This window comes from Streptomyces fumanus (genome assembly GCF_014655295.1).
In the GTDB taxonomy this organism is placed as follows: domain Bacteria; phylum Actinomycetota; class Actinomycetes; order Streptomycetales; family Streptomycetaceae; genus Streptomyces; species Streptomyces fumanus.
The window spans coordinates 800,775-855,510 of the sequence record NZ_BNBI01000001.1 but is presented as its reverse complement, the minus strand read 5'-3'; the positions used below and the strand labels follow the sequence as shown (position 1 = coordinate 855,510).

Annotated in this window: 57 protein-coding genes, 1 tRNA gene and 1 riboswitch (2 of these 59 only partly in view); of the genes, 34 read left to right on the top strand and 24 right to left on the bottom strand. The window is 71.8% G+C overall.

Annotated elements, in window-relative coordinates:
• A protein-coding gene (locus IE316_RS03815; protein WP_190202637.1) for an ABC transporter permease crosses the window boundary here: on the bottom strand, positions 1–584 show its 5' portion. It extends 64 nt beyond the left edge of the window; 584 of the gene's 648 nt are visible here — the first part of the coding sequence; the start codon lies at positions 582–584; its stop codon lies off the left edge, out of view.
• A 33-nt stretch (positions 585–617) separates the two neighbouring features.
• Positions 618–1,097, bottom strand: a complete 480-nt coding sequence (locus IE316_RS03810; RefSeq protein ID WP_190202636.1) for an Lrp/AsnC family transcriptional regulator — start codon at positions 1,095–1,097, stop codon at positions 618–620.
• A gap of 126 nt (positions 1,098–1,223) precedes the next feature.
• Between IE316_RS03810 and hppD the strand changes: the two genes are divergently transcribed.
• Positions 1,224–2,369, top strand: a complete 1,146-nt coding sequence (gene hppD, locus IE316_RS03805) for a 4-hydroxyphenylpyruvate dioxygenase (RefSeq protein ID WP_190202635.1) — start codon at positions 1,224–1,226, stop codon at positions 2,367–2,369.
• A gap of 9 nt (positions 2,370–2,378) precedes the next feature.
• Here the strand turns inward: hppD and IE316_RS03800 are convergent, their stop codons facing one another.
• Positions 2,379–3,791, bottom strand: coding sequence for a tetratricopeptide repeat protein (locus IE316_RS03800; protein ID WP_190202634.1), 1,413 nt, complete (start codon positions 3,789–3,791; stop codon positions 2,379–2,381).
• Between the two features lie 93 nt (positions 3,792–3,884).
• Here IE316_RS03800 and IE316_RS03795 point away from each other — a divergent pair, with 93 nt between their 5' ends.
• On the top strand, positions 3,885–5,291 hold the full coding sequence (locus IE316_RS03795) for an FAD-binding oxidoreductase (RefSeq protein ID WP_190202633.1): 1,407 nt from the start codon (positions 3,885–3,887) through the stop codon (positions 5,289–5,291).
• Positions 5,292–5,324: 33 nt separating this feature from the next.
• Here the strand turns inward: IE316_RS03795 and IE316_RS03790 are convergent, their stop codons facing one another.
• The gene (locus IE316_RS03790; protein WP_190202632.1) at positions 5,325–5,738 is read right to left on the bottom strand and encodes an SsgA family sporulation/cell division regulator; all 414 of its coding nucleotides are present in this window, start codon (positions 5,736–5,738) and stop codon (positions 5,325–5,327) included.
• Positions 5,739–5,942: 204 nt separating this feature from the next.
• Here IE316_RS03790 and IE316_RS03785 point away from each other — a divergent pair, with 204 nt between their 5' ends.
• Together IE316_RS03785 and IE316_RS03780 are read left to right on the top strand one after the other, a co-directional pair.
• Positions 5,943–7,391: an RDD family protein gene (locus IE316_RS03785; RefSeq protein ID WP_190202631.1), complete on the top strand. Its 1,449-nt coding sequence runs from the start codon at positions 5,943–5,945 to the stop codon at positions 7,389–7,391.
• Between the two features lie 89 nt (positions 7,392–7,480).
• Entirely contained in the window at positions 7,481–8,275 is a 795-nt protein-coding gene (locus tag IE316_RS03780; RefSeq protein WP_190202630.1) for an RDD family protein, read from the top strand.
• A 16-nt stretch (positions 8,276–8,291) separates the two neighbouring features.
• Here IE316_RS03780 and IE316_RS03775 read toward each other — a convergent pair whose 3' ends face one another.
• Positions 8,292–8,576: a hypothetical protein gene (locus IE316_RS03775; protein ID WP_229910170.1), complete on the bottom strand. Its 285-nt coding sequence runs from the start codon at positions 8,574–8,576 to the stop codon at positions 8,292–8,294.
• Between the two features lie 402 nt (positions 8,577–8,978).
• Here IE316_RS03775 and IE316_RS03770 point away from each other — a divergent pair, with 402 nt between their 5' ends.
• Both IE316_RS03770 and IE316_RS03765 read left to right on the top strand, forming a co-directional pair.
• Positions 8,979–11,336, top strand: a complete 2,358-nt coding sequence (locus tag IE316_RS03770; RefSeq protein ID WP_190202628.1) for an immune inhibitor A domain-containing protein — start codon at positions 8,979–8,981, stop codon at positions 11,334–11,336.
• Between the two features lie 120 nt (positions 11,337–11,456).
• Positions 11,457–11,792 carry a hypothetical protein gene (locus IE316_RS03765; RefSeq protein WP_190202627.1) on the top strand — a complete coding sequence of 112 codons (336 nt, stop codon included), beginning with the start codon at positions 11,457–11,459 and terminating at the stop codon, positions 11,790–11,792.
• A 31-nt stretch (positions 11,793–11,823) separates the two neighbouring features.
• On the opposite strand, the gene IE316_RS03760 is transcribed toward IE316_RS03765, so the two are convergent.
• The gene (locus tag IE316_RS03760) at positions 11,824–12,411 is read right to left on the bottom strand and encodes a nicotinamidase (RefSeq protein WP_190202626.1); all 588 of its coding nucleotides are present in this window, start codon (positions 12,409–12,411) and stop codon (positions 11,824–11,826) included.
• Positions 12,412–12,550: 139 nt separating this feature from the next.
• Positions 12,551–13,897, bottom strand: a complete 1,347-nt coding sequence (locus tag IE316_RS03755) for a nicotinate phosphoribosyltransferase (RefSeq protein ID WP_190202625.1) — start codon at positions 13,895–13,897, stop codon at positions 12,551–12,553.
• An 89-nt stretch (positions 13,898–13,986) separates the two neighbouring features.
• Here IE316_RS03755 and clpS point away from each other — a divergent pair, with 89 nt between their 5' ends.
• The 7 genes from clpS to IE316_RS03725 all read left to right on the top strand — a co-directional run bounded on the left by clpS (position 13,987) and on the right by IE316_RS03725 (position 18,741).
• Positions 13,987–14,304 (top strand): ATP-dependent Clp protease adapter ClpS, encoded by a 318-nt coding sequence (clpS, locus tag IE316_RS03750; protein ID WP_190202624.1) that lies wholly within the window; start codon positions 13,987–13,989, stop codon positions 14,302–14,304.
• Positions 14,305–14,317: 13 nt separating this feature from the next.
• Entirely contained in the window at positions 14,318–14,926 is a 609-nt protein-coding gene (locus IE316_RS03745; RefSeq protein ID WP_190202623.1) for a DUF2017 domain-containing protein, read from the top strand.
• A 309-nt stretch (positions 14,927–15,235) separates the two neighbouring features.
• Positions 15,236–16,678, top strand: a complete 1,443-nt coding sequence (locus IE316_RS03740) for an amino acid permease (protein ID WP_190202622.1) — start codon at positions 15,236–15,238, stop codon at positions 16,676–16,678.
• A gap of 82 nt (positions 16,679–16,760) precedes the next feature.
• Complete coding sequence (locus tag IE316_RS03735) at positions 16,761–17,183, top strand: M67 family metallopeptidase (RefSeq protein ID WP_190202621.1); 423 nt, start codon at positions 16,761–16,763, stop codon at positions 17,181–17,183.
• A gap of 133 nt (positions 17,184–17,316) precedes the next feature.
• Positions 17,317–17,412, top strand: coding sequence for a putative leader peptide (locus IE316_RS36165; protein ID WP_351056362.1), 96 nt, complete (start codon positions 17,317–17,319; stop codon positions 17,410–17,412).
• Between the two features lie 94 nt (positions 17,413–17,506).
• Positions 17,507–17,785 (top strand): MoaD/ThiS family protein, encoded by a 279-nt coding sequence (locus IE316_RS03730; protein WP_190202620.1) that lies wholly within the window; start codon positions 17,507–17,509, stop codon positions 17,783–17,785.
• A gap of 5 nt (positions 17,786–17,790) precedes the next feature.
• Complete coding sequence (locus IE316_RS03725; protein ID WP_190202619.1) at positions 17,791–18,741, top strand: PLP-dependent cysteine synthase family protein; 951 nt, start codon at positions 17,791–17,793, stop codon at positions 18,739–18,741.
• Between the two features lie 18 nt (positions 18,742–18,759).
• Here the strand turns inward: IE316_RS03725 and IE316_RS03720 are convergent, their stop codons facing one another.
• Entirely contained in the window at positions 18,760–19,215 is a 456-nt protein-coding gene (locus tag IE316_RS03720) for a type II toxin-antitoxin system PemK/MazF family toxin (protein ID WP_190202618.1), read from the bottom strand.
• A gap of 203 nt (positions 19,216–19,418) precedes the next feature.
• Here IE316_RS03720 and IE316_RS03715 point away from each other — a divergent pair, with 203 nt between their 5' ends.
• Positions 19,419–20,171 carry an MBL fold metallo-hydrolase gene (locus IE316_RS03715; RefSeq protein WP_190202617.1) on the top strand — a complete coding sequence of 251 codons (753 nt, stop codon included), beginning with the start codon at positions 19,419–19,421 and terminating at the stop codon, positions 20,169–20,171.
• A gap of 71 nt (positions 20,172–20,242) precedes the next feature.
• Here IE316_RS03715 and IE316_RS03710 read toward each other — a convergent pair whose 3' ends face one another.
• Entirely contained in the window at positions 20,243–21,493 is a 1,251-nt protein-coding gene (locus tag IE316_RS03710) for a PTS transporter subunit EIIC (protein WP_190202616.1), read from the bottom strand.
• Between the two features lie 94 nt (positions 21,494–21,587).
• On the bottom strand, positions 21,588–22,877 hold the full coding sequence (locus tag IE316_RS03705) for a PTS transporter subunit EIIC (protein WP_190202615.1): 1,290 nt from the start codon (positions 22,875–22,877) through the stop codon (positions 21,588–21,590).
• Between the two features lie 176 nt (positions 22,878–23,053).
• On the opposite strand from IE316_RS03705, the gene IE316_RS03700 reads away from it, so the two are divergent.
• From IE316_RS03700 to rdgB, 4 genes are all read left to right on the top strand, one after another.
• Positions 23,054–23,287: a PTS sugar transporter subunit IIB gene (locus tag IE316_RS03700; RefSeq protein WP_055495256.1), complete on the top strand. Its 234-nt coding sequence runs from the start codon at positions 23,054–23,056 to the stop codon at positions 23,285–23,287.
• A 77-nt stretch (positions 23,288–23,364) separates the two neighbouring features.
• Positions 23,365–24,102: a ribonuclease PH gene (gene rph / locus IE316_RS03695; RefSeq protein ID WP_190202614.1), complete on the top strand. Its 738-nt coding sequence runs from the start codon at positions 23,365–23,367 to the stop codon at positions 24,100–24,102.
• A gap of 150 nt (positions 24,103–24,252) precedes the next feature.
• Positions 24,253–24,651 (top strand): hypothetical protein, encoded by a 399-nt coding sequence (locus tag IE316_RS03690; protein ID WP_190202613.1) that lies wholly within the window; start codon positions 24,253–24,255, stop codon positions 24,649–24,651.
• 46 nt (positions 24,652–24,697) lie between these two features.
• Complete coding sequence (gene rdgB / locus IE316_RS03685; RefSeq protein WP_190202612.1) at positions 24,698–25,300, top strand: RdgB/HAM1 family non-canonical purine NTP pyrophosphatase; 603 nt, start codon at positions 24,698–24,700, stop codon at positions 25,298–25,300.
• Between the two features lie 52 nt (positions 25,301–25,352).
• Here rdgB and IE316_RS03680 read toward each other — a convergent pair.
• Together IE316_RS03680 and bcp are read right to left on the bottom strand one after the other, a co-directional pair.
• Positions 25,353–25,436 (bottom strand) — tRNA-Leu (locus tag IE316_RS03680).
• A 40-nt stretch (positions 25,437–25,476) separates the two neighbouring features.
• Positions 25,477–25,944 carry a thioredoxin-dependent thiol peroxidase gene (gene bcp, locus IE316_RS03675; protein ID WP_190202611.1) on the bottom strand — a complete coding sequence of 156 codons (468 nt, stop codon included), beginning with the start codon at positions 25,942–25,944 and terminating at the stop codon, positions 25,477–25,479.
• A gap of 95 nt (positions 25,945–26,039) precedes the next feature.
• Here bcp and IE316_RS03670 point away from each other — a divergent pair, with 95 nt between their 5' ends.
• From IE316_RS03670 to sugE, 3 genes are all read left to right on the top strand, one after another.
• Complete coding sequence (locus IE316_RS03670; protein ID WP_190202610.1) at positions 26,040–26,369, top strand: DUF3618 domain-containing protein; 330 nt, start codon at positions 26,040–26,042, stop codon at positions 26,367–26,369.
• A gap of 23 nt (positions 26,370–26,392) precedes the next feature.
• On the top strand, positions 26,393–26,749 hold the full coding sequence (locus IE316_RS03665; RefSeq protein WP_190202609.1) for a GroES family chaperonin: 357 nt from the start codon (positions 26,393–26,395) through the stop codon (positions 26,747–26,749).
• Positions 26,750–26,797: 48 nt separating this feature from the next.
• A riboswitch (guanidine-III (ykkC-III) riboswitch) is annotated at positions 26,798–26,868 on the top strand.
• A 31-nt stretch (positions 26,869–26,899) separates the two neighbouring features.
• Entirely contained in the window at positions 26,900–27,220 is a 321-nt protein-coding gene (sugE, locus tag IE316_RS03660; protein ID WP_190202608.1) for a quaternary ammonium compound efflux SMR transporter SugE, read from the top strand.
• On the opposite strand, the gene IE316_RS03655 is transcribed toward sugE, so the two are convergent.
• Positions 27,214–29,643, bottom strand: a complete 2,430-nt coding sequence (locus IE316_RS03655; protein ID WP_190202607.1) for a transglycosylase domain-containing protein — start codon at positions 29,641–29,643, stop codon at positions 27,214–27,216. The genes sugE and IE316_RS03655 overlap by 7 nt on opposite strands.
• A gap of 224 nt (positions 29,644–29,867) precedes the next feature.
• Between IE316_RS03655 and IE316_RS03650 the strand changes: the two genes are divergently transcribed.
• From IE316_RS03650 to IE316_RS03635, 4 genes are read left to right on the top strand one after another with little or no spacing between them, the layout of a single operon-like run.
• Positions 29,868–30,668 carry an ABC transporter permease gene (locus IE316_RS03650; protein ID WP_190202606.1) on the top strand — a complete coding sequence of 267 codons (801 nt, stop codon included), beginning with the start codon at positions 29,868–29,870 and terminating at the stop codon, positions 30,666–30,668.
• 49 nt (positions 30,669–30,717) lie between these two features.
• Complete coding sequence (locus tag IE316_RS03645) at positions 30,718–31,482, top strand: ABC transporter permease (protein WP_190202751.1); 765 nt, start codon at positions 30,718–30,720, stop codon at positions 31,480–31,482.
• Between the two features lie 5 nt (positions 31,483–31,487).
• The gene (locus IE316_RS03640) at positions 31,488–32,513 is read left to right on the top strand and encodes an ABC transporter ATP-binding protein (RefSeq protein ID WP_229910169.1); all 1,026 of its coding nucleotides are present in this window, start codon (positions 31,488–31,490) and stop codon (positions 32,511–32,513) included.
• A gap of 32 nt (positions 32,514–32,545) precedes the next feature.
• Positions 32,546–33,331 (top strand): DUF1707 SHOCT-like domain-containing protein, encoded by a 786-nt coding sequence (locus IE316_RS03635; protein WP_190202605.1) that lies wholly within the window; start codon positions 32,546–32,548, stop codon positions 33,329–33,331.
• A 7-nt stretch (positions 33,332–33,338) separates the two neighbouring features.
• Here IE316_RS03635 and IE316_RS03630 read toward each other — a convergent pair whose 3' ends face one another.
• Positions 33,339–34,706, bottom strand: a complete 1,368-nt coding sequence (locus IE316_RS03630) for an SGNH/GDSL hydrolase family protein (protein WP_190202604.1) — start codon at positions 34,704–34,706, stop codon at positions 33,339–33,341.
• A gap of 194 nt (positions 34,707–34,900) precedes the next feature.
• Here IE316_RS03630 and IE316_RS03625 point away from each other — a divergent pair, with 194 nt between their 5' ends.
• Together IE316_RS03625 and IE316_RS03620 are read left to right on the top strand one after the other, a co-directional pair.
• Complete coding sequence (locus IE316_RS03625) at positions 34,901–36,412, top strand: DUF445 domain-containing protein (protein WP_373311051.1); 1,512 nt, start codon at positions 34,901–34,903, stop codon at positions 36,410–36,412.
• Between the two features lie 130 nt (positions 36,413–36,542).
• Positions 36,543–38,063: an MFS transporter gene (locus IE316_RS03620; RefSeq protein ID WP_190202603.1), complete on the top strand. Its 1,521-nt coding sequence runs from the start codon at positions 36,543–36,545 to the stop codon at positions 38,061–38,063.
• Positions 38,064–38,180: 117 nt separating this feature from the next.
• Here IE316_RS03620 and IE316_RS03615 read toward each other — a convergent pair whose 3' ends face one another.
• Entirely contained in the window at positions 38,181–38,483 is a 303-nt protein-coding gene (locus IE316_RS03615) for a hypothetical protein (RefSeq protein WP_190202602.1), read from the bottom strand.
• A 186-nt stretch (positions 38,484–38,669) separates the two neighbouring features.
• Between IE316_RS03615 and IE316_RS03610 the strand changes: the two genes are divergently transcribed.
• Positions 38,670–39,092 (top strand): Hsp20/alpha crystallin family protein, encoded by a 423-nt coding sequence (locus tag IE316_RS03610; RefSeq protein ID WP_190202601.1) that lies wholly within the window; start codon positions 38,670–38,672, stop codon positions 39,090–39,092.
• Between the two features lie 103 nt (positions 39,093–39,195).
• A complete protein-coding gene (locus IE316_RS03605; RefSeq protein ID WP_190202600.1) occupies positions 39,196–39,651 on the top strand; it encodes a DUF2267 domain-containing protein in 456 nt (151 codons plus the stop codon).
• A gap of 83 nt (positions 39,652–39,734) precedes the next feature.
• Here the strand turns inward: IE316_RS03605 and IE316_RS03600 are convergent, their stop codons facing one another.
• Positions 39,735–40,130: a peptidase inhibitor family I36 protein gene (locus tag IE316_RS03600; protein ID WP_190202599.1), complete on the bottom strand. Its 396-nt coding sequence runs from the start codon at positions 40,128–40,130 to the stop codon at positions 39,735–39,737.
• Positions 40,131–40,695: 565 nt separating this feature from the next.
• On the opposite strand from IE316_RS03600, the gene IE316_RS03595 reads away from it, so the two are divergent.
• The 4 genes from IE316_RS03595 to IE316_RS03580 all read left to right on the top strand — a co-directional run bounded on the left by IE316_RS03595 (position 40,696) and on the right by IE316_RS03580 (position 44,370).
• The gene (locus IE316_RS03595) at positions 40,696–42,366 is read left to right on the top strand and encodes a glycosyltransferase family 2 protein (protein ID WP_190202598.1); all 1,671 of its coding nucleotides are present in this window, start codon (positions 40,696–40,698) and stop codon (positions 42,364–42,366) included.
• Between the two features lie 75 nt (positions 42,367–42,441).
• Entirely contained in the window at positions 42,442–43,326 is an 885-nt protein-coding gene (locus IE316_RS03590; protein ID WP_190202597.1) for an alpha/beta fold hydrolase, read from the top strand.
• 93 nt (positions 43,327–43,419) lie between these two features.
• Entirely contained in the window at positions 43,420–43,893 is a 474-nt protein-coding gene (locus tag IE316_RS03585) for a carboxymuconolactone decarboxylase family protein (protein WP_190202596.1), read from the top strand.
• A gap of 102 nt (positions 43,894–43,995) precedes the next feature.
• Positions 43,996–44,370, top strand: coding sequence for a DUF4259 domain-containing protein (locus tag IE316_RS03580; RefSeq protein ID WP_190202595.1), 375 nt, complete (start codon positions 43,996–43,998; stop codon positions 44,368–44,370).
• Positions 44,371–44,519: 149 nt separating this feature from the next.
• Here IE316_RS03580 and IE316_RS03575 read toward each other — a convergent pair whose 3' ends face one another.
• The 4 genes from IE316_RS03575 to IE316_RS03560 form a co-directional block, all read right to left on the bottom strand.
• Positions 44,520–44,804: a hypothetical protein gene (locus IE316_RS03575; protein ID WP_190202594.1), complete on the bottom strand. Its 285-nt coding sequence runs from the start codon at positions 44,802–44,804 to the stop codon at positions 44,520–44,522.
• Positions 44,801–45,097, bottom strand: a complete 297-nt coding sequence (locus IE316_RS03570) for a DUF6247 family protein (protein WP_229910168.1) — start codon at positions 45,095–45,097, stop codon at positions 44,801–44,803. The genes IE316_RS03575 and IE316_RS03570 overlap by 4 nt, the downstream gene beginning before the upstream one ends.
• A gap of 85 nt (positions 45,098–45,182) precedes the next feature.
• The gene (locus IE316_RS03565) at positions 45,183–45,401 is read right to left on the bottom strand and encodes a DUF397 domain-containing protein (protein WP_190202592.1); all 219 of its coding nucleotides are present in this window, start codon (positions 45,399–45,401) and stop codon (positions 45,183–45,185) included.
• Positions 45,398–46,246, bottom strand: coding sequence for a helix-turn-helix domain-containing protein (locus tag IE316_RS03560; protein ID WP_190202591.1), 849 nt, complete (start codon positions 46,244–46,246; stop codon positions 45,398–45,400). Before IE316_RS03560 ends, IE316_RS03565 begins: the two co-directional genes overlap by 4 nt.
• A gap of 234 nt (positions 46,247–46,480) precedes the next feature.
• Between IE316_RS03560 and IE316_RS03555 the strand changes: the two genes are divergently transcribed.
• Entirely contained in the window at positions 46,481–47,098 is a 618-nt protein-coding gene (locus IE316_RS03555; RefSeq protein ID WP_190202590.1) for an ATP-binding protein, read from the top strand.
• 18 nt (positions 47,099–47,116) lie between these two features.
• On the opposite strand, the gene drmB is transcribed toward IE316_RS03555, so the two are convergent.
• The 4 genes in view from drmB to IE316_RS03535 are tightly spaced (each overlapping or abutting the next) and all read right to left on the bottom strand, a layout consistent with a single transcriptional unit that may run on beyond the window.
• Positions 47,117–48,982 (bottom strand): MrfA Zn-binding domain-containing protein, encoded by a 1,866-nt coding sequence (gene drmB, locus IE316_RS03550; protein ID WP_190202589.1) that lies wholly within the window; start codon positions 48,980–48,982, stop codon positions 47,117–47,119.
• Positions 48,979–52,221, bottom strand: a complete 3,243-nt coding sequence (locus IE316_RS03545) for a helicase-related protein (RefSeq protein WP_190202588.1) — start codon at positions 52,219–52,221, stop codon at positions 48,979–48,981. Before IE316_RS03545 ends, drmB begins: the two co-directional genes overlap by 4 nt.
• Positions 52,218–54,122 (bottom strand): ATP-dependent helicase, encoded by a 1,905-nt coding sequence (locus IE316_RS03540; RefSeq protein ID WP_190202587.1) that lies wholly within the window; start codon positions 54,120–54,122, stop codon positions 52,218–52,220. Before IE316_RS03540 ends, IE316_RS03545 begins: the two co-directional genes overlap by 4 nt.
• On the bottom strand, positions 54,119–54,736 hold the final stretch of the coding sequence (locus IE316_RS03535; protein WP_190202586.1) for a DEAD/DEAH box helicase. Its footprint extends 4,131 nt past the window's final position; the window shows 618 of its 4,749 coding nt (coding positions 4,132–4,749); the start codon falls outside the window, past its right edge — the gene reads right to left on this strand; it ends in the stop codon at positions 54,119–54,121. The genes IE316_RS03540 and IE316_RS03535 overlap by 4 nt, the downstream gene beginning before the upstream one ends.

Below are 54,736 nucleotides of genomic sequence, written 5' to 3'. Positions count from 1 at the left end.
AGCGCCAGGACGATGATGCCGAGCGTGCCCGCGAGCACCTGGTTGAGCGCGTTCTTGCTGCCCAGCGAGGCGATCCCGCGGAAGATCTCGTTGCCCAGGCCCGGCCCGGAGGCGTACGCGGCGATCGCGGCGATGCCCATCAGCATCTGCGTGGAGACCCGGATGCCGGTCAGGACCGGCGGCCAGGCCAGCGGCAGTTCCACCCGCAGCAGCCGGGCCGTGCGCGACATGCCGATCCCCTTGGCCGCGTCCACCAGCGACGGGTCGACGCCGCGCAGCCCGACGATGGCGTTGCGCACGATGGGCAGCAGCCCGTACAGGGTCAGCGCGGTCACCGTCGGCGGCACGCCCAGCCCGACGATCGGGATGAGCAGGCCGATCATGGCCAGCGACGGGATGGTCAGCACGGTGGAGGTGGCGACGGTGGCCAGGTTCCCGGCCCACTCGCTGCGGTAGGTGGCCACGCCGATCAGCACACCCAGCACGGTCGCCACCACCATGCACTGGAAGACGGCGCTGGCGTGCTGCCCCGCGTCGGTGAGCAACTGCTGGTGGCGGCTGCCCAGGAACTCCCAGAAGGTCACATCCGCTCACCTCCCCCGTCGCCGGGCCAGGTCCTAGGTGCGTCCGTGGTCGGCCGCCGCCTGCTCCACCAGCGGGATCACCCGCAGCGGAACGGGGTTCTCCATGACGATCGCCGTGGCGGCCCGGACGATGCCATCAAAGCCCACGACCCGGTCGATCACCCGCTGGAGATCGGCGTTCGAGCGGGCCACCAGCCGGCAGAGCATGTCCCCGGTGCCGGTGGTGGTGTGCAGTTCCAGGACCTCCGGCACGGCCGCCAAGTGCGCCCGGACATCGGCGCCTTGGCCCTGCCGGATCTCCAGCGTCGCGAACGCCGTCACCGGGTAGCCGAGCGCCGCCGGGTCCACCTCCGGGCCGAATCCCCGGATGACTCCGTTCGACTGAAGGCGGTCCAGCCGCGCCTGCGCGGTGCCCCGCGCCACCCCCAGTCGCCGGGACATCTCCAGGACCCCGATCCGCGGCTCCCGCGCCAGCAGCACGATGATCCGCCCGTCCAGATGATCGATCCCCATCCGCCCCGCCCTCCCCGTTGGTCATCCTGTACAGATCGCCCCGTGGAACCGGCGTTCCGCTGGTCAGGATGCCCAGCGAAAACGCGAACTATTGCGCACCCTGCCGAGGGGGCCGATCCTGCGGCTATGACGCAGACCACACACCACACTCCCGACACCGCCCGGCAGGCCGACCCCTTCCCGGTCAAGGGAATGGACGCGGTCGTCTTCGCCGTGGGCAACGCCAAGCAGGCGGCGCACTACTACTCCACCGCCTTCGGCATGACCCTGGTCGCCTACTCCGGACCGGAGAACGGCAGCCGCGAGACCGCGAGCTACGTGCTGGAGAACGGCTCCGCCCGCTTCGTGTTCACCTCGGTCATCAAGCCCGTCACCGACTGGGGCCGGTTCCTCGACCGGCACGTCGCCGAGCACGGCGACGGCGTCATCGACCTCGCCATCGAGGTCCCCGACACCCGCGCCGCCTTCGCCTACGCCGTCGAGCACGGCGCCCGCCCGGTCGCCGAGCCGTACGAGCTGAAGGACGAGCACGGCACGGTCGTCCTCGCCGCCATCGCCACCTACGGCGAGACCCGCCACACCCTGGTCGAACGCACCGGCTACGACGGCCCGTACCTGCCCGGGTTCGCCGCCGCGAGCCCGATCGTCCAGCCGCCCGCGCACCGCACCTTCCAGGCGGTCGACCACTGCGTCGGCAACGTCGAGCTCGGCCGGATGGACGAGTGGGTGGAGTTCTACAACAAGGTCCTGGGCTTCACCAACATGAAGGAGTTCGTCGGCGACGACATCGCCACCGAGTACAGCGCGCTGATGTCCAAGGTGGTCGCCGACGGCACCCTCAAGGTCAAGTTCCCGATCAACGAGCCCGCCGTGGCCAAGAAGAAGTCCCAGATCGACGAGTACCTGGAGTTCTACGGCGGCGCCGGCGTCCAGCACATCGCGCTGAACACCAACGACATCGTGGCGACCGTCCGCACCATGAAGGCGGCCGGCGTGCAGTTCCTGGACACGCCCGACTCCTACTACGACACCCTCGGCGAGTGGGTCGGCGACACCCGGGTGCCCGTCGACACCCTGCGCGAGCTGAAGATCCTCGCCGACCGCGACGAGGACGGCTATCTGCTGCAGATCTTCACCAAGCCGGTCCAGGACCGCCCGACCGTCTTCTTCGAGCTGATCGAACGGCACGGCTCGATGGGCTTCGGCAAGGGCAACTTCAAGGCGCTGTTCGAGGCCATCGAGCGCGAACAGGCCAAGCGCGGCAACCTCTGACCGGGGCGTTCAGCTCACGGGCGGGTCCCCCGGCGGGGGCTCGCCCAGCGCCGCCAGCGCCCCGCGCGCCCGCGGCGCGTGCAGCGGCGAGAAGTACGGGTTGATCCGCAGCGCCTCCGCCAGATGCCGCCGGGCCGGCCCGTACCGCCCCAGCGCCCGCTCGATCATCCCCCGATGATAGGCGTACGGGGCGCTGCGCACCCCGCCCCCGAGGTCCGCGTCGGTGGCACGGGTCGCGTACCGCAGCGCCTGCCGGGTGCGCCCGGCGCGGTGCAGCGCCCAGCCCAGCGCGTCGGCGGCGGCGGTCGAGGGCCGGCCGCGCCACTCGGCGCGCAGTGCGCGCACCGCCGCCCCGGGGTCCCCGTGGTCGGCCTCGAACCGCCCCAGCAGCAGCCCCTCGTCCACCCCGTCCGCGGCGGCCGCCCGCACCCGCTCCCGCACCAGGTCGTACGTCACTCGCGCGGCCTGCCCCAGCCCCAGCGACTCGTACAGCTCGCCCAGCTCCAGCGCGTACTCCGCCCGGGGCTGCCGGGCCAGCGCCGCCCGGTAGGCGCCCAGCGCCTGCGTGGTCCGGCCCAGCGCCGCCAGCGCCCGCCCCTGCCCGGCCTGTGCGTCCCGCTGGTCGGGGTCGGTGCGCAGCGCCTCCTGGAAGAAGAGCAGCGCCCCCTCCCGGTCGCCGCGCTCGAAGGCCAGCCGCCCGGCCTGCTCCAGGTACGCCGCCCGCTCGGCCGGTGCCCCGGCCGCCGCCGCGGCGTCCGAGATCCGGGCCGCCGCGTCCTCCCGCCGGCCCTGGTCCCGGTAGACCGCCGCCACCCGCGCGTCCACCGCCGGGGACGACTCCAGCTTCGTCATCCGCTCCAGGGCCCGCCCCACGCCGTCGGCGTCACCGAGCCCGGTGCGGGCGTCGATCAGCAGCGCCTGGGCCGTCCACCGCCCCGGCGCCCGCTTCCGCGCGGCCTCGGCCCACCGCTCGGCCGCGCGGAAGTCCCGCCGCGCCACCGCCAGCGCCGCGAGCCCCTCCAGCGTGGCGGGGGAGGGGTCCAGGCGCAGGGCGGTGCGCAGCGCCCGCTCGGCCCGCGGGAAGTCGCCGCCGGTGCCGGTGCGCCGGCCCCGCTCCACGTAGGCGGCCCCGAGCACCGCCCACGCCCGCCCGTTGCGCGGACGGGCCCGCAGCCGGGCCTCGTGCTCGCCGATCAGCGCCGTCAGCGCGGGCAGCGCCGCCGGGACCCCCGCGGCCGGCGCGCCCCGGCCCTGGGCCTGGGCCTGGGCCCCGGCCGCCGGACCGGGCGCGGGAGCGGGCGCCCGGCCGCGCTCCGGGGGCAGCGTCAGCAGCACCCCGGCGAGCACCGCGACCCCGGCGGCCACCGCCACCGGCAGGCGCTTGGTGAGGCGGACCGGACGCCGCCGCAGTCGGATCTCCATACCGCTCACTGTGCGCACGGCGGACGGGGCCACCCGGGCAGGCGACAGCCGGTGCCGACGGGGTTCACACCGATGGCCCCCCGGTGCCACCCTGTGATCATGAGCCGTATCGAAGCGCCTCGTGACGAGACGACCGGCAACCTGCTCGACCGGCTGCTGGCCGGGCTGCCCGCCGACGCGGTGCTCACCGACCCCGACGTCACCGTCTCCTACGCCACCGACATGGCGAGCTTCTGCCCGGCCGGCACCCCCGCCGTCGTCGTCCTGCCGCGCACGGTCGAGGAGGTCCAGCACGTCCTGCGCACCGCCACCGAGCTGCGCGTCCCCGTCGTCCCGCAGGGCGCCCGCACCGGCCTGTCCGGCGGCGCCAACGCCACCGAGGGCTGCGTGGTGCTCTCCCTGGTCCGGATGGACCGCATCCTGGAGATCGACCCGGTGAACCGGATCGCCGTCGTCGAACCCGGCGTCATCAACGCCGACCTGTCCCGCGCGGTCGCCGAACACGGCCTGTCCTACCCGCCGGACCCCTCCAGTTGGGAGATGTGCACCATCGGCGGCAACATCGGCACCGCCTCCGGCGGCCTGTGCTGCGTCAAGTACGGCGTCACCGCCGAGTACGTCCTCGGCCTCGACGTCGTCCTCGCCGACGGCCGCCTGATGTCCACCGGCCGCCGCACCGCCAAGGGCGTCGCCGGGTACGACCTCACCCGGCTCTTCGTCGGCTCCGAGGGCTCCCTCGGCATCGTCGTCCGGGCGGTGCTGGCGCTGCGGCCCAAGCCGCCCGAGCAGTTGGTGCTGGCCGCCGAGTTCCCCTCGGCGGGCGCCGCCTGCGACGCGGTCTGCCGGATCATGGCCGGCGGGCACGTCCCGTCCCTCCTCGAACTGATGGACCGTACGACCGTCAAGGCGGTCAACGACCTCGCCCGGATGGGGCTGCCCGAGTCCACCGAGGCCCTGCTCCTCGCGGCCTTCGACACCCCCGACCCGGCCGCCGACCTCGCCGCCGTCGGCGCCCTGTGCGAGGCGGCCGGCGCCACCCAGGTCGTCCCCGCCGAGGACGCCGCCGAGTCCGAGCTGCTCCTCCAGGCCCGCCGGCTGTCGCTCACCGCCCTGGAGGCCGTCAAGGGCACCACGATGATCGACGACGTGTGCGTGCCCCGCTCCCGGCTCGGCGACATGCTCGGCGGCGTCGAGCGGATCGCCGCCAAGTACGGCCTGACCATCGGCGTCTGCGCGCACGCCGGCGACGGCAACACCCACCCGACGGTCTGCTTCGACGCCGCCGACCCCGACGAGGCACGGCGGGCCCGCGCCTCCTTCGACGAGATCATGGCCCTCGGCCTGGAACTCGGCGGCACCATCACCGGCGAACACGGCGTCGGCGTGCTGAAGAAGGAGTGGCTGGCCCGTGAACTGGGCCCGGTGGGGCTGGAGATGCAGCGCGCCGTCAAACGGGCCTTCGACCCGCTGGACATCCTCAACCCCGGCAAGCTGTTCTGACCCCGCACCCCCGCACCCCCGCACCCCGCGCCCCTACCGGGCCAGCAGATCGGCCAGGGCGTCGTCCAGACCGAGCCGCCCGCCCTCACTGCCCGGGGGACAGGCGCGCAGGGTCCGCTCCAGCCAGGCCGACACCGGCGGCGTCGGCGCCTCCAGCAGCGCCTCCCCGTCGGGGCTGCTCAGCGCCATCAGCACCACACCGCGCCCGTCGGACCGGGACGGCCACACCCGTACGTCACCGTCGCCGCTCGGCCGGAACACGCCCTCCACCAGCAGCTCCCGGGCGAACATCCAGTGCACGGGCCGGTCGGTGTCGATGTGGAACGTGACGTGGACGGCGTACGGATCGTCGGTGCGGTAGCTCAGCAGGGCCGCCACGGCGGCGGTGCGGCCGGGCGCCAGGATCAGCCGCATCTCCAGCTCCCGCTCTACGACGGTGGGGTGCATGCGCAGGTGCCTCTCTCGTGATCGTTCGGTCGGTCAGGAGGGAGAGCGGCCGGGGCCCGGGGCGTTACGCGGGTCCGCGGGCTTTTTTTCGTACGGGCGTTGCCCGGAAAGGAGTGGGTACGGCCGGACCGGCGGTGCGGACCGCGCCCGTCTGATAGATGTGGAGGCCCCCCTACCCCACCGAGCAGATACGGGACGACGGACATGAGCGCCCCAACCCCGGCCCCCGGCGACGACCGGCCCCGCGAAGGGTATTACCCGGACCCGTCCATCCCTGGATATGTCCGGTACTGGAACGGTGCCGCCTGGGTACCGGGCACCAGCCGTCCGGCCCCGGCGGCCGGCGAGCGGCTCGCCCCGCCGCCCGGCGCGGACGCGTCCGTGGAGGAGACCGGCCCGCACTTCTTCGACGAGGACCCGGTGGCTCAGGCCGCCCCGGCCGGAGAACCGCACGGCGGCCGTCCCGCGCCCGGCACGGCCTGGGGCGCCGGCGGGCAGCCCGCCTGGCCGGCCGCGAAGGGGAGCGACCCGAGGGTGCCGCACGACCCGCCCGGCGAGGCGGACCCCGGTACGTTCGTCTTCCGGCGCCCGGTGACGGGGGAGCGGTCCGCGCCCGACGCGGCGGCCGGGGCCGGGGGGCCCGCCGACGAGGGGACCCTCACCATCCGGGCGGTACCGCCGCACACGGCCGGGCTCGCCGGCCCCTCCGCACCCTCCGCTCCCGCCGCCCCCGCAGTTCCCTCCGCTCCCTCCGCTCCCGCCGCCCCCGCAGTTCCCGCCGCTCCCTCCGCTCCCGCCGCTCCCACCGGCCCCGGCCCCGGAAAGGCCGCCGCCGCCGTGCGGCCCGAGGCCCTCCCCGCCCCCTCCGGCCCGCAGCAGGCCCCCGGCAGCGCCCCCGCGCAGACCGCGCCCGCGCAGACCGCCCCCGCGCAGACCACGCCCCCGCAGGCGGCGGCCCCCCAGCCGCTGCCCGCCCCGCCCGCGGTCCCGCACCCCGCCCCCGCCGCCCCCGCCCTCGCCGCGCCCCTGACCACCGGCCCCGGTGGCGGGCAGTCGTCCTGGGCGCAGCAGGTGCACCGGCTGGCCGGGGCCGCCGGGGAGGAGCGGCCGGTCGCCCCGTGGAAGCCGCCCGTCGAGGACGTGTTCCAGGCCGCCGCCCGCCGGCAGGCGTCCGCGCGGCCCGCCGGGCTCGGCAAGCGCCTCGTCGCCAAGCTGCTGGACACCCTCGTGCTGGGCGCCGTCACCGCCGCGGCCGCCGTACCGCTCGGCGCGAAGGCCGCCGACCACGTCCACGCGAAGATCGACGCGGCGAAGCTCTCCGGCGAGACCGTCACCGTCTGGCTGCTGGACGGCACGACCGGCGCCTACCTGGGCATCGTCCTGGCCGTCCTGCTGCTCGCCGGCGTGGTCTACGACGCGCTGCCCACCGCCAAGTGGGGCCGCACCCTGGGCAAGAAGCTGCTGGGCCTGGAGGTCCGGGACATCGAGGCGCACGAGACCCCCTCCTTCGGCGCCGCCCTGCGCCGCTGGCTGGTCTACAGCGTCCCCGGCCTGCTGGCCGTCGGGATCGTGGGCGTCGCCTGGTGCCTGTTCGACCGCCCGTGGCACCAGTGCTGGCACGACAAGGCCGCGCATACGTTCGTCGCGGGCTGACCGGGTACGCCGGTCGGCGTACCGGAAACCGTCGCCCGGACGGCCGCTCGCCGGATGCGTGACCGTGGCGTTCGCGGTCGACTCGGGCCATGAGCAGCGAACCGCCCCCCGGCTCCGGTCAGCAGCCGCCGGAAGACGACCCGTTCAGGAAGCAGCCCCCGCCAGGGACCGGTCCGGGCACGGGCGGCGGCACCGGCTCCCCGTACGGCACCCCGCCCCCGAGCGCGGGCGGCCAGCCCCCGCCGTACGGCTCCCCGCCCCCGCCCGGCGGAGGCGGCGGCCCCTACAACGGCGGAGGCGGCGGCCCGTACGGAGGCGGCCCCCACAACGGCGGAGGCGGCGGCCCGTACGGCGGCGGACCCTACGGCGGAGGCGGCGACCCCTACGGCGGAGGCGGCGACCCCTACGGCGGCGCCCCCGCCGACCCCCTCGCCGGCATGCCCCCGCTCGCCGACAGCGGCCGGCGCACCCTCGCGCGGATCATCGACATGATCCTGGTCGGCATCGTCGTATGGCTGCTGAGCTGGGGCTTCGACGTCGCGGAGTACGACGTCGACGGCGGTGCGGTCAACGTCGGCAAGTCCTTCTGGCAGTCTCTGATCGCCGCCGTGCTCTACATCGCCTACGACACCTTCATGATCAGCCGGACCGGCCGGACGCTCGGCAAGAAGTGGCTCGGCCTGCGCGTCGCCGACCTCGGCAACGGCGCGACGCCCGCCACCCAGACCGCGCTGCTGCGCGCGGCGGTGCTCTGGCTGCCGTTCGCCTTCTGCTGCGCCTGCGTGTGGACGATCATCTGCGGGGGCTGGAGCTTCTTCGACCGTCCCTACAAGCAGGGACTGCACGACAAGGCGGCCAGGACGGTGGTGGTCAGCACCGGGTGACCGCCTTCGTCGCTCCTCAGGCGGCGCGCTGCCGTACCGATTCGCCGGCGGCCGTGCCGCTGGAGACCGGTACCGGTCGCTCGGCCGGGACCGCCGACGGGCGGCGGACGGCGACCGTGCGGGTCCTGGCGGCCGGGACGGTCACCGCGACGAGCAGCCCGAGGGCGAGCGCGGCGACCGCGATGACGGCGATCCCCACGGCCGAACCGGCCTGGGAGAGCGCCAGCATGGCGACGGTGGAGAGGATCACGGTGCAGGAACCGTAGGCGAACTGTGCGACGGTCGGACGGGGCATGGCCATCGTGTCCTCGGAAGGGGGGATCTCGGGGGTGAGACGGGCGGTCGGCCTGGCGTGCCGCCGACTTCCGGGCGTTCTGCCGTACGACTCTAGTCCGCTGCATGCCCGAGGGGAACGAACAGTAAGCGTGACCTGACCAACAGTGCTGGTGCACGGGGGGCGCACGGAGTCATGGCGTCCAGAAAACGGACGGTGGCACGCGCCCGCCCGGCCGAGGCCAGGTGTCCGTAAAGCGAACATTGGCTTACGCATAGTGCACTTGATCTGTTCAAGTCAAGGTCTGTCTTTTCCCGCGATCCTCTAGTCAAATGTCGTCACTTGACTACACGCGTTGATCACGCGTTCGCGGACCAGCAGAGCATCCGGCCCCCCTTCCGCGTACGCGGACGCGGGGGAGGATCTCAAGTGACCAGCAGACCCTGGACGTTCAGAGCGGCGGCCACCGTCGTCGCGCTCGCCACGGCCACCGCCACGCTCGCCACCGCCACCGCGGCGCAGGCCGACGCACCGGCCCGCCCGGGAGCCGTGGACCGCCACGACCCCGGCGCGGCGAAGGACAACCACGCCCACGACCTGGACGGCCCGTTGAGCCAGACCCAGGACGCCCAGCGCGAAGAGGCGCTCAACCAGGTCATATCCGGCAAGGCCACGGTCAAGGACCGCGACGGTTCGAAGGTGGTCCAGCTCAAGGGCAAGAAGGGCGACGGCAAGTACGTCGAACTCGGCCGCGAGAAGACCGACAAGATCTTCACCATCCTGGTGGAGTTCGGCGACAAGACCGACAGCCGCTACGGCGGCACCCCCGGCCCCCTGCACAACAGCATCGCCGCGCCGGACCGCCGCAAGGACAACTCCACGGCTTGGCAGGCGGACTACAACCGGAAGCACTACGAGGACCTGTACTTCGGTACCGGTGAGGACACCGAGTCCGTCAAGAAGTACTACGAGAAGCAGTCCTCGGGCCGCTACTCCGTCGACGGCGAGGTCTCCGACTGGGTCAAGGTCCCCTACAACGAGGCCCGTTACGGCAACAACGCCTGCGGCTCCAGCACCTGCTCCAGCGTCTGGAACGTGGTCCGCGACGGCCTGGACGCCTGGGTCGCCGAGCAGAAGGCGGCCGGCCGCACCGACGCCGACATCAAGGCGGACGTCGCCGAGTTCGACCAGTGGGACCGCTACGACTTCGACGGCGACGGCGACTTCAACGAGGCCGACGGCTACATCGACCACTTCCAGATCGTGCACGCCGGCGAGGACGAGTCCGCGGGCGGCGGCGCCGAGGGCGAGGACGCCATCTGGGCCCACCGCTGGTACGCCTTCGGCAGCGACGCCGGCGCCACCGGCCCGTCCGGTAACCGGCTCGGCGGCACCCAGATCGGCTCCACCGGCATCTGGGTCGGCGACTACACCATCCAGCCGGAGAACGGCGGACTCGGCGTCTACGCCCACGAGTACGGCCACGACCTGGGCCTGCCCGACCACTACGACACCGCGGGCGGCGACAACTCCACCGGCTTCTGGACGCTGATGTCCTCCGGTTCCTGGCTGGGCACCGGCCGGAACGAGATAGGCGACCTGCCCGGCGACATGAACGCCTGGGACAAGCTCCAGCTCGGCTGGCTGAACTACGACACCGCCAAGGCGGGCGTGGACTCCTGGCACAAGCTGGGCGTGGCCGAGTACAACACCAAGCACAAGCAGGGCCTGGTCGTCCAGTTGCCGAAGAAGGCGGTCACCACCGAGATCGTCACCCCGGCCCAGGGCGCGACCCAGTGGTGGAGCGGCAGCGGCGACGACCTGAAGAACACCCTGACCCGTTCCGTCGACCTGACCGGCAAGTCGTCGGCCGCCCTCACCCTGGACGGCTGGTACGACATCGAGGCCAACTACGACTACCTCTACGCCGAGGCGTCCACCGACGGCGGCGCCACCTGGACCGCCCTGGACGGCACCTTCGACGGGCAGCCGATCGCCCGTGACGGCAGCGACAAGCCCGCCCTCACCGGCACCGCCGACGCCTACGGCGAGCTGGCGTACCCGCTGGACGCCTACGCGGGCAAGAAGATCGACCTGCGCTTCCGCTACCAGACCGACGGCGGCGTGGCCCAGAAGGGCTTCACGGCCGACGAGATCACGGTGACCGCCGACGGCGCGACCGTCTTCGCCGACGACGCCGAGAGCGCCGACGCCGCCTGGACGGCCGACGGCTTCTCCCGGGTCGGCGCGTCCTTCACCAAGGACTACGCGCAGTACTACATCGCCGAGAACCGGCAGTACGTGTCGTACGACAAGACGCTGAAGACCGGCCCGTACAACTTCGGCTTCTCCACCACCCGGCCGGACTGGGTGGAGCACTACGCGTACCAGAACGGTCTGCTGATCTGGAAGTGGGACACCTCCCAGCAGGACAACAACACCAGCCAGCACCCCGGCACCGGCCTGGTCCTGCCCGTCGACTCGCACCCGGCCGCGCTGAAGTGGTCCGACGGCACCCTGATGCGCAACCGCTTCCAGTCCTACGACTCGCCGTTCAGCCGGTACCGCACCGACGGCATGACCCTGCACAAGGCCGACGTCCCGGTCCGGATCCCGTCCGCCAAGGGCGTGCCGGTCTTCAACGACCGCACCAGCGACTACTACGACCCGGCGAACCCGACCGGCGGCGTCCGGGTCACTGACACCAACACCAAGATCGAGATCACCAAGGAGGCCGCGGACGGCTCGACCATCGAGCTTGAGGTCGGCCCCGCGACCCAGCGGTAAGACGTTTCCGCAGCTCAGCGCATGATCGGCGGCGACCCCCTGGCGGGCCGCCGCCGATCCGTGTTTAGGTGCGTCCTGTGGTTCTCTTATTGACACTCGTGGACACGGGGGTACGACCGCATGGCCGCAGGAGGTTTCTGCAAGCTGCCGCACGGCACCGTGGTGGTGGCGCTCAACCTGCCCAGCCCGGCCGGTGACGGACCGGGCGCGGTCCGTGTCCTCGTCCACGCCCGCAACCGGGCGCGCGCCCTGACCAGGCTGCGCAACCTCGGGCTGGGCGCCGTCTACCTGCGGGGCAACGCCGCCCCGCCGAGCCCCGACGAGATCACGGCGGTGCTGCACCACCCGGACGGCCTGATATGGCGCACCGCCCCGGCGGCCGGCGCCGCCGACCTGGTCCAGGAGCTGTGGCACCCGATCCGCACGCTGCTCGGACGGCCCGCGCCCCAGCCCTGAGCGGCGCCACCGCACCGGGGCCCGTGCGGCGCTACTGCACCACGGGCTTGCCGGACAGCTCCACACCCGCCGACCGCAGCTCCTCCAGCGCCCGCTCGGTGGTCTCCGGGCTCACCCCGGCGGTCAGGTCCAGCAGCACCTGGGTACGGAACCCCTCCCGTACGGCGTCCAGCGCGGTGGCCCGCACACAGTGGTCGGTGGCGATGCCGACCACGTCGACCTCGTCGACCTGGCGGGCGCGCAGCCAGTCGGCGAGCCGGGTGCCGTTCTCGTCGGCGCCCTCGAACCCGCTGTACGCGGCCGAGTACGCCCCCTTGCTGAAGACGGCGTCGATCGCCCCGGAGGCGACGGCGGGCGCGAAGTTCGGGTGGAAGCCCACGCCCTCGGTGCCGGCGACGCAGTGCGCGGGCCAGGAGCGGACGTAGTCGGGGTTGTCGGCGAAGTGGCCGCCGGGCGCGATGTGGTGGTCCCGGGTGGCCACCACGTGCCGGTAGCCGGCGGGCGCCTGCCCGATCAGCTCCGTGATGGCGGCGGCCACGTCGGCACCCCCCGCGACCGCGAGGCTCCCGCCCTCGCAGAAGTCGTTCTGCACGTCTACGACGATCAAGGCGCGGCGCATGGTCGGTGTCCTTCGACTATGGGGTCGGGGAGTTCTCGCGGAGCGGAGGGTATGGGCCCGGCCGGTGAAAATCCGAGCCTAGGGGTCGCGGGGCCGGTGGGGGAGGGGCCCCGGGGGGCCGGATCGCTGCGCACCAGCTTTAGCTACCCGAGCCCTCGTGCACGTACTCCGTCGGAAGGACGGGTTCCCCCCGGGAGAGCTGGGTCGCGGACAGCGGCAGGCCCGCGCGGGCGGCGGCGTGCCGGTCCCGGGCGGCGTCCAGCGGCTCGCGGGCGACCACCTCGCCGCCCTTGACCAGCTCGACCAGGAGCTGCCGGTCGGCCAGCGCGTCCGGCACCGGCCCGGTGCCGACCACCTCGGCCTCGGCGACGCCGTACGCGTCCAGGCGGCGCGCGGCCCACTTGCGCCCGCCGACCGAGGTCTTGCCGCCGCTGGACTTCTTGGCGACCGGCACCAGCGGCGCCCCGGGGTCGTCGGACGCGGCCCGGGCGACCAGCTTGTAGACCATGGACGCGGTGGGGTGCCCGGAGCCGGTCACCAACTGGGTGCCGACCCCGTAGGCGTCCACCGGGGCGGCCCGCAGCGAGGCGATGGCGTACTCGTCCAGGTCCGAGGTGACGACGATCTTCGTGTCGGTGGCGCCCAGCTCGTCCAGTTGCTGCCGCACCCGGTGGGCGACCAGCAGCAGGTCGCCGGAGTCGATCCGGACCGCCCCGAGGCCGGGCCCGGCCACCTCCACGGCGGTGCGCACCGCCTCGGCGACGTCGTACGTGTCCACCAGCAGGGTGGTGTCCCGGCCCAGGGACTCGACCTGGGCGCGGAAGGCGTCGCGCTCGGTGTCGTGCAGCAGGGTGAAGGCGTGCGCGGAGGTGCCGACGGTGGGGATGCCGTAGCGGAAGCCCGCGGCCAGGTCGGAGGTGGTGGCGAAGCCGCCGACGTAGGCGGCGCGGGCGGCGGCCACCGCGGCCAGCTCGTGGGTGCGGCGGGCGCCCATCTCGATCAGCGGGCGGTCCCCGGCCGCCGACGCCATCCGGGAGGCCGCCGCGGCGATCGCCGAGTCGTGATTGAGGATGGACAGGATCACGGTCTCCAGCAGCACGCACTCGGCGAAGCTGCCCTCCACCCGCATGATCGGCGAGCCCGGGAAGTACACCTCGCCCTCGGGGTAGCCCCAGATGTCGCCGCTGAAGCGGTAGTCGGCGAGCCAGGCGAGGGTCTCCTCGTCGACGATGCCGCGGTCGCGCAGGAAGGCGAGGACGTCCGCGTCGAAGCGGAAGTTCTCCACCGCGTCGAGCACCCGCCCGGTGCCGGCCACCACTCCGTACCGCCGCCCGTTCGGCAACCGCCGGGTGAAGACCTCGAACACGCTCCGCCGCCGGGCCGTGCCCCCGGTCAGGGCGGCCCGCAGCATCGTCAGCTCGTACTGGTCCGTGAAGAGCGCCGTCGAGGGAACATCCACCGGCAGCCCAAGGTCCGCTGTGTTCATGGTCAGTGATCGTACTCCCATTTCGTCAAACTGACGATTTAGGGCCGCGGGCAGGCCCGTTTGTGCGACTGCCCCCCTGCGGTGGCAGCATGGGTGATGTGACGTCACCCGCTCCCGTAGAGATCGAACGCACCGAGTCGGCGGAGGAGACCTTCGCCGTGCCCGAGCCGGACGTCCCCTGGGTCACCATCGTCCACAACGACCCGGTCAACCTCATGAGCTATGTGACGTACGTCTTCCAGACGTACTTCGGCTACTCCAAGGACAAGGCCACCAAGCTCATGCTCGACGTCCACCACAAGGGCCGTGCGGTCGTCTCCAGCGGCAGCCGCGAGGAGATGGAACGCGACGTGCAGGCCATGCACGGCTACGGTCTGTGGGCCACCCTCCAGCAGGACCGGAAGTAGCTGAAACGCCTCCATGCCAGGACACTTCGAACCGCTCCCCGGCGGCGGCGCGGCCGTCGCCCTCGACGACGTCGAGATCTCCATCATCCGGTCGCTGGCCGTGCAGCTCCTGGAGCTGATCGGCCCCGGTCCCGCCGAGGACGCGCCGGACGACCCGCTCGCCGAGCTCTTCGCCGAGGGGCCCAGCGAGCCGCCCTCCGACCCGGTCCTCAAGCGGCTGTTCCCGGACGCCTACATCGACCCCGAGGGCACCCCGCAGGCCAGGGAGGCGGAGGAGCAGCGGGCGTACTCCGCGGAGTTCCGCCGCTACACCGAGAACGACCTGCGGGCCGGCAAGCGGGAGAACGCGCTGGCGGTGGTCCGCTCCCTGGACGCGCTGGCGTCCCGGGCCGCCGAGGACGGCGGGGCGGTGCTGAAGCTGTCGGCCGAGGAGTCCCGGCAGTGGCTGGGCGCGCTCAACGACCTGCGCCTGGCGATCGGCTCCCGGCTGGACATCGCCGACGAGGACGACACCGACCTGCTCTACCGGCTCCCCGACGAGGACCCGCGCAAGCCGATGGTGATGGCGTACCTCTGGCTGGGCGGGCTCCAGGAGACGCTGGTCTCGACTCTCATGCCGTAGCGGCCCTCCCGCTCAGCGGAGTCGCGCGTCCAGATAACGATCGCGTCAAAGCGACGCACCGTTCTGCCTATTTCTGACGCCTTTTGTTCCTTTTGTCTGTGGTGTGGGCCACATCGGCCACCTGTGATGAACCGGGCGGTCGTGGTAAATCTTCTCGACCGCCCGGCGAACACCACCCGAATGTTCGGCCGGGTGCGCCACCGAGCCGGCGGACCGCCGGCCAGGCACCGCTCCATCATCCGGGGGGATCGAGACCCGATCCGAGGCCGACGCGAAGGCCCGGGTCGGCATGGAGAAAGGCGCACCACCATGACCTCTGCGCAGGTCGGCAAGGCGAACACCCCCGAGGAGGGGTACGAACGCGGCCTCGGCAGCCGCCAGGTCCAGATGATCGCGATCGGCGGCGCCATCGGCGTCGGGCTCTTCCTGGGCGCCGGGGCCAACATCGCCAAGGCGGGGCCCAGCCTGATCGTCATGTACGCCCTCGCCGGCGTGATCATCTTCTTCATCATGCGGGCCCTGGGCGAGCTGCTGCTCTACCGGCCCGTGTCGGGTTCCTTCGCCGAGTACTCCCGCGAGTTCCTCGGCCCCTTCTTCGGTTACTTCACCGGCTGGACGTACTGGCTGATGTGGGTGGTCACCGGCATGGCCGAGCTGACCGCCGCCGCGATCTACATCAACTACTGGTTCCCGGACATCCCGCAGTGGATCTCCGCGCTGGTCTTCCTGGTCGTGCTGTTCGTGGCCAACCTGATCTCGGTGAAGCTGTTCGGCGAGATCGAGTTCTGGTTCTCGATGGTCAAGGTCACCGCCATCATCGGCATGATCGTGATCGGCCTGGGCGTGCTCACCTTCGGCTTCAGCCAGGCCGGCGACACCGCCGCGGTCTCCAACCTGTGGGAGTTCGACGGCTTCTTCCCCAAGGGCATCGGCTCCTCCCTGATGACCCTCCAGGGCGTGATGTTCGCCTACCTCGCCGTCGAGCTGGTCGGCGTCACCGCCGGCGAGTCCGAGAACCCGGAGAAGACCCTCCCCAAGGCCATCAACACCCTGCCCTGGCGGATCGCGCTGTTCTACGTCGGCGCCCTCACCGTCATCCTGTGCGTGGTGAAGTGGACCGAGTTCGCCCCCGGCGTCTCGCCGTTCGTCGCGGCCTTCTCCAAGATCGGCATCCCGGCCGGCGCCGCCATCGTCAACTTCGTGGTGCTCACCGCCGCCCTGTCCTCCTGCAACTCCGGCATGTACTCCACCGGCCGGATGCTGCGCACCCTCGCCGACAACGGCGAGGCCCCCGGCGTCTTCAGCAGGCTGTCCGCCTCCAAGACCCCGGCCCTCGGCATCACGGTCTCGGTGGTCTTCATGGGCATCGGCGTGGTCCTGAACTACATCGTCCCGGAGAAGGCGTTCGGCTACGTCACCTCGGTCGCCACCGCGGCCGGCATCTGGACCTGGCTGATGATCCTGATCAGCCACGTCATGTACCGCCGCAAGGTCGTCGCGGGCAAGCTGCCCGCCTCGTCCTTCCCGGCGCCCGGCGGCTCGATCTGCTCCTGGATCGCCATCGCCTTCCTGCTCTTCGTCACCGGCATCATCGCCTACGACGCGGACGCCCGGGTCTGCCTGTACGTGATGGCGGGCTGGGCGGTCGCCCTCGGCATCGGCTGGGCGGTGCTCAAGAGCCGCAACCCGCAGGTCACCCGGCGCGGCGAGGGCGAGCTGGGCGGCGAGCCCGAGTTCGAGAAGGTCGGCTGACCCACCCGTCCGCTGTCCGGCATATGGGCCGTCCCGTACCACCCATCGGTACGGGACGGCCCCTCTGCTTATCCTGCTGTCCATGCTGACCATCACCCAGGCCCTGTACGACCAGATCGTCGCGCACGCCCGCGCGGACCACCCCGACGAGGCGTGCGGGGTGGTCGCCGGCCCCGTCGGCGCGGGCCGCCCCGAGCGGTTCATCCCCATGCTGAACGCCGCCCGCTCGCCCACCTTCTACGAGTTCGACTCCCAGGATCTGCTCAAGCTCTACCGGGAGATGGACGACCGCGACGAGGAGCCCGTGGTCATCTACCACTCCCACACGGCCACCGAGGCGTACCCCTCGCGCACCGACATCTCCTACGCCAACGAGCCCGGCGCTCACTACGTGCTGGTCTCCACCGCCGACACCGACGGCGCCGGCGACTTCCAGTTCCGCTCCTTCCGGATCGTCGAGGGCGAGGTCACCGAGGAGGAAGTGAAGGTCGTCGAGGCGTACTGAGACTCCCGGAGGCGGCCCCGTACTGGCTCCCGGAGGCGGCCCTGTACTGGCGCGTCTCGTCCTGCGGATGAACAACGTCCGAAGGGTGAGATCACCTTCCAGAACCCGGACCGGGAATCGATACGATGAGTCCATGGTTCTCCACGACGTGAGCGAGAAGACGCCGGGCGCACTGCTCGTGGCGAAGCTGCACGTCGACCTGTGCAGGCTCGCCAGCGCCATCTGTTGAACCCGCGGCGCCGCCGCCGTACCGCCGTGCGCAGCGGCGTGCCGTCCCGCGCGCCCGAAGAACCCACGACATCTTCCGACAGGAGCCCTCAGCCATGGCCATCGAGGTCCGCATCCCCACCATCCTCCGCCAGTACACCGACGGCCAGAAGGCGGTGGAGGGCAGCGGTGAGACCCTCGCCGATCTCTTCGCCGACCTCGACTCCCGGCACGCGGGCATCCAGGCCCGGATCCTGGACGGCGGCCAGTTGCGCCGCTTCGTCAACGTCTACCTCAACGACGAGGACGTCCGCTTCCTCGACGGCATCAACACCAAGCTCTCCGACGGCGACAACGTCACGATCCTGCCGGCCGTCGCCGGCGGTATGGCCTGATACCCATGCGCTACGACTCCCCGCTGGCCGCGGTGGGCAACACCCCCCTGGTGCGCCTGCCGCGGCTGTCGCCCTCCGCCGACGTGTCGATCTGGGCCAAGCTGGAGGACCGCAACCCCACCGGCTCGATCAAGGACCGCCCCGCCCTGCACATGATCGAGCAGGCGGAGAAGGACGGCCGCCTCACCCCGGGCTGCACCATCCTGGAGCCGACCAGCGGCAACACCGGCATCTCGCTCGCCATGGCCGCCAAGCTCAAGGGCTACCGCATGGTCTGCGTGATGCCCGAGAACACCTCGCAGGAACGCCGTGACCTGCTCGGCATGTGGGGCGCCGAGATCATCTCCTCCCCGGCGGCCGGCGGCTCCAACACCGCCGTGCGGGTCGCCAAGGAACTGGCCGCCGAGCACCCCGACTGGGTCATGCTCTACCAGTACGGCAACCCGGACAACGCCGGCGCCCACTACGCCACCACCGGCCCCGAGATCCTCGCCGACCTGCCGTCCATCACCCACTTCGTGGCCGGCCTCGGCACCACCGGCACCCTCATGGGCGTCGGCCGCTATCTGCGCGAGCACAAGCCGGACGTCCGGATCGTCGCCGCCGAGCCGCGCTACGACGACCTGGTCTACGGCCTGCGCAACCTCGACGAGGGCTTCGTCCCCGAGCTGTACGACGCCTCGGTGCTGACCACCCGCTACTCGGTCGGCTCCGCCGACGCCGTCACCCGCACCCGCGAACTCCTCCAGCAGGAGGGCATCTTCGCGGGCGTCTCCACCGGCGCCGCCCTGCACGCCGCGATCGGCGTGGCCGGCAAGGCCGCCAAGGCCGGCGAGAGCGCGGACGTGGTCTTCGTCGTCGCCGACGGCGGCTGGAAGTACCTCTCCACCGGCGTCTACACCGCCGCCACCACCGAGGAAGCCATCGCGACCCTGCACGGCCAGCTCTGGGCCTGACCGCCCCGCCCCGCTCCGCTACGTCGCCAGGTGACGGACCTGGTCCCACAGGACCGGGTCCACCACACCCACCCGGCGGCGGAACTCCCGCACCGGGACCTCCCGCAGCTCCTCCGTCTCCAGGAAGCTCGCCCGCCCCCGCGCGTCCCCGACCGAGCCCGGCGGCAGCGGGATCACCCCCGAGCGGCCGTCCCGGTACCGGCTGGTGATCTTCACCACGGTCACCCGCCGCCCGCGCACCGCGACCACCAGACACGGCCGGTCCTTCGCGCCCTCCGTGTCCTCGTACGGCACGTTCGCCCACCAGATCTCCGCCGGCCGAGGCCGCACCGCCCGCCCGCCGCGCCCCCCGGGCCGGCCCGGCGGACGCCGCCGCCCGCCCGGCCGCCCGCTCCGGCCCCATCCGTCGACGAGCGTGGCGACGAGCCCGAGCAGGACCACGGCCGCGAGCACCAGCCACCATGACGTGTCCATACGGCGACGTTACCGGCGCGCGCCACCGCCGCGCGCCCCTATCCCGACCCCACACGCCCCGCTTCCAGCCGAACCGGTGACACCACAGGTGAGTTCGCCCACAACGGCCCCTGGCGGAGGAGCGACCCGAGGTTTTGCGCCTTACGCTCGACGGACCGCACGACCCCCGTCTCTCCTCATCCGCCAGCGGAGGTTTCTGCTCCATGAAGCTCACCGTCGTCGGCTGCTCGGGGTCGTTCCCGTCCGCGGAATCGGCCTGTTCGAGCTACCTCGTCGAGGCCGACGGCTTCCGGCTGCTCCTCGACATGGGCAACGGCGCCCTGGGCGAGCTGCAGCGCCACTGCGGTCTCTACGACCTCGACGCGATTTTCCTCAGCCATCTGCACGCCGACCACTGCATCGACATGTGCGCCTACTTCGTGGCGCGCTACTACCGGCACGACGGCGGCCGCTGCGCCCCGCTCCCGGTCTACGGCCCCGAGGGCACCGAACACCGGCTCACCACCGCCTACGCCGACACCCCCACCGCCTCCTCCATGAGCGAGGTCTTCGACTTCCACACGGTCAAGCCGGGCACCTTCGAGATCGGCCCGTTCACCGTGCACACCGACCTGGTCGCGCACCCCGTCGAGGCGTACGGCATCCGCGTCGAGCACGCCGGGCGGTCGCTGACCTACTCCGGCGACACCGGGGTCACGCCCACGCTGGACGAACTCGCCCGCGACAGCGACCTGTTCCTGTGCGAGGCCGCCTTCACCCACGGCAAGGAGGCGATCCCCGACCTCCACCTCAACGGACGCGAGGCCGGCCAGACCGCCGCCCGGGCCGGCGCCCGGCGCCTGGTGCTCACCCACATCCCCCCGTGGACCGACCCGCGCACCAACCTCACCGACGCCCGCGAGGTCTTCGACGGCCCGGTGACCCTGGCCGCGCCGGGAGCGACGTACGAGATCTGAGCCCGCACGCGCGAAGGCCCCGGAACCCACCCGGTTCCGGGGCCTTCGTCATGCCGTGCGGCGAGGGAGTCTCACGCCTTCGTGAGGTCCTCGACCTCCTCCTCGGGTTCGCGGCCCGGGGTCTTCAGGTCGAACTTGAGGATGGCGAAGCGGAACACCACGTAGTAGAGGGCCGCGAAGACCAGGCCGATCGGGATGATCAGCCACGGCTTGGTCGCCAGGTGCCAGTTGAGGGCGTAGTCGATGAACCCGGCCGAGAAGTTGAAGCCGGCGTGCACACCCAGGCCCCAGGTCACCGCCATCGACACCGCGGTGAGCACCGCGTGCAGCACGTACAGCAGCGGCGCGATGAACATGAACGAGAACTCGATCGGCTCGGTCACACCGGTGACGAACGAGGTCGCCGCCAGCGAGATCATCATGCCCATCACGGCCTTGCGGCGCTCGGGGCGGGCGCAGTGCGCGATGGCGATCGCGGCGGCCGGCAGACCGAACATCATGATCGGGAAGAAGCCGGACTGGAAGATGCCGGCGGAGGGGTCACCGGCCAGGAAGCGGGTGATGTCGCCGTGCACGATCTCGCCCGAGGCGTCCTTGAAGTCACCGAGCTGGAACCAGGCCACCGTGTTGACGAACTGGTGCATGCCGATCGGGATCAGACCGCGGTTGACCGCGCCGAACAGGGCCGCGCCGCCCGCGCCCAGGCCGGTCATCCACTCGCCGAAGCTGGAGATGGCCTCGCCGATGGGCTCCCAGACCAGACCGAAGAAGACGCCCACGACGATGCCGACGAACGCCATGATGATCGGCACCAGCCGGCGGCCGTTGAAGAAGCCGAGCCAGTCCACCAGCTTCTTGCGGTGGTAGCGCTGCCACAGCACGGCGGCGAGCAGACCCATGATGATGCCGCCGAGCACCCCGGGGTTGTTGTACGTCGCGGCGACGTCCGGGCCGTCCTTGACCACCGCCTCGGTGACCGGGAACGCCTCCAGCACCTTGCTGTAGACCAGGAAGCCGACCACCGCGGCGAGCGCGGTCGAGCCGTCCGCCTTCTTCGCGAACCCGATCGCCACGCCTATGCAGAACAGCAGCGGCAGCGAACCGGTCAGCGCACCGCCCGCGTTGTTGAAGACGGCGGCGACCTTGTCCCAGCCCAGGCCGTCCTTGCCGAAGATGTCGTCCTGGCCGAGGCGGACCATGATGCCGGCGGCCGGGAGTACCGCGATCGGGAGCTGTAGGCTGCGTCCGACCTTCTGCAGGCCCTGGAACAGGCCCGATCCCCGCTTCTTTGCGGGGGCCGCCGATGCGGTGGCGGTGCTCATGTTACGTTTCCTCCATCGGGTGGTGGTCTACACCACTCAGTGGTGTAGACCTGTTGTAGCACGATGAAGGCGGCATAAGGAACCCTCGGTTCCGCTATCCCTTCGTGACGTCCTCCACCTCCTCCTCCGGCTCCCGCCCCGGCGTCTTCAGGTCGAACTTCCGGATCGCGAACCGGAACAGGACGTAGTAGACGACGGCGAAGCACAGGCCGATCGGGACGATCAGCCAGGGCCTGGTCGCCAGGTTCCAGTTGATGACGTAGTCGATCAGGCCCGCCGAGAAACTGAACCCGTCCTTCACCCCCAGCGCCCAGGTCACCGCCATCGACACCCCGGTCAGCACCGCGTGGATGGCGTACAGCACCGGCGCGACGAACAGGAACGAGTACTCCAGCGGCTCGGTGATGCCGGTCACGAACGACGTCAGCGCCACCGACAGCATCAGTCCGCCCACCTCCTTGCGGCGGTGAGGCTCGGCGCAGTGCGTGATGGCCAGCGCCGCGGCCGGCAGCGCGAACATCATGATCGGGAAGAAGCCCGAGGTGAACTGGCCCGCGTCCGGATCACCGGCCAGGAACATGTTGATGTCGCCGTGCACCACCGTGCCGTCCGGCTTGGTGTAACTGCCGAACTGGAACCACATCGGCACGTTCAGGAACTGGTGCAGCCCGATCACCAGCAGCGCCCGGTTCGCCAGCCCGAACACCCCGGCGCCCCACGCCCCGATCTCCGTCAGCCAGTCGCTGAAGCTCTCCAGCGCGTCCCCGACCGGCGGCCACACCCACAGGCACAGCGCCGCGAACGCGATCGCCACGAACGCCATGAGGATCGGCACCAGCCGCCGCCCGTTGAAGAACCCCAGCCAGTCCACCAGCTTCGTCCGGTGGAACCGCCGCCAGAAGTACGCCGCCAGCAGGCCCATCACGATCCCGCCGAACACCCCCGGGTTCTGGTACGTGAACGCCGTCACCGACCCGTCGGCGAGCCGGCAGCCCACCTGCGGCACCGCCTTCGACCCCGCCGGGCAGTCCTCCGGGAACTGCCGCAGCACGTTGAAGTAGACGAGGAACCCCGCCACCGCCGCCAGCGCCGTCGACCCGTCCGCCTTCTTCGCCATTCCGATGGCCACGCCCACGCAGAACAGCAGCGGCAGCCCCAGCGAGCCGTCCAGCAGCGCCCCGCCCGCGCCCGTCATCACCTTCGAGACATCGGTCCAGCCCAGCCCGTCGGCGCCGAACACGTCCGGCTGCCCCAGCCGGTTGAGGATGCCCGCCGCCGGCAGCACCGCGATCGGCAACTGCAGACTGCGCCCCATCTTCTGGAGCCCTTGGAACAGACCCTGGAAGCGGGCCCGGGCGGGACTGGCCGGGCGGTCGGCACTCATCCGGTCTCCTTGGCGGGGGAGGCGGTTTGGCGGCCGTCCCCGCGGTGGTGTAGACCAGTTGGCGGACGGTTCCGCTGTCGTGACGCCATCATTCGGTACCGACCGCATGACCGCTCGCGAAGATGGGCCAACTGTGGGTTACTGCGACAAAGCGGTTCGGATCAGGGAGAAAGAACATGGCCAGCAAGGCTGAGAAGATCGTTGCCGGGCTCGGCGGCATCGACAACATCGACGAGATCGAAGGCTGCATCACCCGCCTCCGTACCGAGGTCAACGACCCCTCGCTGGTCGACGAGGCCGCCCTCAAGGCCGCCGGCGCGCACGGCGTCGTGAAGATGGGCACCGCCATCCAGGTCGTCATCGGCACCGACGCCGACCCGATCGCCGCGGAGATCGAAGACATGATGTGAGCCCCGCGCCCACGTGTACGAGGGGGTCCTTCCCGCCCCGGGAAGGACCCCCTCCGCATGCCGATAGGCTCACCGGCATGTCACGCATCGACGGCCGCACCCCCAACCAACTCCGCCCCGTCACCATCGAACGCGGCTGGAGCAAGCACGCCGAGGGCTCCGTCCTCGTCTCCTTCGGCGACACCAAGGTCCTGTGCACCGCCTCCGTCACCGAAGGCGTCCCGCGCTGGCGCAAGGGCAGCGGCGAGGGCTGGGTCACCGCCGAGTACGCCATGCTGCCGCGCGCCACCAACACCCGCGGCGACCGCGAGTCCGTCAAGGGCCGCATCGGCGGACGCACCCACGAGATCAGCCGCCTGATCGGCCGCTCCCTGCGCGCGGTCATCGACTACAAGGCGCTCGGCGAGAACACCATCGTCCTGGACTGCGACGTCCTCCAGGCCGACGGCGGCACCCGCACCGCCGCCATCACCGGCGCCTACATCGCCCTCGCCGACGCCGTCGCCTGGGCCCAGGGCAAGAAGATCGTCAAGCCCGGCCGCAAGCCCCTCACCGGCACCGTCGCCGCCGTCTCCGTCGGCATCGTGGCCGGCGTCCCCCTGCTCGACCTGCGCTACGAGGAGGACGTGCGCGCCGACACCGACATGAACGTCGTCTGCACCGGCGACGGCCGCTTCGTCGAGGTCCAGGGCACCGCCGAGGCCGAGCCCTTCGCCCGCGCCGAACTCGACAGCCTCCTCGACCTCGCCCAGACCGGCTGCGCCGAACTGGCCGGACTCCAGCGCGAGGCCCTCGGCATCGCCCTCGAAAGGTAAAGCCCCGGAAAAGCGCGGCCGCCGCACCGCGCAACTGCGCCGCCCGCCACCGCGTCCCTAGGGGTACGGGCGTACGGCCTCACCGCCGTACGCCCGGCGCACCGCACCGAGGGGCCCGCCCGGCCCTGACCCCAGGGGAGGACCGCACCCATGGCCAGGACCCGACGCCGCAGCCGTCGTACCGCCGTCGCCGCCGCCCTCGCGGCCGCCGGTCTGACCGCCGCGCTCGCCACCGGCTGCGACGCCGTCGACCGGGCACTGGACTGCGTCCAGACCGCCGACGCCATCGCCGACAGCGTCACCGCCCTCCAGCAGGCCGTCGAAGCCGCCGACGACCCGGCCGAACTGCGGGACTCCCTCGACACCATCGAGGACGACCTCGACAAGATCGGCGACAAGACCGACGACACCGACGTGGACCAGGCCGTCGACGACCTCGGCCGGGCCGTGGAGAACGTCCGCACCGCCATCGAGAACGGCGACGCCACCCCCGACATCAGCCCTGTCACCGACGCGGCCGGCGAACTGACCAAGGTCTGCACGCCCTGACCGGGCGGTAGCGGAGCCGTCCGTTCCGCCTGGGAGACTGGACCCCATGACCCGCCTGATCCTCGCCACCCGCAACGCCGGGAAGATCACCGAACTCCGCGCCATCCTCGCCGACGCCGGACTGCCCCACGAACTGATCGGCGCCGACGCCTATCCCGGCATCCCCGACGTCAAGGAGACCGGCGTCACCTTCGCGGAGAACGCCCTGCTCAAGGCGCACGCCCTCGCCCGGGCCACCGGCCTGCCCGCCGTCGCCGACGACTCCGGCCTCTGCGTCGACGTCATGAACGGCGCGCCCGGCATCTTCTCCGCCCGCTGGGCCGGCCGCCACGGCGACGACCGGGCCAACCTCGACCTGCTCCTCGCCCAGCTCTCCGACATCGCCGACGAGCACCGCGGCGCCTCCTTCGCCTGCGCGGCGGCCCTGGCCCTGCCCGACGGCACCGAACGCGTGGTCGAGGGCCACCTCCCGGGCACCCTGCGCCGAGCGCCGGCCGGTACCGGCGGCTTCGGCTACGACCCGATCCTCCAGCCGGAGGGCGAGACCCGCACCTGCGCGGAGCTGACCGCCGAGGAGAAGAACGCGATCAGCCACCGGGGCAAGGCGTTCCGCGCGCTGGTGCCGGTGGTACGGGAACTGCTGGGCTGAGGCGGACACACCAACGGCCTGCGGATCACCGTGGATTCGCAGGCCGTCTCGGTGCGGCGGAAGGGATTCGAACCCTCAAGCCCGATCAAGGGCCACAGATCCTAAGTCTGCTGCGTCGCCATTGCGCCACCGCCGCGAGTGCCCCTCATGGTACCGGGCGGCCCGGGCGGGGCGGCTCAGATCCCCAGATCCTTGATGATCTTGGCTACGTGGCCGGTCGCGCGGACGTTGTAGAGGGCGCGCTCCACCTTGCCGTCCTCGTCGACGACGATCGTGGAGCGGATGACGCCCTGGTACGTCCGGCCGTAGTTCTTCTTCTCGCCGAAGGCGCCGTACGCGTCGAGGACCTTCTTGTCGGGGTCGGCGAGGAGGGTGACCCGCAGCGACTCGGCGTCGCGGAACCTGGCCAGCTTCTCCGGCTTGTCCGGGGAGATGCCGAGGACGTCGTAGCCGGCGCCGGCCAGCAGGTCGAGGTTGTCCGTGAAGTCGCACGCCTGCTTGGTGCAGCCGGGGGTAAGGGCAGCGGGGTAGAAGTAGACGATGACCTTGCGGCCCTTGTGGTCGGCCAGGGACACCTCGTTGCCGTCGGCGTCCGGGAGGGTGAAGGCGGGGGCGGTGTCCCCGGGCTGGAGTCGCTCGCTCATCGGAACAGCGTAACCGGGGGTCCTGACAGTGCGGTGGGCCGCAGAGCTGACAGACTGTCCGGAACAAGCATCAGCTTCACATCGGAGGCCGTACGGTGGCGGACACGTCGGACACGAGAACCCCGGCGCAGATCGAGGCGGACATCAAGCGCCGCCGCGAGGTGCTGGCCGAGACGCTGGACGAGATCGGGATGCGGGTGCACCCGAAGACGATCATGGGGGACGCCAGAGCGAAGGTCGCCTCCGACATCGACCGCACCCTGGGACGTGCCTACGTCGGCGTCAACAAGGTGGTCAGCGATGTGAAGGCACAGTTCGTGGACGAGCAGGGCAGACCCAAGCCGGAGCGGGTCGTGCCCGTGGCCCTCGTGGTCGTCGGGGTGGTGGGCCTGCTGGCCCTGCGGACCCGGCGGCGCAGGGGCTGAGACGGAGCAGGTAGGTTCAAGGCGTGAGCGCCAACAGAAACGACCACAGCACCCAGGACGACAAGCTGCCCATCCGGATGCTGCACGACCGTGTGCTCGTGCGGCAGGACACCAGTGAGGGCGAGCGGCGTTCGGGGGGCGGCATCCTGATCCCCGCCACGGCGGCGGTCGGCCGGCGGCTGGCCTGGGCCGAGGTCGTCGCGGTGGGGCAGAACGTCCGGACGGTGGAGCCGGGTGACCGGGTGCTGTACGACCCGGAGGACCGCGCCGAGGTCGAGGTGCGCGGCGTCGGGTACGTGCTCATGCGCGAGCGCGACCTGCACGCGGTGGCCGCCGACCGCTTCGAGGGCTCGGAGGACTCCACCGGGCTGTATCTCTGAGCACGGGACGACGAAAAGGGCTGGTGACCATCGTCACCAGCCCTTTTCGGCATGCCTTGCTACGGTGGAGACACCCCGACGAGACGCGCCGTACCGGGTGAAGGCAAAGACGACGCACCGCCGTTCGATCCGTACACGGAGGTGTCTGTCATGGCGTGGGTGCTGCTCGTCGTCGCCGGTCTGCTGGAGGTCGGCTGGTCGATCGGGATGAAGTACACCGAGGGGTTCACCCGGCTGGTGCCGAGTCTGCTGACCGGGGCCGGGATCGTGGCCAGCATGGTGCTGCTGTCGTACGCGGCGCGGACGCTGCCGATCGGGACCGCCTACGGCGTGTGGGTGGGGATCGGCGCGGCCGGCGCGGCGGTGCTCGGCATGGTGGTGCTCGGGGAGCCGGCCACCGCCGCCCGGATCTTCTTCATCTGTCTGCTGCTGGTCGCCGTCGTGGGTCTGAAGGCGACCTCGGGTCACTGACCGGGCCCGCCGGTGATCTGCCCCGCGGTGGCCGACGGGTCGGCGCTGCCGTCGCCGGTGTCGCCGCCGCCGGGGTCCACGTCCCCGTTGCCCGGGTCCGTCTCGCCGGTGCCGCCGCTGTCCGCGCCGGGCTCGGTGCTGGGGCCGCCGGTCGCACTCGGGCCCGTGCCCGTACCGGTGCCGGTGTCCCCGCCGGACGGGGTGGCGTCGTCGTTCTCGTCGGGCGAGCGGCCGCCGGTCTCCTGGCCGGACGGGGTGGCGCTGCCGGTGTCGCCGGTGGCGTCGGTGCTGGGCTCACCGGAGGGCTCGGTGGAGGACGGGGCCTGGGTGGCGTAGGCGCCGGCCTGGACGTCGAGGTCGAAGTCGCGCACCGGCTTGCCCGCCAGGGCGTCGCGTGTGTACTGGCCCCAGATCTCGGCCGGTGCCCCGCCGCCGTTCATCCGCGGCAGGCCCATGGCGCCGTACAGCGGCTGCTGCGCGGCGGTGACCGGGTCCTGGCCCATCACGGCGACGACGGTGACCAGGTCGGGGGTGTAGCCGGCGAACCAGGCGGCCTTGTCCTTCTCGGCGGTGCCGGTCTTGCCGGCGGCGGGCCGGCCGGCCGACTGGGCGGCGGTGGCGGTGCCGTTCTGGACCACGCCGCGCAGCACCGAGGTGGTGGTGTCGGCGGCCTCGCGGCTGACGGCCTGCTTCACCTTGCGCGCGGGCAGCTCCAGTTCCTCGTCGCCGTCCTTCACGACCTTCTCGACCATGGTGTACGTGCCGTGCCGCCCGTGGTTGGCGAGGGTGGCGTACGCCTCGGTCATGTCCAGGACGCTGGCGGTGGCGGTGCCGAGCGCGATGGCCGGGCCCTCGGGCATCTCCGGGGTGTCGGAGGGCAGGCCGAGGGCGACGGCGGTCTTCTTGACCCGGGAGGGGCCGACGTCGACGGCCATCTGGGCGTACACGGCGTTGACCGACTTGTCGGTGGCCTCCCGCACGGTGATGTCGCCGTAGTCGGTGTGGTCCTCGTTCTCCGGGGCGTAGGGGGCGCCGGTCCAGCCCTGCACGGGGCGTTCGCTGGAGCCGTCGTAGACCGTGCCGGGGGTGACGGGGCGGCCGTCCTGAGTGCGGGCGCCGTGCTCGACGGCGGCGGTGAGGACGAACGGCTTGAAGGTGGAGCCGACCTGGAAGTCGCGGCGGGTGGCGTTGGGCGTGTACTGCTTGACGTAGTCGATGCCGTTGTACATCGCCACGACCTTGCCGGTCTTGGGGTCGATGGAGGCGCCGCCGGCCCGGACGTACGTGTCGACCTTGCGGTTCTTCTGGTCGAGCTGGGACATGAGCTGGTCGTCGACGGCCTTGACGAAGGCGTCCTGCTTCTTCTTCTGCAGGGTGGTGGTGATGCGGTAGCCGCCGCGGTCGAGGTCCTCGGCCTCGACGATGCCCTGCTCGGTGAGGTAGTCGTTGACGATGCCGACCAGGTAGCCGCGCTGGCCGGACAGGCCGGTGGAGACGGTGGACTCCTTGGGCATCGGGAACTTCATGCCGGCCCGCTCGGCGGCGCTGAGCCAGCCCTTGTCGACCATGCCGTCCAGCACGTAGTTCCAGCGGGCCTCGGCGGCGGACCGGTTCTGCGGGTGGGCGACCACGTCGTACTCGCTGGGCGCGTTGAGCAGCGAGGCGAGGTAGGCGCCGCGGGCGGCGTCGAGGTCGGCGGCGTCCATGCCGTAGTACGCCTGGGCGGCGGCCTGGATGCCGTACGCGTTGCGGCCGAAGAAGCTGGTGTTGAGGTAGCCCTCCAGGATGTCGGCCTTGCTCTTCTCGTGGTCGAGCTTGATGGAGATGAAGAACTCCTTCACCTTGCGGGTGACGGTCTGCTCCTGGGCGAGGTAGTAGTTCTTCACGTACTGCTGGGTGATGGTGGAGCCGGACTGCTTGCCCTTGCCGGTGGCCGTGTTCCAGGCGGCGCGGATCATGGCCTGGGGGTCGACGGCGGACTCGGTGTAGAAGTCGCGGTCCTCGGCGGCGAGCACGGCGTGCTGGGCGTCCTCGGAGATCTTGGCGAGGGCGACGCTCTCCCGGTTGACCTTGCCCTCGCGGGCGAGGACGGTGCCGTCGGCGTACAGGTAGACGTTGGACTGCTTGGTGGCCAGGGCGTTGGCCGCGGGGATGCGCACCAGGGAGTAGCCCAGGAAGAAGCCGCCGACGATCAGCACGGCGGCGACCACCAGGGCGCCGAGCGTCATGCGCCAGGTCGGGACCAGCCGGCGCCAGCCGGTGCGCTTGGGACGCTTCGGCTTGCCGGCGGTGCCCGTCCCGGTCCCGGCCTCGGGTTCGGTTCCGGCAACGGTCCCGGTTCCGGCGGGGTCCGGGGACGGGGATCTGGCGTCCCGGTGGGCCCGGCCGGGGGCCGGCTGCTTCGGCTGCGGATCGTCGCTCATGGTGTGCGTAAGGCTCCTGTGGTGCGGTGCGTCGTACGTCGTGTCCGTGCGGTCCGAGCGTCCGTACGTGTTCGGCGCGTTCGTGCGCCCCCACAGAAGACTGTCGCATCCGGCGATCAGTTCCCCCACCCGGGGCCGCGGGTCGCGAAAACCCGTGGCCGGACGGCCGATGCCGGCACTAGGCTCCTGCGCTTCGGTGCCGTAGGCGGGAGGAGGGCGCGGCAGTGGCTGCGGAGCGGTTGTACCTCGCCGTCGCGGCCGGGGGCTTCCGGCGGTACGCCACCTACCGGGCGGCGACCGCGGCCGGGGTGTTCACCAACACCGTGTTCGGGCTGATCCTGGTCTACACCTACCTGGCGCTGTGGGACGAGCGGCCTCATCTGGGAGGTTACGACCAGGCGCAGGCCGTCACCTACGTGTGGGTGGGGCAGGCGCTGCTGTCCACGCTGGCCATCGGGGGCGGCGGGGTCGAGGGCGAGCTGATGGAGCGCATCCGCAGCGGTGACATCGCCGTCGACCTGTACCGGCCGGCCGATCTGCAGATGTGGTGGCTGGCGGCGGACCTGGGCCGGGCGCTGTTCCAGTTGCTGGGGCGCGGGGTGGCGCCGTTCGTGTTCGGGGCGGTGTTCTTCCCGGTGGCGCTGCCCGGGGAGCCGGGCCGGTGGGCCGCCTTCCTGGCGGCGGTGCTGCTGGGCATGGTGGTCGGGTACGGCATCCGGTTCCTGGTGGCGCTGTCGGCGTTCTGGCTGCTGGACGGCGCGGGCGTGGCGCAGATGGCGTGGATCGCGGGGCTGTTCTGCTCGGGGCTGCTGCTGCCGCTGAACGTGTTCCCGGGGGCGCTCGGCGAGGTGGTGCGGCTGCTGCCGTGGTCCTCGCTGCTGCAGGGGCCGGCCGACGTGCTGCTGGGGGAGGCCGACGCGGCGGGGGTGCTGGTGTTCCAGGCGGGGTGGGCGGTGGTGCTGCTGGCGGCCGGGAGGCTGGCGCAGCGGGCGGCGACCCGGCGGGTGGTGGTGCAGGGTGGGTGACGGCGGCCGGGTGGCGGCCGGGCTGCGGGCGTACGGGCTGATCGCGTGGATGTGGACCCGGTCCACGATGGCCTACCGGGCGTCGTTCGCGATGACGGCGCTGGCGAGCTTCGCGGTGACCGCGCTGGACTTCGTGGCGATCCTGCTGATGTTCTCCCGGGTCGACGCGCTCGGCGGCTGGCCGCTGGCCGAGATCGGCGTGCTGTACGGGCTGTCCGGGGTCGCCTTCGGCCTGGCGGACCTGGCGGTCGGGTCGATGGAGCGGCTCGGGCAGCGGGTGCGGGACGGCACGCTGGACACGCTGCTGGTGCGTCCGGCGCCGGTGCTGGCGCAACTGGGCGCGGACCGGTTCGCGCCGCGCCGGATCGGCCGGGTGGCGCAGGGCGCGCTGGTCCTGGGCTGGTCGCTGGCGGCCGTGGACGTGGCCTGGACGCCGGCGAAGGTGCTGCTGGTGCCGGTGGCGCTGGCCGGCGGCGCGGTGATCTTCGGCGCGGTGTTCGTGGCGGGGGCGTCGTTCCAGTTCCTGGCGCAGGACGCCGCCGAGGTGCAGAACGCGTTCACCTACGGCGGGACGACCCTGCTGCAGTACCCGCCGGCGGTGTTCGCGGCGGAACTGGTGCGCGGGGTGACCTTCGTGCTGCCGCTGGCCTTCGTGAACTGGGTGCCGGCGTCGTATCTGCTGGGGCGGCCCTATCCGCTGGACCTGCCGCCGTGGGCGGCGTTCGCGTCGCCGCTGGTCGCGGCGGTGTGCTGCGCGCTCGCGGGGCTGGCGTGGCGGGCGGGGCTGCGTTCGTATCGGAGTACCGGGAGCTGAGCGCGATGGACGACGGTGGGGTTGCGGACCCGGGCAGGGGCCGCGGCGGGGAACCGGGGGAGGACCGGGAGGACCTCATCCGGGTGGAGCGGGCCGAGAAGGTCTTCACCGTGCGCAAGCGGACCGGGTTCCTGCGGCGGGAGCGGCGGGAGGTACGGGCGGTGGACGGGCTGTCGTTCACCGTGGCGCGCGGTGAGGTGGTCGGCTACATCGGGCCGAACGGCGCCGGGAAGTCCACCACGATCAAGATGCTCACCGGCATCCTCACCCCCAGCGGCGGGCGCCTGACGGTGGCCGGCATCGACCCGTCCCGCGAGCGCACCCGCCTGGCCCGGCGGATCGGCGTGGTGTTCGGGCAGCGCACGACGCTCTGGTGGGACCTGCCGCTGATCGACTCCTACAAGCTGGCGCACCGCATGTACCGCATCCCCGACGCCCGTTACCGGGAGAACCTCGACCGCTGCGTGGCACTCCTCGACCTGGGCGCCCTGCTGGACGTGCCGGTACGGCAGTTGTCGCTGGGGCAGCGGATGCGCGGGGACATCGCGGCGGCCCTGCTGCACGACCCCGAGGTGCTCTACCTCGACGAACCGACCATCGGCCTGGACGTGGTCTCCAAGGCCAAGGTGCGCGGCTTCCTGCGGGAGTTGAACGCCGAGCGCGGCACCACGGTCCTGCTGACCACGCACGACCTGACCGACATCGAGCAGCTCTGCTCCCGGGTGATGGTCATCGACCACGGCCGCCTGATGTACGACGGCCCGCTCACCGGGCTGCACGAGGCGGGGGAGAGCGAACGGACCCTGGTGGTGGACCTGGAGCGGGAACTGCCGCCGATCGACGTCCCGGCGCCCGCCCGGGTGGTCCGGGTGGACGGCGTCCGGCAGTGGATCGGCTTCCCGGCGTCCGCGTCGGCGGCCGGCCTGGTCGCGGCCGTCGCGGCGGCGTACCCGCTGGTCGACCTGTCGGTGCGGGAGCCCGACATCGAGACGGTGATCGCCAGGATGTATGCGGAACGGGCGAGCGCGTAGTGCCCGCGACGACGACCTCGTAGGCTGCTGTCATGACCGACGACGCCCCGGAACTGCGCGCATCCGACGCCGACCGTGAACGAGTCGCCGAGGTCCTGCGGGACGCCCTCGCGGAGGGCCGGCTGGACATGACGGAGTTCGAGGAGCGGCTGGACGCCGCGTACCGGGCCCGGACCTACGGGGAGCTGGCGCCGATCACCCGGGACCTGCCGGTCGGCGCGGCCCCGGCGGTGCCGATGACCAAGGAACCGGCCGAGCCCGGGAGTTGGGCGGCGCGGATCACCGGCGGCGAGGGTTCCTCGACCTGGGCGGTCGCGATCATGTCCGGGTTCCAGCGCAAGGGCCGCTGGACGATGCCGAAACGGTTCAACTGCTTCGCGTTCTGGGGCGGCGGGGAGATCGACCTGCGCGAGGCCGACTTCGCCGACCGCGAGGTCGTCGTCAACTGCGTCGCGATCATGGGCGGGATGAACGTGGTCGTGCCGCCCGGCGTGGAGGTCGTCGTTCGCGGCATCGGCGTGATGGGCGGCTTCGACCACAGCGAGGCGGGCGTCGCCGGTGAGCCGGGCGCCCCGCGCGTGGTCGTCACCGGGTTCGCCTTCTGGGGCGGGGTCGGCGTGGAGCGCAAGGTGACCCGGGCGGAGCGGCTGCGGCTGAAGGAGGAGCGGCGCCGGGAGAAGCTGGAACGCAAGGCGTCCCGGCAGGAGCTGGCCGCCCGGGTCCGCGACGACGTGCTGGACGCCCACCACCGGATGCTGGAGAACCACCTCGACCTCCGGCACCGGCACCGGAACCGGGAGGAGCGGGGGAAGGACTGAGGCGGTCTCACAGACGGGCCGGGGCCGCGCCCTTCAGGTCGTCCAGGTCGACCACCTCGGCCATCCGCGCGTACCCCTTGTCGCTGGGGTGCAGATGGTCGCCGCAGTCGTAGTCGGAGCGCAGCCTGCGCGGATCGTACGGGTCCCGCAGCGCGCGGTCGAAGTCGGCGACCGCGTCGAAGACCCGCCCGGCCCGGATCTCGGCGTTGACCTCCTGCCGTACCGCCTCCCGGGCGGCGCTGTACCCGCGGTGCCCGCCGAACGGCATCAGGGTCGCGCCGATCACCTTCAGCCCCCGCGCGTGCGCCCGGTCGACCAGGGTGCGCAGCCCGTCGAGGAGCACCTCCGGGTCGGCGGCGGCGGGGTCGCGCAGGATGTCGTTGACGCCGAGGTCGATGATCACGGCCTTGACGTCGGTGCGGTCCAGCACGTCCCGGGAGAACCGGTCCAGGCCGCTGGGGTTGTCGGCGGGCCGGCCCCGGCCGCCGGTCAGCACCCGGTTGCCGCTGATGCCCTGGTTGACCACGCTGTAGCGGGGCACGTCCCGGCCCTCGGCGACGGCCTCGCGCAGCCGCGCGCCGAGCACGTCGGTCCAGCGGCGGTTGGCGCCCTCGGTGGAGGTGACGCCGTCGGTGATCGAGTCGCCGAACGCCACGACGGTCCCCTCGGCCTCGTTGCTCAGCACGTCCAGCGCGGTCAGGTAACGCCAGTACGGGGTCCGCTCGGTGTACGCCCGCCCGGTGCTGTCCCCGGTGCGGTCGCCGTCGGCGAGGAAGCTGGTCTGCCGGGCGCGCGGGTGGTAGGTGACCGGCCCCGACCGGGTGGGGGAGTACGTGCTGACCAGCACGTCGGCGCCGTACGGCACGGTCAGGCGGACCGGGTCGCTGGTCACCTGCCCGCCGGCCGGGACGACGGCCCGCCGGCTGCCGGAGAAGGCCAGCGCGCGCAGGGTGCCGGGGGCCGCGGCGGCGGTGCCGGGGCCGTCGGCCAGCGCGAGGGAGGCGTGCGTGATGGTCAGCGGGGTCTGGCCGTAGAGATTGGACAGCGTGATACGGGCACTCGTCCCCCCGGCGCCCGCGTGCACCACGTTGCGCACCGAGCGGCCCGCCAGGCCGGTGGTCTCGGTGCCCGGCTCGGCCGCGGCCGGCGAGGCGGACCAGGCGCCGACCCAGGTGCCCGCGGAGGCGGGCGCCACCTCGCCGCGCGGGTGGCCGCCATCGGCCCGCGCGGTGCGGTCCGCGGTGCCGTCGTCGGCGGCCACACCGACGTATATGCCGACCGACAGCGCCAGCGCCGCCGCGAGGACCGCGGCGAGCAGGGCACGGTAGTGGGTGGCGGGGGGCTTGCCCGCACCCCGGTCATGACCCCCGGTCATGTGGTGCTGTTCTCCTCGGAAGAGGGGAGCCCGGGCTCCGGTCCGATGAGCCCATGATGCGCCATGGGCCCGGAGGCGCGCGCGGGACCCCCGCCGCGTCACCCCGTCCGGACAGACGCCGGGAACGCGTGATCCGTTCCGGGAGCCGGCCGGGAAGGGACAATGTGTGAGGGATCACCGAACGGGTGGAGCGGATGGAACGGACGAACGAACGGACGAACGGCGAACGCGACGGCGAGACGGAGCCGGGGAGGGGCGGCACGGCGGGCGGCGATGGTGCGGCCGGGGCCGGGGCCGGGGCCGCGGCTGCGGCCGGCGTCGGCAAGGGAGCTGACCTGGGCGGCGAGGGACGTACGGAACCCGCCGCGGGCGGCCCGGCGGGTGATACGGCGGACGGCCCCGCCGGGCGGGCCGCCCGCCCCGCCGCCCCCGTGAACCGGGCGATGACGGCGTTCAGCCCCGCGGACGAGGAGAAGCGGCGCGGGGTGCGCCGGATGAAGCTCACCGCGACCGGGCTGCTGCTCTTCGTCGCCCTGGTGTACGCCCTCGCCGAGTGGGCCGCCCACCGGGGCGCCGGCGCCTGGGCGGGCTATGTCTCCGCCGCCGCCGAGGCCGGCATGGTCGGCGCGCTCGCCGACTGGTTCGCCGTCACCGCCCTCTTCCGCCACCCCCTCGGCCTGCCCATCCCGCACACCGCGATCATCCCCAAGAAGAAGGACCAGCTCGGCGTCTCCCTCGGCGAGTTCGTCGGCGAGAACTTCCTCTCCGAGGACGTGGTACGCCAGCGGCTGCGCGCCGTCGGCATCGGCTCCCGGCTCGGCGCCTGGCTCGCCGTCCCCGACCACGCCGACCGGGTCACCGCCGAGCTGTCCGCCGCGCTGCGCGGCGCCCTGACCGTGCTGCGGGACTCCGACGTCCAGGCGGTGGTCGGCGAGGCCATCACCCGGCGGGCCGACGCCCAGGAGATCGGCCCCGGCGTCGGCAAGATGCTGGAGAAGGTCGTCGCCGACGGCGGCCACCGCAGGGCCGTCGACCTGGTCGTCACCCGCGCCCACGACTGGCTGGTCACCCACGGCGACTCCGTGATGGACGCCGTGCAGGGCGGGGCGCCCGGCTGGACGCCCCGGTTCGTCGACAAACGGGTCGGCGAGCGCGTCTACAAGGAGCTGCTGCGCTTCGTCACCGAGATGCGCGACATGCCCGCCCACCCCGCCCGCGGCGCCCTCGACCGCTTCCTCGCCGACTTCGCCTCCGACCTCCAGTCCGACACCGACACCCGCGCCCGGGTCGAGCGGCTGAAGACCGAGGTCCTGGGCCGCGGCGAGGTCCAGGACCTGATCGCGTCCGCCTGGACGGCCGTACGATCCATGATCGTTTCCGCGGCCGAGGACGAGCGCAGCGAACTGCGGCTGAGGGTCCGCGCCTCCCTGCTCTCCCTGGGCGCCCGGATGGCCTCCGACACCAAGGTCCAGAACAAGGTCGACCACTGGGTCGAGGGCGCCGCCGTCTACGTCGTGACCACCTACCGGCGCGAGATCACCTCCCTGATCACCGACACCGTCGCCGGGTGGGACGCCGAGCACACCACCAAGAAGATCGAGGCCAACATCGGCCGCGATCTCCAGTTCATCCGCATCAACGGCACGGTGGTCGGCTCCCTCGCCGGGCTGCTGATCTACACGGTCTCCCGCATCCTGGGTGCGTAGCCTCCCGGCGTGAGGTCCCCGGTCGAGGGCACAAGGGAGGCGTCCGATCACGTCCGATCGGCGTTCGATCGACGTCCGATCCGCGTCCGATCGGCGTCCGCCCGGCGTTCGCTCGACGGAGAGGGAGCCCATGACAGCAGAATCGTCGCCGGCCTCGGTGCCCGCCTCCACGGGGACCGTCACCACCGCCGTGCCGGCCCGTCTGGACCGGCTGCCCTGGTCCCGCTGGCACTGGATGATCGTGATCGGCCTCGGCACCGTCTGGATCCTCGACGGCCTCGAAGTCACCATCGTCGGCAACGTGGCCGGCCGCATCGCCGAGAGCGGCAGCGGCCTGGACATCAGCGCCGCCCAGATCACCGGCCTCGCCGCCGCCCTCTATGTGGCGGGGGCCTGCGCCGGCGCCCTGTTCTTCGGCTGGCTGACCGACCGCTACGGCCGCAAGAAGCTGTTCATGGCGACCCTGGTGGTCTATCTGGCGGCGACCGCGCTGACCGCCCTGTCCTTCGAGTCCTGGTGGTTCTTCCTCTTCCGCTTCCTGACCGGCTTCGGCATCGGCGGCGAGTACGCGGCCATCAACTCCGCCATCGACGAGCTGATCCCGTCCAAGTACCGCGGCCGGGTCGACCTCATCATCAACGGCAGCTACTGGCTCGGCGCGATCGGCGGCTCCCTGCTGTCCATCGTGATGCTGAACACCGACATCTTCCCCAAGAACCTCGGCTGGCGGCTCAGCTTCGCCCTCGGCGTGGTCCTCGGCCTGGTCATCCTGCTGGTCCGGCGGCACGTCCCGGAGAGCCCGCGCTGGCAGTTCATCCACGGATACGGCGACGAGGCCGAGACCCTGGTCAAGGGGGTCGAACGGGAGATCGAGCAGGAGAAGGGCGCGAAGCTGCCGGAGCCCGCCGGTGAGATCACCATCCACCAGCGCAAGAGCATCGGCTTCGGCCTGATCGCCAAGACCGTCTTCGGCAAGTACCCCCGCCGCGCGGTCCTCGGCCTCTCCCTCTTCATCGGCCAGGCGTTCCTCTACAACGCCATCACCTTCGGCTTCGGCACCATCCTCATCACCTTCTTCGACGTCCCCACCGGCCACACCGGCTATTACTTCGCCGTCATCGCCGCGGGCAACTTCCTCGGCCCGCTGCTCCTCGGCAAGCTCTTCGACACCGTCGGCCGCCGCATCATGATCTCGTCGACCTATCTGCTGTCGGGCCTGCTGCTGTTCGGCACGGCCTGGCTGTTCGACCGCGGCTCGCTGACGGCCACGACGATGACGGCGTGCTGGTGCGTGGTGCTGTTCTTCGCCTCCGCGGGCGCCTCCAGCGCGTACCTCACGGTCTCCGAGATCTTCCCCATGGAGACCCGCGCGATGGCCATCGCCTTCTTCTACGCCCTCGGCACCGCCGCCGGCGGCATCAGCGGCCCGCTCCTCTTCGCCGACCTCACCGAGTCCGGCGTCGTCGGCGACACGGTGCTGGCCTTCCAGATCGGCGCGGGCCTGATGTGCGCGGCCGGCCTGGTCGCCGCGTTCCTCGCGGTCCGGGCGGAGCAGCGTTCGCTGGAGGACATCGCCGAGCCGCTGTCGGCGGCGCGTCCGGCGGGTACTGGGACGGCGGGCACGGCGGGTACGGGGACGGCGTCCGTGTGATCCGACTCGGGGCGGGGGGACGGCGCCGGTGTGACCGAGGGCGTCGGGCCCCGGGTCCGCCGGCAGGGCCCCGTGCGAGGGGACCCCGGTCTGCCCCGCCCCGCCCCGCCCCGTCCCTCAGCCCCGCCGGTCCGCGACCGCCCAGGACGCCAGGGCGACCGCGCCCGCGACGCCGAAGACGGCGGGCCAGGCGCCCACCTTCTTGGCCAGCGGATGCGACCCCGCGAACGCCGCCACATACGCCGCGCTCAGCGCCCCCGCCGCCGGCCCGCCCGCCTGCCGGCGCCACTGCCGCGCCGCCGCGGCCCCCGCGACGGCCAGCACCGCCCCGCCGAGCTGCCGCTTACGCGTCCAGCGGGCCACTCCGTACCCGCCGACGAGCCCGCCCGCCGCGACCACCGCGCTGGGAACCTTCGCCATCACTGCCTCCTCACGGATGCGCCTCGACACGCGCGCTCCACCTTCCACGACCGAGGCTAGACCCCGCCCCCACCTGCCCTTCCACCGGCACCTGAGTCGAGGCTTGTCAAGTTTCCTCTCCGGAGCTATATAAGAAGAGGCACCACGGGCATCGCACCCAGCGCCGAAGGAAAGGAGTGACCTGTGATGCTCATGCGCACGGACCCCTTCCGTGAATTCGACCGACTCGCCCAGCAGGTCCTCGGGTCCACCACGCGCCCGTCCGCCATGCCGATGGACGCCTACCGCGCCGGAGACGACTTCATCGTCCACTTCGACCTGCCCGGCATCGACCCCGAGTCCATCGAGCTGGACGTCGAGCGCAACGTCCTGAACGTCCGCGCCGAGCGCACCTCCCCCGCCCCCGAGGGCGCGGAGACGGTCGTCGCCGAGCGGCCCACCGGCACCTTCACCCGCCAGTTGTTCCTCGGCGAGACGCTCGACACGGACCGCATCGACGCCTCGTACGACGCCGGCGTCCTGACCCTGCGCATCCCGGTCGCCGAGCAGGCCAAGCCGCGCCGTATCCAGATCACCGGCGGCAGCGACCGCAAGCAGATCCGTAGCTGACCGCCCCCGTTCGCAGGAGCGTCCCGCAGGCCCGGCCCAACCGCCCGCCTGCGGGACGCTTCTCGATCCCCAGCCCCACCGGAACCGGAGGAGGACACCGCAGATGACCGTGACGACGATGCCGGGCACGACGACGGCGCCGCTCGCGGACGGGCCCGGACGGACCTGGACCGACCTGATCGAGGAGGTGCGGGAAGCCGGCCGCTACCCCACCCGGGCGGAGGCGGAACGTGTCACCCGCATCGTCCTCTCCGCCCTCGGCGGCCACGTCGTCGGCGACGAGCGCGTCGACCTCGCCCAGTCACTGCCCGAGGAGGCGGCCACCGTGGTCGCCTCGCAGATCCCGGCCACCCGCCCGCTGACCGCCGCCGAGTTCGTCGACTCGGTCGCGGCCCGCGTCCCGGGCGCGACCCCGGCGACGGCCCGCTGGGACGTCAGCTCCGTCCTCAGCGTCCTGCCCGGCCTGGTCGGCGACGACCTGGTCACCCGCATCCTCGCCCAGCTCCCGCCGGGCTACGCCCTGCTGTTCGGCCGCGCGGACCTGAGCCCGGCGAACTGACCGACGCAGCCCGCCGCGACCCACGGCGGCCCCCCACCACCCGGCCGGGTGACGGGGGGCCGCCGTGGGTCGCGGCAGTCAGTTCAGCCTCCGCACTGCGCGACCGCGACGGAGCTCACCGCGTTGTCGTAAAGGAACAACAGTTCCTGCGTCGCGCCCGGCGGGATCAAGTAGTAGCGGCCGTTGAAGTCGGCGTCGGTGTAGATGCAGGCATCCCAGCGGCTTCGGTTCCACACCGAGCTGGCCCGGTCGTTCCAATCCCAGCCGACGAAGGGGAAGCTGACCGGCGGACTGGTCAGCGGATCGAGCTGCAGCATGTCCCCGGTGTAGTTGTGGCCGTCGAAGAGGCAGATCTTCCCCTCCTGACAGGCGCTCACGATCCCGTCCTTGGGGTCGGCCGACGCGGTTCCCGGAACCGCCAGTACGGCGGTGGAGGCGATGGCCGCCGCCACCACCGCGGTCTTGGTCGTCAGCTTCATGACCGTCCTTTCCGTTGCTGCCCGTGGAAGCGCGGCCATGACCGCCGCCTCCGGATGCCGCTCCTCAAGGACACCCGGTCATGCAACGGCCCCCGCGCGCGATCGGTTCACCGAGATGACATCGGCCGCGAGCTCCGGGACAGGCCGGACCGTCGCGTTATCCGCTCGACGCAAGCCGTGGAGACACCCCCACTGCATCACCCGCCGTCACCCCACACCGACCGGCCACCGCGGACCGCCGGACGGCCGACGACCGTCTGGCGGCAGCCACCGCTCCCCGGCGATGCTGGAACACCGGAAGACACCAGGAGGTCGCCGGGACGTCACCGGGGCTTCCCGGACCGCGCGGACGACGCCGGGCGACGCGGGCCGACCCCGGCCGGCACCGGAAGACGCCGGGCGACGCCAGCCGGCCCGGCCGGCCCGGCCGGCCCGGCCGCCCCCGGCACCGGACGCAGCACCCCGCACGACCACCGGACGCACACCCCCGCACGACCACCTGACGCACACCCCCGCAAGAACCCACACCACCCGACACACATCCCGCGACACAAGGGAGCGGTAAGTGATCAAGGTCAGCATCGTGGTGCCGGTCTACAACGCGGGCCCGTACCTCGAACGGTCCGCCCCCTCCCTCCTCCACCAGACCATCGGCCAGGACGCCTACGAGATCGTCTACGTCGACGACGGCTCCACCGACGGCTCCGGCGCCCGCCTCGACGCCCTCGCCGCCCGCCACCCCGGCCGGGTCCGCGTCCTGCACCAGGAGAACTCCGGCTGGCCCGGCCGCCCCCGCAACGTCGGCGTCCGCGAGGCCCGCGGCGAGTACGTCCAGTTCGTCGACCAGGACGACGAGCTGGCCCCCGACGCCCTGGAACGCCTCCACCGCATCGCCGCCCGCAACCGCTCCGACATCGTCCTCGGCAGGGTCGCCGGCACGATGGCGGGCCCCAGCAACGTCTTCAAACGCACCGTGGAGCGCTGCACCGCCGCCGACGCGCCCCTCTTCGAGAGCCTGACCCCGCACAAGATGTTCCGCCGGGACTTCCTCCTCTCCCACGGCATCGCCTTCCCCGAGGGCCGCGTCCGCCTGGAGGACCAGGTCTTCATGGCCCGCGCCTACGTCCGCGCCGAGACCGTCTCCATCCTCGCCGGCCCGCCCTGCTACCTCTGGAACCGCCGGGAGGACGGCGGCAACACCAGCTCCCGCGCCACCTCCCCCGAGACGTACTACGGCCACTTACGCACGGTGGTCGAGGAGATCAAGGCCGGCACCGACCCCGGCCCCCTCCAGGACCACCTCCTGCGCCGCTCCTACCGCGTCGAACTCCTCCGCCCGGTCACCGAACCCCGCGTCCTGCAGCGCACCGGCTCCACCCTGGAGCACTACTTCACGACCGTCCGCGACCTCGCCCTCACCGCCTTTCCGCCGGGCGTCCGCGACGGCTTCCCGGCGATCACCCGGCTGCGCGCCACGCTCCTGGAGGAGGGCCGCCTCGACTCCCTGGTCGAACTGGCCCGCCGCACCCGCGGGATCACCACCCACGTCACCCTGGACGACCTCCGCCGCCACGACGGCCGCCTGCTGGTCTCCACCACCACCTCCCTGCTCCGCCCCGACGGAGAACCCCTCACCCTCCACGAACGCTACGGCCGCCTCCTCCTCGACCCCGACCTCCTCGACGGCATCAAGGGCGCCGAGAATTGGGAGGTCCCGCACCCCCTCGCCTACGCGTACGGCGAACTCCTCGTCCAGGACCCCGACCGCGACCAGTGGTGGTTCCCCGACGCCGACCTCACCCCCCGCACCCGCCCCCTCGGCGCCGGCCGCCACCAGGTCGTCGTCTCCGGCACCACGGTCATCGACCCCGCCACCCTCGCCGACGGCACGGAGCTGCCGCCGGGCGCCCATCTCGTCTGGGCCTCCGCCCAGCTCCTCGGCATCGGCCGCCGCGCCCGGATCACCCGCCCGGCCACCGACCGCCCCTTCCTCCCCGCCACCCGCGTCGCCACCCCGCCCCGCCTGCTCCTGCCCACCTGGACCGCCCCGCACGGCCACCTGACCCTCACCGTGGGCCCCCCGGACCACACCTCACCCCTGGACCACGTACTCCTGCACACCGCCACGTCCCCCCGTCTCCGCCGCCGGGCCCGCACATTCGTCAAACGCCTGCCCTCACCCGTTCGCTCCCGCCTGGCTCCCTTTGCCCGCCGATTCACCCGATCGGGTAACTGACCGCGTGCGCATGACCGCCGTCCGTCGTTGCTCCGGACAGGCCCGGCCCCGCGGGCCACGACGACGAGGAGACCCATGACCAGCGAGAACCCCGGCAGGCCGCCCAGCGCCCCGCTCCGCAAGGCCACGGTGGACGGCGGCGCGCGCATCGCGTACTGGGAGTCCGGCCCCCCCGACGCCGAACCGATCCTTCTCCTGCACGGCTACCCGGCCAACCACCTCTGCTGGCGCCACCAGATCCCGGTCCTCGCCCGCACCCACCGCGTCATCGCCCCGGACCTCCTCGGCTGGGGCGCCTCCGACCGCCCCTCGCACCTCCCCTTCGACTACGACACCGAGGTCGCCCGCGTCGGCCGCTTCCTGGACGCCCTCGGCATCCCGTCGGTCAACCTCTTCGGCCACGACTACGGCGGCTTCCTCGCCCTCGGCTTCACCCAGACCCACCCCGAGCGCGTACGCCGCCTGGCCATCCTCAACAGCCGCGCCCAGTCCTCCTTCTCCCGCCCCTGGTACGCCGTCTTCTCCTTTCTCACCCTCGCCGGCCGCACCCCCGTCCTGCGCTCCCTCGCCCGCCGCCTGCCCTTCGCCGGACTGCACCGCCGCTCCCTCGCGCCCCTCCTGCACGCCGGCCACCTCGACCCGGCGACCCTCAGCGCCTACGTCGACTGGATGAACACCCCCGGCGGCAGCCGCTGGCTCCTCCGCTTCTTCGCCGACTACCGCACCTCCCCCCGCCCCGAACTCCGCGCCCGCCTCACCGGGATCACCTGTCCCACGGCCGTCATCTGGGGCCGCAAGGACCCCTACCTCGCCCCCCGCATCGCCACCGAACTGGCCGCCCACATCCCCCAGGCCGAACTCACCATGCTGAGCGACGCGGGCCACTGGCTCCTGGACGAACAGCCGGAAACCACGACAAAGGCCCTCCAGCACCTCCTCACCAGAAGGCCGCACCACTGAATTCCGCCGTACCTGTCACACTTCCGCCCGCCCCTCCGTCATAGCTGCGTAAGCACTTCGACGACGTACGCGCACCACCCCGGAGGAGAACCCATGGAAGCCCGCATCGACCTCTTCGCCAACCCGGTCACCCGCAAGCTGTTCGGCCACTTCCAGGCGGCGGGCAAGGTCCTCACGGACTCGTCCCTGCCCCACACCACCCAGGAACTGGTGAAGATCCGCGCCAGCCAGATCAACGGCTGCGGCTTCTGCACCGACATGCACACCAAGGACGCCGCCCACGCCGGCGAGACCCCGGTACGCCTCAACCTCATCGCCGCCTGGCGCGAGGCCACCGTCTTCACCGACGCCGAACGCGCCGCCCTCGAACTCACCGAACAGGGCACCCGCATAGCCGACGCCGCCACCGGCATCACCGACGAGGCGTGGTCCAACGCCGCCAAGCACTACGACGACGACCAACTCGCCGCCCTCGTCTCCCTCATCGCCCTCATCAACGCGTACAACCGCGTCAACGTCATCGCCCGCCAGCCGGCGGGGGGTTACGAGCCGGGCATGTTCGGCTGACCCGCCCCGGGGCGTCGCCCTGCCCCGGCGGCGGCGCCCCGATGTCAGTACGCCCTGCTTTGATGAGCCCCGGAGACAACGAAACACCCGGCGGGGGACCACATGGGCACATGGGGCAGCGGCAACTTCGAGAGCGATACGGCACTGGATCACCTGTCGGCGGTCATCGACCGCCTCGTCACCGAGGTCACCGACGCGATGTCCGGTGACCCCGTGGCCCTGGAACCCGACGAGTACTGGGGTGTCGCCGTACCCTGCGACCTCGAACTCCTCCACACCCTCGCCCACGCCGGTTACGCCACCGGCCTGCCGGCCCCGGAGGTGATCGAGGGCTGGAAGAAGACGTTCATGGCCGTCTGGGAGGCCACCATCGACGACCTCGACCCTTCACCGGCCTACAAGACCGAGCGCCGCACCGTCCTCCATCGCACGTTCGACGACCTGGCGGCGGTGTCCCGCCACGAGACGACGGACTAGCCGGCAGATGTCATACCGCCGAGCGGTCCCCGCCGTCGGAGTGCCCTGTCTCACCGCTGTCCTGGGGCTCCTCAGCGGCTGCGCGGCGGGAGCCGTCGCCTCGTCGGCTCGGCGGCCGATTCCACGCCCAGGGTGGGGATGTGCCCGACCTATTCGGGAACGCCGTCGTCCGGGGTCACCGAGGTGATGGCGACCGTCGGAGGTGGGGGTGCCGGTGTGTACACGTACGCCACGGCCAGTCCCGGGACGCCGCCCGCGGGCTCGATCCTGGTCTTGCGTACCTCCACCCCGTCCGGACGGGACGGCCCGAGCAGTACGCCGAGTCGCGGGAGCATCTCCAGTTCGTGCCGTAACGCCTCCAACGCCTGGTCCGCGCCGAGTTCTTTCGCCCGCTGGGCGGCTCGTACGGTCACGGCCGCGATGACGCCGCTCACGGGTTGCCGTCTTCCCGTTTGAGGCGTGTCGCCAGGTCGATGCCCTCCTGGACGGCGATGTCGAAGTCGGGATCCTGGTACAGGCGGATCCTGCCGCGGTAGTCGACGATCACCGTGGCCACGGCCTTGAGGTCGGTCTCCGACGACGACTCCAGGGCGCGTTGGAGATCCTCTTCGAAGGTCTCCCGGTCGCCCGGGAACCCGTGACCGGATCGCAGAGCGGCTCTTATGTCGCCGATGGTCCTCAACGGCAATGGTGCGTGAACGTCCGCCTGGACCTGCTGTGCGCCCACGATCATCTGCTCCTCGGTCTCCTCGGTCCTGGTTGGAGTGTCCTACAGGTTCTCGCCGGCCGCGCCTAGGCCGTCGCGTCGCCGGTCAGGGGGGCGTCGGCCAGCCTTGGCGTATCGCGTGCGTGAAGGAGTGCCATGCCGGTGCCCCCACGACCGTGACGAGTGCGTCGCCGATCTTCGTGTCGCGCAGGAATATTCGGTCGCCGTCGTCGGCGCCCTCGACACATTCGCCGCCGGCGCCGTTGCTGTAGGAGGAGGTGAACCAGGCGAGGGGTCGCTCACCGTCGAGATCGTCGCTGTTCACTGTGTGCTCTCCTTCACCACGTTCCTGATCAACTGAACACTCCGCCGGGGGCTCAGGGCCGAGGCCCGCAGCTCGTCGAACGCTCGGGTGTACTCGCGGACATGCGGCTCGCCCTCCAAGTACATCGCGTCGGTGATGCCGTCCCGGTAGACGATGTCCGGGTCCTCCGGATCGGGGAAGCCCAGCATGGTGAAGGAGCCGGTGGTCGGACAGGTACCGGCGTCGAAGGGGAGCACCTGGAACGTCACGCTCGGTCGCTCCACGGCGACCAGCACGTGCTCCAGTTGGGCCCGCATCAGCTCCCGATCGCCGATCACTCTCCGTACCGCGCCCTCGCTCACGATGAACCAGCAGTCCGGAGCGTCCGGGGAGTCGAGCATCGTCTGACGTTCCAGGCGCACGCGTACAGCGCGATCGATGTCCTCGGGAGGCAAGTACGAGCCGCAGGTGTGCAGCTCACGCGCGTACGACTCGGTCTGGAGAAGGCCCGGTAGCACCTCGCACTGGTACTGCCGGAGCGTGGAGGCGTCCTGCTCCAGGCCGATGTAGATCGAGAACCACTCCGGCACTCCGGACCCGTGCACCTGCCACCAGCCTCGCGTCTTGGCCTGTCGGGCCAGCGACTTGAGGAACTCGCGCAGCTCGTCCGTGGTGCCGTAGAAGCGGCACAGGGCGTCGACGTCCGACGGTTGGACCCGCCCGCTGCCGGTCTCCATACGGTTGACCTTGGAACCGCTCCAGTCCAGCGCGGCGCCCACTTGGGCGCAGGTCAGCGCGTTCTTCTCCCGGAGCTTCTTCAGCTCGATGGAGAGACGACGGCGGCGTGCCGTCGGTGATCCGGCCATCGGAACTCCCTTGTGCGGAACGGCTCTCAGTCTGGGTGGCGGGAGCCGCGCCGCGCCAGTCATCCGTTGGTGGGAATCCCGTTGTGCACATTGCACGGCGAGATTCGCTCCCGTCATCCTGGCGGAGCAGGACGATCGGTGCGGGGTTGCTTCGCGGCTCCGTCGATACGGACCGGTGAGCGACGGAGGTCTTGGGTGATTCCGAGTACGTGTGCGGGGTGGACGCCATGGGTCATGGAGTTCGTGGCCCTGGAGCAGGAGGTCGCGGATCTGCGCCGAGCGGTACGGGCGCGACTGGACAGGTGGGGACTGCCGCAGTTGGCGGACGAGGCGCAGCTCTGCGTGAGCGAGCTGGTGGCCAATGTCATCGGTCACGTCGGCGTCGGAACGCCGACGACCCTCGCGCTGCTGATGAACGGTGCGTTCCTGCGCATCGAGGTCCATGACCCGGACACCCGCGCGCTGCCCACCCTCGTGTCCGCGGACGTCGATGCGGAGAACGGTCGAGGCATGGGGCTCGTCGCGGCCATGAGCGATCGCTGGGGCGTTCATCTCTTCGCCGATCACAAGGTCACGTGGTGCGAACTCCCTGCCGTACCCGAGCCCGGTGAGGAGCACGACAGGGGGCCGTGGACGTCACGGGCCCAGACGGTGATCGACCTCTACCGTACCGGGGGTCCGCCGGACCGCTCCTGGCTCGGCAGGCTGAGAGTCGCCGAGGCGGAGGAGGCGGCGATCTCCGTCATCGCCGACCTCCTCCACTGGCTCGACGCGCACGGCCGCGACGCGGACGACGTCCTGGACCGGGCGCAGATGCGGTTCGACAGCCGCACGTCGGTCGTCCACAGGTGACCGGGAGCGCGGTGAGGGTCAGTTCTCCAGGACGGACTCGAAGAAACCCACGGCGGGATCTGCCGGCGTACCCACCAGCAGCGCGCGGTCGAGGAGGATGTTGTTGTGCTCGCAGCTCGTCTCGGGGAGCATCACGCAGGCGTGGCAGGCGGCGAGATTCGTCCCGTTGGTGCCCGACGCCTCGGCCTCCATGCAGAGCGGGTCGGCGGAGCACCAAGCGGCGCGACGCAACGCCGAACGCACTGTGCGGTCCAGAAGCCGCGGCTCGCCCTGTGCGACGAGGCCGCCGAGGCTGCCCGCCGAGTCGCTCGTGGCCGTGTAGACGAGCACCCCGGCCATGTCGTCGGCGGCGTACAGACGCTCACGCAGGGAAGCGGCCGGGTAGCCCGCCTCCAGGCTCCATTCGTTGATGAGGACGTGGGCCAGCGTGTGCAGCAGCACCATGCGAGGGGTCGCCGGGGACGGCGCGGCCCGACCCGGGTCGTCGGCCCGCTCGTCCAGCACCCGCTGGTGAGCGGTGCGCATCCGCTCGACCCGCGCCGCGACCGCCGTCGCCTTCTCCCAGGTGGCCAATCGATTCTCGTCCAGGCGGAGGAAGACTCCTTCGCCGCGGACCTCCATGGCCGGAAGCCAGCGCAGGGCCTTCTCGGAGAGCGGCATCTCCTTCGCGTCGGTCGTCGACTCGGCGTCGACGAGGCGGGTGAACGCCTTAAGGGCACGCACTTCGCGGAGCTTCTTCACCAGCATCGGGCCGGTGATGCCGAGCGGACCGAGCACGCTCTGGTCGCCCAGCGGGGTCTCGCACACGAACTGTTCGTCGCGGGACTGCTCACTCTCGTCGTTCCCGGCCCTAAGACGCTCGTACTCCTTGTTGCGCAGGGCGCGGTAGCGGTGGTCGAAGGCGGGGGTGGCGCCGTCGACGGGGTCTTCCTCGCGTTCCGCGTCGAGCAACTCCATCACCTCGTCCACGGAAAGAGGCCATGGCTCGTCGAACACGGCATCGAGGTAGGCGTGGATGCGGTCACGGTCTTCGTACTTCCGCAGTTTCTCCCAGTGCCCGGCGAGCGGATCCTCCCGCCTGTGGCTCCACGGCGGGATGGACAGGGCCGACTTCAGCACCGGCTGCCACACCGACGAGGAACCACGCTGCAGCGTGCGCAGGGGGAGTCCGCAACCCTTCGACGGGACGGCGGAACCGAGCCACGGACGGGCGCCCCGACAGGTGAGCCCCAGGTCCTTGAGCGCCTTCCTGCGGAAGGAGCCCTCCATGGACACTTCGGGTGCCTGCCCGCAGGTGCAGGAGACGATGATGGAGCGGAGCGAGGACGTACGGCCCGACGTGCGCAGCCTGAGCTTTCCCCCGCACCGCCCGCCTGTCGTGGAACCTCGGTCGGTGGAGCGGTGCACCCACTGCCAGTAGGGGAACTCGTCGAGGTGACCGGCCTCGCAGGCCACCACGAAACGGGAGGGGACGAGGTCCACCTCGCACGTGCCGCACACGCTGCGACCGGCGGGCGGGTTGAAGTCGCGATGGAGCTGGAGTTCGTTGCACTCGGGGCACGAGTGCATCAGCGGGAAGCGGCGGACCCGGAGGCCGTCCTTGCTGGTGTCGTCCGACGCCGGTGGCAGCCTGAAGCAGTCGACCTCCAGCAGGCGGGCCAGGCGCCGCTCGTAGATCCGCGGGGCCTCGTCCCCGTTCCAGCTCCGGTCGGCCTCGTCCAGGCCCGAGACGATGAAGGACTCGTGATCGACGGCGATGAGCGAGCCGACACCGTACGTGGTGATGGCCTGGGCCCGGCGGACCGCGCCGCGTCGCGGCAGGTTGTGCGTGGGCGTGCTGCCGTTCGCTCCGGTCCGACGGCGACGGGCGGGGGGCGGGGTCATCGGGTTCCCTCCATGAACAGGGCGGACTCGGCATCGACGTCTCGCAGGCTCCAGAGCGTGGGCCACGCCTCGGCGTCCTCGGTCTCGTCGTCGTACGCCTTGAGGAGCGAAGGGGCACGGCTGCCCCGCTTCGGTTCGAAGAGCAGGCCACTGTGGTTGCTGGCTTCCTTGCGCCACCACTCGACGAACTCGTCGAAGCCCTGCCGTACCGCGTCGGTCTCCTCCGGTGCGACGGCCGCGACGCGATCCAGCAGCAGGCACTTGATGCGCCCCTGCAGGACGTCCACGTAGGACTCGACCCTGCCGGCGGCCTCGTTGGGTCGAGCAGCCGGGATCAAGATGCGGGCGAGGGCGACGATCACCGCGTGCAGGCCCCGCTCCCGGGCGCGGGCGGAGAACGGTGTGACGGAGGTCGACTCGACCTCGCGGTACAGGGCCGAGTGGAAGTGCTGGAAGTTCTCGTAGTGCGAGCGATCCCGGGCGCGCGCGGAGTTGAGCATGACCGCGACCAGGCCGGGGTGAGCGCGACCGACCCGGCTGGTCGCCTGGATGTACTCGGCGGTCGTCTGCGGCTGGCCCATCACGGCCATCAACCCGAGCCGATCCACGTCCACGCCCACCGCGATCATGTTGGTGGCGAGCAGCACGTCCACGGTGTCCTCGTCGGGGAGCCTCTTCTCGATGCCCTTGAGCCGGGTGGGGATCTCGCTGGCGTCGATCCGGCTGGTCAGCTCGGAGTAGTTGGCGACCGAACGCACCTTCACGCCCTCTCGCTCGGCGAGCAGCTCCAGGTAGGCCACCACGTCGTCGTGGACCTGGAGTTCCGCGGCGGAGAGCAGGCGCAGACTGTTGAAGTAGCCGACGAGACTCCAGTACGCGTCGCGCACCTCGTCCGCCGTCCGCGCCTGCTGGGCCCGGTGCAGCAGGGTGGCGTACGTGCGGATCAACAGGGTGGACTGACTGGTGCCGGGGGCCAGCAGGCCGACGTAACGGCGGCTCGCCTTCTCCTCGCGCGGGGTCTCCACCGCGAACCACGAGTCGCGGGAGTCCAGGCCGGCGGGCGGGAACTGTCGCACCTCGCGGGCGAAGAGGTGGAGGCCCTGGTCGGAGGCCCGACGGATGGTCGCGGTGGAGGCGATCACCTTGGGGTGGTCGGCCAGGGCGTCCACGGCGGTCTCGTAGAGGCCGGTGAGGGTGCCCAACGGGCCGGAGATCAAGTGGAGTTCGTCCTGGACGATCAGCTCCGGGGCGGGCGTGCCGGCGTCCGGGTCGTCGCGGTTGAAGAGGGCGGCGGTCGCGGGACGCCACGGCATCGACGCGAACTTGTCGACGGTGGCGATCACCAACGTCGGTCGCGCGTCGTACACCGCCTCGTCGATCAGGTGGACGGGCAGGCCGTCGGCGAAGTCGCAGCCCGTGCCGGGACAGCGGATGTACATCCGCTTGGCGTCCGTGTCGACCTCGTAGTCCCGGGCGTCGAGGCGGGTCCCGCACCAGGGGCAGGCGTGCAACTGGACGGGGTTCTCGGTGGCGAGCCGCTTGTCGAGGTTCGCGCGCAGCTCGTCGAGCCTGGCGCCGGCCTCGGCCAGTGTGTTGGGAGTGGCCGAGCGCCCCACCCACATGCCGACGGAGAACTCCTCATGACCCAGCTCGGGCGTGTGGCGACGCATGCGCTCCATGGCGCAGAGCAGGATCGCGGCCCGCTCGAACTGCTGGAGGGTGAGCAGCCGCAGCGTGTAGCGCATGAGGACGGTGACGCCCCCGCCGTCGGCACCCTTGCGGATGCGGCGCAGGAAGGAGGTCAGGGCGATCAGACCGAGATAAGCCTCCGTCTTGCCACCGCCGGTGGGGAACCAGAGCAGGTCGGAGATCTTCCGGTCGTCGTGCTTCGGATCGTCGATGCCGGCCATGCAGAGCAGCACGAAAGCGATCTGGAAGGGGCGCCAGTGGCCGGCGGACGGGTCGGGGGCGCCCATGCGTCCGCCCTTCACCCAGGCGCTGCGGGCGCGCTGATCGGCCATGGCGCGGTTGGCGAGCCGGAACGCCTTCATCAGGTCCGGTTTCGTCCGCAGCAACTCGATGCCCTCGCGGATCCGACCGAGGGCCTCGCGACAGGCCCTGACCTGGTCCAACGCGGGCTTTGCGTGAGCGCTGCCCACCAGCGCGTCCGCCTCGGCCGCCTTCCGGTCGATCCAGTCCCCGTAATCCGAGGCGAGTCCTTCGAGGGCGGCCAGGACCTCCGCGTCGGGATTCTTGGCCAGGCCCAGCATGGACAGCGACGAGCTGTCGATCTCCGGGTTGGAGTCGGTGAGCAGTACCTCCACGCTCGGCACGAACTCGCTCCGTACCTCGGAGACGGCGGCCGGCCTGGTGTCGGTCATGCCGATCGGCGACGGAGTCCAGTCCCAGGAAGCAGCGCAGCCGTGTCCGACGGCGAAGGTCGGGGCGTGCCGGTGCAACAACCGACTCGTGGCGATCTCCGGGTCGTGGGCGGCAGCCGGAGCGGGACGCTCGACGAATGCCGAGGCGCCGTTGACGGCCCGGACCGTCAGGCCGCACTGGAACAGGGAGAAGGCGTCCTGAAGATCCCACTCGCCGACCTGCTGGGTGTTGATCAGGGTGACCGTCACCGTGACCGTGTCGGTCTTCGAGTCGGCGGGCCGGACGTTGACGCGCAGGTGAACCCTGTCGTCGAGTTTCTCCCGCTTGTCGGGATCCGGAGCGGTGATGTCGACGTGGACGTCCGGGAGGTCGAGTTCCCTGCGCCGCCACCGCTCCCGTTGCTCGGCGGTCGTACGGGCCTCGGCGCGGCGGGCCGGGATCGGCTTGCCCTCGGTGTCGGTGGGCTCGTAGATCGCCGCACGGGCCGAGACCACGATCGTGCCGCTTATCGACGGGCGGACCGCGAAGGTCAGACCCATGGAGGAGGGGCGCCGGTCCCCGGAGGCGTCCACCTCCTGTGCGGTGCTCGACTCCTCGACGTCCTCACGGGGGAGCACGGGCGGGGCGTCGAGGCCGGCGACCTCGGCGGCGTTCTCGGCCCTCCGCTCCTTCGAGGCACGCGGATAGAGCACCCCGGTCAGGTACCGGTCGATCGGCGCGTCTTGAGTGAGGATCTCGGCGCGGTCCTCCGGCGCGGCGTCCTCGGCGGGGCCGAAGAGTTCACGGCGGAGCCCCACGAGGAGTTCCTCGTCCCGCACCCGATAGTGCTCGGAGTGTCGGCCTGCCACGTGCGTCATGCGCGCTGCTCCTCGTCGTTGTTGGCTCTGCGGAACCGTCCGATGCCGGTGATCCGCGGGGCGATCCACACGCCCCGCTCGCCGAGGCCGGCGTTCGCCCCGGCGGCTGTGCTGCCCGCCACGGTCTCCAGGGTGTCGATCCGCAGGTCATGGATCTCGTCGGGCCACCACGGATCCCACGTACGGTTGACCTTCTGCACCTGGAACAGGTCCTCGCGGAACTGTCGCGAGACCTCGCCGATCTCCCGTCCGTCGTGCAGCAGGGCGTACGGCGGGCTCTGTGTCTCGCCCATCGGCAGGTCGTGGCGCCGGCGCAGCACCACCCGCTGGCCGGGGCGGACCCGTGCCAGGAGATACGCCTGGGTGTCGACGGCTTCCGCCTCGGGGCCGGGCGGATCGTCCCGGCACACGTCACCGGCCTCGACGACGATCCCGTACCTGTCGTACGACCGCCAGGACCCGAGGTAGCGGCGGCCGTCCCGCCGGTGTCCCGCTCTCCTGAAGAGAGGCAGCTCGGGCGGGGACGCGTGGTAGAGGTCCTGGCGGACTCGCGTCATCGCCACGTAGAGGGCGCGGGCCTCGGCCGGGAGGTCGAGTTCGCCCTCGTACCGCTTGTGCAGTTCCGCGACGGTCGGCGGGGTCAGGACGACCACCCGGTCGAACTCCAGGCCCTTGGCCCGGTGCACGGTCGAGACGACGACCCGGGCGGTCTCCGGGTCGGACGCCTCGTCGGGGAACCGGCCGTCGGCGACCGCGCGGCGCAGCCGGTCCAGGTCCAGCACCCCCCGGCCGGGGCCGCGCGCGACCCGACGCAGCACCGTCCACAGGGCGTCGACGTTCGGCTCGTAGGGCAGGGGGATCTCCGCGAGAAGGGCACGGAACCGGTCCTCGGTGAGGCCGGTCGCCTCCGTGCGGCGCAGCAATTCGGCCACCCAGTACGGCACCGGACGCTCCTCGAGCGGGCGCCGCAACCGGTGCTCGACACCGTGCGCGTGCAACGACTCGGAGACCACGAGGGCTTCCTGGTTGTCGCGGGTGAGGATCGCGCACGTGTCGGTGAGGTCCCGCAGGCCGCTCAGGGTGAACTCGTCGTCGAGGTCGCCCAGCGCGTTGGCCGGGGCGAGGAGGAGGTCACGCAGTTCCTCGTAGAGCGTCGCCGCTTCGTCCGCGTCGGTGAGCTGCTGGAGACGAGGGCCGTGTGCCAATGCGACCCGGGCCTCCTCGGTGTCGGCCCGGAAGTTCTCGGTGAGGTGCAGCTCCACCAGGTCGTCGGGATAGGAGGAGCGCAGCCAGTCGAAGAACCTGCCCGTCTCGGCGGCGCGCTCGCCCGGGTCCGCGATCTGGAAGCCGTAGACGGACTGGGCGGGATCTCCCACGACGGTGAAGCCGCACGTGTCCTGGTACCGGTCGAGCAACGCCTCCACCAGTTCACGGCGCTCGCCCAACAGATCCTGCACCTCGTCGATCACGACATGCGCGGGCGGCACGGCGTCGCCGCTCTCCAGCGCGCCCTTCTCGATCGCACGGGTCGCGGCGGCGATCCGCTCGTCGAAGCCGACCGCGCCCCACTCACCGTCCGGGTGGGCCTGCAGCAGCACCTCGTAGGCCCACGCGTCGAAAGTCCGTGCCCGCACCCGCCGGGCGCTCTCCCCGTGCCGCGAGATCCGCTCGCGCAACTCGCGGGCGGCGGCCCGGGAGAAGGTGAGCACCAGGATCTCGGCGGCCTGCAGCGCCTCCTCCGGGTCCTCGTGTCCGCACAGCGCGTCGAGCCGGCGCACCAGTGTGTGCGTCTTGCCCGCCCCGGCACCCGCGGTGACCAGGACACGTGCGTCCCAGGGCTGCTCGACCACGGCACGCTGCTCGTCGGTGAGCGGCGGACTGTCCAGGTAGACGTCGGTCACGTACGGCTCCAGAGGTGCTCGAACTGAGTGAAGGCGAGCTGGGTGTCGAAGTTGGCGATGTTGTCGCTGACGTTGAGGATCAGACACGTGGGCTTGCCGCCGTTCTTCGGCCCGCGCAGGCCGCGCCCGATCATCTGCTGGTACACGTTGGTGCTGTAGACCGGCCGGGCCACCACCACGACCCGGGTGGCCGGGGCGTCGAAGCCCTGGGTGAGGACGCCGTAGTTGGTGAGGACGCGGATGCGGCCCGCGCGGAAGTCCTCGATCCGCCGACGCCGGTCCTGGGGGCTGGTGGTGGAGTCGACGGCGGCGGCCGGGATCCCGCGGTCGTTGAGCATGGCCGCCAGGTACTTGGCGTGGTCCACGGAGGTGGCGAACAGCAGCGTCGGCCAGTCCTCCGGAAGGCCCGCCACCTCGTCGACGATGCGTCGGCTGCGGGCGTGGTCGTCGGCGAGCCGCTGTTCCGCGGCACGGGACAGCATCGCCATCCGAAGTGCCTGGACCTTCTCGTCGGGCTCCAGCACGATCTCCCCGCCCTCCAGGGTGCGGTGCTCCACGCGCGCGAGCATCCCCCAGTCCTGGAGGTCCCGGTAAGGATCACCGGACGGGAAGAC

Excerpts from the sequence above, each read along its gene's own strand:
- IE316_RS03765 (WP_190202627.1), top strand. The coding sequence starts at position 11,457 with ATGGCCGCAGGAGGTTTCTGCAAGCTGCCGCACGGCACCGTGGTGGTG.
- IE316_RS03635 (WP_190202605.1), top strand. The coding sequence starts at position 32,546 with ATGACCGACGACGCCCCGGAACTGCGCGCATCCGACGCCGACCGTGAA.
- IE316_RS03630 (WP_190202604.1), bottom strand. The coding sequence starts at position 34,706 with ATGACCGGGGGTCATGACCGGGGTGCGGGCAAGCCCCCCGCCACCCAC.
- IE316_RS03720 (WP_190202618.1), bottom strand. The coding sequence starts at position 19,215 with ATGGACACGTCATGGTGGCTGGTGCTCGCGGCCGTGGTCCTGCTCGGG.
- IE316_RS03785 (WP_190202631.1), top strand. The coding sequence starts at position 5,943 with ATGAGCGCCCCAACCCCGGCCCCCGGCGACGACCGGCCCCGCGAAGGG.
- IE316_RS03545 (WP_190202588.1), bottom strand. The coding sequence starts at position 52,221 with ATGACGCACGTGGCAGGCCGACACTCCGAGCACTATCGGGTGCGGGAC.
- IE316_RS03625 (WP_373311051.1), top strand. The coding sequence starts at position 34,901 with ATGGAACGGACGAACGAACGGACGAACGGCGAACGCGACGGCGAGACG.
- IE316_RS03610 (WP_190202601.1), top strand. The coding sequence starts at position 38,670 with ATGCTCATGCGCACGGACCCCTTCCGTGAATTCGACCGACTCGCCCAG.
- IE316_RS03615 (WP_190202602.1), bottom strand. The coding sequence starts at position 38,483 with ATGGCGAAGGTTCCCAGCGCGGTGGTCGCGGCGGGCGGGCTCGTCGGC.
- IE316_RS03555 (WP_190202590.1), top strand. The coding sequence starts at position 46,481 with ATGGAGTTCGTGGCCCTGGAGCAGGAGGTCGCGGATCTGCGCCGAGCG.
- rdgB (WP_190202612.1), top strand. The coding sequence starts at position 24,698 with ATGACCCGCCTGATCCTCGCCACCCGCAACGCCGGGAAGATCACCGAA.
- IE316_RS03590 (WP_190202597.1), top strand. The coding sequence starts at position 42,442 with ATGACCAGCGAGAACCCCGGCAGGCCGCCCAGCGCCCCGCTCCGCAAG.
- rph (WP_190202614.1), top strand. The coding sequence starts at position 23,365 with ATGTCACGCATCGACGGCCGCACCCCCAACCAACTCCGCCCCGTCACC.
- IE316_RS03810 (WP_190202636.1), bottom strand. The coding sequence starts at position 1,097 with ATGGGGATCGATCATCTGGACGGGCGGATCATCGTGCTGCTGGCGCGG.
- IE316_RS03605 (WP_190202600.1), top strand. The coding sequence starts at position 39,196 with ATGACCGTGACGACGATGCCGGGCACGACGACGGCGCCGCTCGCGGAC.
- IE316_RS03640 (WP_229910169.1), top strand. The coding sequence starts at position 31,488 with ATGGACGACGGTGGGGTTGCGGACCCGGGCAGGGGCCGCGGCGGGGAA.
- IE316_RS03690 (WP_190202613.1), top strand. The coding sequence starts at position 24,253 with ATGGCCAGGACCCGACGCCGCAGCCGTCGTACCGCCGTCGCCGCCGCC.
- IE316_RS03730 (WP_190202620.1), top strand. The coding sequence starts at position 17,507 with ATGGCCATCGAGGTCCGCATCCCCACCATCCTCCGCCAGTACACCGAC.
- drmB (WP_190202589.1), bottom strand. The coding sequence starts at position 48,982 with ATGACCCCGCCCCCCGCCCGTCGCCGTCGGACCGGAGCGAACGGCAGC.
- IE316_RS03585 (WP_190202596.1), top strand. The coding sequence starts at position 43,420 with ATGGAAGCCCGCATCGACCTCTTCGCCAACCCGGTCACCCGCAAGCTG.
- IE316_RS03645 (WP_190202751.1), top strand. The coding sequence starts at position 30,718 with ATGTGGACCCGGTCCACGATGGCCTACCGGGCGTCGTTCGCGATGACG.
- IE316_RS03725 (WP_190202619.1), top strand. The coding sequence starts at position 17,791 with ATGCGCTACGACTCCCCGCTGGCCGCGGTGGGCAACACCCCCCTGGTG.
- IE316_RS03760 (WP_190202626.1), bottom strand. The coding sequence starts at position 12,411 with ATGCGCCGCGCCTTGATCGTCGTAGACGTGCAGAACGACTTCTGCGAG.
- IE316_RS03710 (WP_190202616.1), bottom strand. The coding sequence starts at position 21,493 with ATGAGCACCGCCACCGCATCGGCGGCCCCCGCAAAGAAGCGGGGATCG.
- IE316_RS03700 (WP_055495256.1), top strand. The coding sequence starts at position 23,054 with ATGGCCAGCAAGGCTGAGAAGATCGTTGCCGGGCTCGGCGGCATCGAC.
- bcp (WP_190202611.1), bottom strand. The coding sequence starts at position 25,944 with ATGAGCGAGCGACTCCAGCCCGGGGACACCGCCCCCGCCTTCACCCTC.
- clpS (WP_190202624.1), top strand. The coding sequence starts at position 13,987 with ATGGGTGATGTGACGTCACCCGCTCCCGTAGAGATCGAACGCACCGAG.
- sugE (WP_190202608.1), top strand. The coding sequence starts at position 26,900 with ATGGCGTGGGTGCTGCTCGTCGTCGCCGGTCTGCTGGAGGTCGGCTGG.
- IE316_RS03740 (WP_190202622.1), top strand. The coding sequence starts at position 15,236 with ATGACCTCTGCGCAGGTCGGCAAGGCGAACACCCCCGAGGAGGGGTAC.
- IE316_RS03735 (WP_190202621.1), top strand. The coding sequence starts at position 16,761 with ATGCTGACCATCACCCAGGCCCTGTACGACCAGATCGTCGCGCACGCC.
- IE316_RS36165 (WP_351056362.1), top strand. The coding sequence starts at position 17,317 with ATGGTTCTCCACGACGTGAGCGAGAAGACGCCGGGCGCACTGCTCGTG.
- IE316_RS03560 (WP_190202591.1), bottom strand. The coding sequence starts at position 46,246 with ATGGCCGGATCACCGACGGCACGCCGCCGTCGTCTCTCCATCGAGCTG.
- IE316_RS03705 (WP_190202615.1), bottom strand. The coding sequence starts at position 22,877 with ATGAGTGCCGACCGCCCGGCCAGTCCCGCCCGGGCCCGCTTCCAGGGT.
- IE316_RS03580 (WP_190202595.1), top strand. The coding sequence starts at position 43,996 with ATGGGCACATGGGGCAGCGGCAACTTCGAGAGCGATACGGCACTGGAT.
- IE316_RS03790 (WP_190202632.1), bottom strand. The coding sequence starts at position 5,738 with ATGCACCCCACCGTCGTAGAGCGGGAGCTGGAGATGCGGCTGATCCTG.
- IE316_RS03800 (WP_190202634.1), bottom strand. The coding sequence starts at position 3,791 with ATGGAGATCCGACTGCGGCGGCGTCCGGTCCGCCTCACCAAGCGCCTG.
- IE316_RS03775 (WP_229910170.1), bottom strand. The coding sequence starts at position 8,576 with ATGGCCATGCCCCGTCCGACCGTCGCACAGTTCGCCTACGGTTCCTGC.
- IE316_RS03755 (WP_190202625.1), bottom strand. The coding sequence starts at position 13,897 with ATGAACACAGCGGACCTTGGGCTGCCGGTGGATGTTCCCTCGACGGCG.
- IE316_RS03600 (WP_190202599.1), bottom strand. The coding sequence starts at position 40,130 with ATGAAGCTGACGACCAAGACCGCGGTGGTGGCGGCGGCCATCGCCTCC.
- IE316_RS03620 (WP_190202603.1), top strand. The coding sequence starts at position 36,543 with ATGACAGCAGAATCGTCGCCGGCCTCGGTGCCCGCCTCCACGGGGACC.
- hppD (WP_190202635.1), top strand. The coding sequence starts at position 1,224 with ATGACGCAGACCACACACCACACTCCCGACACCGCCCGGCAGGCCGAC.
- IE316_RS03655 (WP_190202607.1), bottom strand. The coding sequence starts at position 29,643 with ATGAGCGACGATCCGCAGCCGAAGCAGCCGGCCCCCGGCCGGGCCCAC.
- IE316_RS03715 (WP_190202617.1), top strand. The coding sequence starts at position 19,419 with ATGAAGCTCACCGTCGTCGGCTGCTCGGGGTCGTTCCCGTCCGCGGAA.
- IE316_RS03780 (WP_190202630.1), top strand. The coding sequence starts at position 7,481 with ATGAGCAGCGAACCGCCCCCCGGCTCCGGTCAGCAGCCGCCGGAAGAC.
- IE316_RS03745 (WP_190202623.1), top strand. The coding sequence starts at position 14,318 with ATGCCAGGACACTTCGAACCGCTCCCCGGCGGCGGCGCGGCCGTCGCC.